The organism is Micrococcus sp. EWR3.9.1, from assembly GCF_052615555.1.
This window is the reverse complement of record NZ_JBQXFD010000012.1, coordinates 1-57,671: the sequence shown is the minus strand read 5'-3', so window position 1 is coordinate 57,671 and position 57,671 is coordinate 1. Positions and strand designations below refer to the sequence as shown.

The window sequence follows — 57,671 nt, the reverse complement described above, 5'->3', positions numbered from 1 at the left end:
CGGCTCCTCGGCGTTCGGCGCCCAGCTGGCCGCGCAGCTCGGCCTGGGCTACGCGTTCGCGAGCCACTTCGCACCGCAGATGCTCGAGCATGCGGCGCGCCTGTACCGGGAGCACTTCGAGCCCTCCGAGGCCCTCGCGGAGCCGCACTTCATCGCGGCGGCCAACGTGATCGCCGCGGACACCGAGGAGGTGGCCGAGCGGGAGTGGCAGGCCGCGCAGCGGGCGCGCATCCGGATGATGCTCGGCCGGGGCCGCACCCTCACCGACGACGAGGTCGAGATGCTGCTGCACTCCCCCGCCGGTCAGCAGGTGCTCGGGATGCTCGAGTGCACGGCCGTGGGCACCGGCCCGACGACGGCGGCGTGGCTGCACGACTTCGCGGCGCGGGTCCAGGCGGACGAGCTGATCATCACGACGGCGGCCCAGGACGCCGGCGTGCGGCGACGCACCCTGGAGCTGCTCGGGGAGCACGTCGTGCGCGCCTGAGCCGGCGCTCGCGACACCGGAGCACGGCCGGCCCGCCACCCCGTCGGGGTGGCGGGCCGGCGTCGTTCAGAGCCCGTAGAACCGGGTCTCGAACACCTGACGGGCCAGGCGGGTCACCCGCAGGTAGCGCTCCTCGAGCTCCCCGCCGGTCGTGCCCACCCCGCTGAGGCGGGCCACGGCCTCGAGGTCGCGCATGTTCGTGGGCAGCACGTCCGAGACCTTGCCCGTCCACAGCAGCAGGGCGGCGCGGATCCGGGTGGCCAGCAGCCACGCCTCCTCCAGCACGGCGACCTCGGCCTCGGGCAGCAGCCCGTGCCGGGCGATCGCCCGCAGGGCCGGCAGCGTGCCGGTGACCCGCAGGTCCTCGACCTCTCCCGCGTGGCGCAGCTGCAGGGACTGCACCAGCCACTCCACGTCCGAGAGCCCGCCGCGGCCGAGCTTGACGTGCCGGGAGGGGTCCGCGCCGCGGGGCAGGCGCTCGGCCTCCACACGGGCCTTGATGCGCCGGATCTCCCGCGCGTCCGCGGTGGTCAGGTCCCCGGCGTAGCGGACCCCGTCGGCCCACCGCCGGAAGTCGGTGGCGAGGTCGTCGTCGCCGGCCAGGGGCCGGGCGCGCAGCAGCGCCTGACGCTCCCACATCTCCGCCCAGCGCCCGTAGTACTCCCGGTACGAGTCCAGGGTGCGCACGAGCGGCCCCTGGCGCCCCTCGGGGCGCAGGTCGGCGTCCACCTCGAGCGGCCGCTCGCCGGGCAGCGGCGGGGTCGCGGGGCGGTGCAGCAGGGACATCAGCGTCCGCACGACCTCCTCGGCCTGCTCGCGCGCCCGCTCCTCGTCCGCGCCGGGGCGGGGCCGATGCACGAACAGGGCGTCGAGGTCCGAGCCGTAGGTGATCTCCCGGCCGCCCTGGCGGCCCATGGCCACCACGAGCACGTCGGTGAGCGGGTCGGCGTCCCCGACGACGGCGCGCGAGGCCACGCGCAGGGCGCCGACCACCGTCACCTGGTCGATGTCCGACAGGGCCCCGGTGACGGCCTCGAGGTCCAGCAGCCCCGAGATGTCCGCCAGGGCCACGCGCAGGGTCTCGCTGCGGCGCACCTGCCGCACGTGGCGGACGGCGGCCGGGGCCTCCTGCGCGGCCACGCGGCGGTCGAGCCGCGCGTCGACCTGGCGCCAGAGCTGGATGGCGCCCCGGGGGTCGAGCTCCCGGTCGTCCCCCACCCAGGCCACGGCCTCGGGCGAGTGCTCGAGCAGGTCCCCCACGAACCGGGAGCCGGACAGGACCAGGCACAGCCGCCGGGCGGCGTCCGAGGAGTCGCGGAGCATCCGCAGATACCAGGCCGTGCCGCCGAGCGACTCGGAGAGCCGGCGGAAGGCGAGCAGGCCGCCGTCGGGGTCGGCGCCCCGCGCGAACCACCCGAGCATGGCCGGCAGCAGCTGCCGCTGGACCGCGGACCGGCGCGAGACGCCCTGCGTGAGGGCCTCGATGTGCCGCAGGGCGCCCTGCGGGTCGCGGTAGCCCAGCGCCGCCAGGCGGTCGCGGACGGCCTCCGCGGACAGCCGCACGTCCTCGGCGGACAGGGCGGCCGTCGTCGACAGCAGCGGCCGGTAGAACACGGTCTCGTGGAGACCGCGCACGGCGCGGCGCACGCGCGTGAACTCGGCCTGGAGGTCCTCGCCGGTGGCGGGGCCCCGGTCGGCGGCGCCGCGCATCGACCGGGCGACGACGCGGCGGGCCTCCTCCTTGACCGGCATCAGGTGGGTGCGCCGCAGGTGCACGAGCTGGATGCGGTGCTCGAGGGTGCGCAGCCACCGGTAGTGCTCGTCGAACGCCCGCGCGTCTCGCGTGGTGATGTAGGAGGCGGCGTGCAGCGCCCGCACCGCGTCGAGCGTGCCGCGCACCCGCAGCGACTCGTCCGCACGGCCGTGCACGAGCTGGAGCAGCTGGGCCGTGAACTCGACGTCGCGCAGACCGCCGGGCCCGAGCTTGATCTCCCGCTCGCGCTCCGCGGGGGCGAGGGTGTCCAGGACCCGGGCGCGCATGGCCCGGACGGACTCGACGAACCCGTCGCGCGAGGAGGACTCCCACACCCGGGGCCAGATCTCCGCGATGTAGCGCTCGCCGAGCTGGGGCGAGCCCGCGATCGGGCGGGCCTTGAGCAGGGCCTGGAACTCCCAGCCGTGGGCCCAGCGGCGGTAGTACTCGGCGTGGGACTCCACGGTGCGGCTCAGGGCGCCGTCCTTGCCCTCGGGACGCAGGTTGGCGTCCACTTCCCACAGTCCCGGCTCGGGGGCCGCGCCCTGGATCACGCGGCCGATGCCCGCGGCCAGCTCGGCCGCGAGCGCGGCGGCGCGCGGCCCGTCCGGGACCTCGGCGTCGGGGTCCGCGCCGTCCGCGGCCTCGCGGACGGCGTGGGCGAACACGACGTCCACGTCTGAGACGTAGTTGAGTTCGCCGGCGCCGCACTTGCCCATGCCGATCACGGCGAGGTCCACGCGGTCCACCACGGGGCCCTCCCGCTCGGTGAGGACGGCCCGCGAGACGGCGAGCGCCGCGTCCACGGTGGCGCCGGCCAGGTCCGCGAGCCAGCGGCCCACCGAGGGCATGGCCGCCGTGGGCTCGGCGGAGTCGAGGTCGCGCAGGGCGATCGCGGCCAGCTGGCGACGGTAGGCACGGCGCAGGGCGACGGCGGCGTCCTTGCCGGTGACGGCGGCGACGGGGCGGTCGGTGTCCGGGTCAGCGCCCACCGAGTCCAGGAGCAGGCGGCGCAGGGTGGCGGACGCATCACCCCAGGGCTCACCGTCGGCGGGGTCGGGCTGGGCGAGGGCGGGCGCGGTGGCGGCGGCCGCGTCCGGGTCGAGGACGAGGTCCAGGTGCTCGGGACGGCGGATGAGGAACTCGCCGAGGGCCTCGGAGGCGCCGAGCAGCCGCAGCAGGCGGGCCGTCGTCTCGGGGTCCCGGAGGGCGTGGTGGACGCGGGGCTCACGCTCGGCCAGGCGCACCCACAGCAGCAGGGCCCGGTCGGGATCGGCGGCGTGGCCGAGGAGCTCGACGAGGGGACGCACGTCCACGCCCTCGAACTCGGGCGAGGTGAGCAGCGTCTGCACGCGGCCAGCGTCGGCGACGCCGGCGTGCGCGAGGGTGCGGCGGTCCGGGACGGCGGGCAGCGCACCGGTGGTGGACAGGGAGGACACGGGCACCCGTCTCAGAGGCCGGAGAGGTAGCGGCGGAGCTCGTACGGGGTGACCTCCACGCGGTAGTCGTCCCATTCCTGCCGCTTGTTGCGCAGGAGTGCGTCGAAGACGTGCTCGCCCAGCACGGACGCCACGAACTCGGACTCCTCAGCGGTGCGCAGGGCGTCGTGCAGGGTGCCGGGCAGGGGGACATGGCCGAGCACGCGCCGCTCGTGGGTGGTCAACGCGCTGATGTCCTCGGCGGCGGCCTCGGGCACCTCGTAGCCCTCCTCGATGCCCTTGAGCCCGGCCGCGATCAGCAGGGCGTAGGCGAGGTACGGGTTGGCCGAGGCGTCGATACCGCGGTACTCGATGCGGGCCGAGCCGGCCTTGTCCGGCTTGTACAGGGGAACGCGCACGAGGGCGGAACGGTTGTTGTGCCCCCACGAGGTGTACGACGGGGCCTCTCCCCCGCCCCAGAGACGCTTGTAGGAGTTGACGAACTGGTGGGTCACCGCGGTGATCTCCACGGAGTGGCGCAGCAGGCCCGCGATGAACCGGCGGCCCGTGACGGAGAGCCGGAACTCGTCCGCAGGGTCGTAGAACGCGTTCGCGTCGCCCTCGAAGAGGGAGAAGTGGGTGTGCATGCCGGAGCCCGGGTGGTGGGAGAACGGCTTGGGCATGAACGTGGCGTACGTGCCCTGGGCGGCGGCGACCTCCTTGACGACGGTCCGGAACGTCATCACGTTGTCCGCCGTCGTGAGCGCGTCCGCCGCGCGCAGGTCGATCTCGTTCTGGCCGGGGCCGTTCTCGTGGTGGCTGAACTCGACGGAGATGCCCATGCCCTCGAGGAGGCTGACGGCGTCGCGGCGGAAGTCGGCCGCGTCGGAGCCGGGCACGTTGTCGAAGTAGCCCGCGCGGTCCACGGGCACCGGCTCCCCGTCCGGGCCGGGCTGGTCCGACTGCAGGAGGTAGAACTCGATCTCCGGGTGGGTGAAGCACGTGAAGCCCCGGTCCGCGGCCCGGTCCAGCACGCGGCGCAGCACGTGCCGCGGGTCGGCGGGGGCGGGCCGGCCGTCCGGGGTGAGCACGTCGCAGAACATCCGGGAGCTCTGTCCCTGGTCGCCGCGCCAGGGCAGGATCTGGAAGGTCGAGGGATCGGGCTGCAGCAGCATGTCCGACTCCGAGATGCGGGTGTATCCGTCGATCGAGGAGCCGTCGAAGCCCAGGCCCTCCGTGAAGGCGTTCTCCACCTCGGCCGGAGACAGGGCCACCGACTTCAGCGTACCGATCACGTCCGTGAACCAGAGCCTGACGAACCTGACGTCCCGGTCCTCGATGGTGCGGAGCACGTAGTCCTGCTGTCGATCCATGCCGCCACTCTAGACGCGCCGCGTAGACTCCGGCCCATGTCTGCTCCCCAGTCCCCCCGGCAGCCTGACGACACCGCCCCCTACGGGCCGCCCGCCCCGTCCCGGTACCGGACGGTCCACCTGCAGCGGGCCAAGGACGAGGGCCGGCGCTTCGCGATGCTCACCACCTACGACGCGATGACGGCGGCCCTGTTCGACGAGGCCGGCGTCGAGGTGCTGCTCGTGGGCGACTCGGTGGGCAACACCGTGCTGGGCCATCCCACCACCCTGCCGGTCACCCTGGACCAGATGATCCTGTTCACCCAGGCCGTGGTGCGCGGTGCCGAGCGTGCCCTCGTGGTCGCGGACCTGCCCTTCGGCTCGTACGAAGCCTCCCCGCGGCAGGCCGTCGAGTCGGCCGTGCGCCTCGTGAAGGAGTCCGGCGCGCACGCCGTCAAGGTGGAGGGCGACGAGCGCTTCGCCGAGCACGTGGCCGCGATGACGGCAGCCGGCGTCGCGGTCATGGCCCACATCGGCTTCACCCCGCAGTCCGAGCACGTGCTCGGCGGCTACCGGGTGCAGGGCCGCGGCGCGGGGGCGGCCGAGCGGATGACGGCGTCGGCCCGGGCCCTCGAGGCCGCGGGGGCGTTCGCCGTCCTGATGGAGATGGTCCCCTCGGACGTCGCCGCCGCCGTCGACGCCGCGCTGCGGGTGCCCACCGTGGGCATCGGCGCGGGCCCGGGCACCACGGGCCAGGTGCTCGTGTGGCAGGACATGCTCGGCCTGCGCGAGGGACGGGTGCCCCGGTTCGTCCGTCAGTACGCCCGCCTGCACGAGGTCGTGGGCGACGCGGTCCGGGCCTATCGCGCGGACGTGCTCGACGGCGCGTTCCCGGCCCCGGAGCACGGCTTCGAGGGCTGAACCCGCCCCGTGAGACGACCGGGCCCCCGTCCGAGGGACGGGGGCCCGGCGTCGTCCGGCGCCGCGGTCAGGAAGCGTCGTCGACGGGACGGCTGTCCCAGTCGTCGTCGCGCTCGTCCCAGGCGTCGGCGGTCTCGTTGTTCGCCCGCACGCGGTCCATCGCGGCCTGGGCCTCCTCACGGGTGCCGAACGGGCCCAGCAGCTGGGACCAGTCCGACTGGGCGCCCACCTCCACCTGATGGGTGTTGACGTTGTACCAGAACTCGCTCGTCTCGGTCATGGGGGCCACAGTAGCCGGGCCGATAGGCTGGAGGACATGTCCCAGCGTCAGAACCCCGTCGCCCCGTCCAGCCACAACGGTCCCCGCCCTGCAGGCCCCACCGCGCCGGAGCCCGGGTCGCTCGCCCCCGTCGGCACGCTGACGCCCGGGGCCCCGTCCCCCGCCCCGCCCGTGCCGGCCGCGATCCCGCGCCCCGAGTACGTCGGCAAGGCCACCCCGGACGAGGGCAAGGCCTCGGACGTCTACGACGCCGCCGGCGTCGAGCGGATCCGCGCCGCCGGCCGCCTGGCCGCGCAGGCCATGGAGCACACCGCCGCCCACATCCGCCCGGGCGTCACCACGGACGAGCTGGACCGGATCGCGCACGCCTTCCTCGTGGAGCGCGGCGCCTACCCGTCCTGCCTGGGCTACCGCGGCTTCCCGCGGTCCATCTGCACCTCGATCAACGAGGTCATCTGCCACGGCATCCCGGACGGCACCGTCCTGGAGGACGGGGACATCGTCAACCTGGACATCACCGCGTACCTGGACGGCGTCCACGGGGACCACAACCGCACCTACCTGGTCGGCGACGTGGACGAGGAGTCCCGGCTGCTCGTCGAGCGCACCGAGGAGGCCCTGCGCCGCGGCATCCGCGCCGTGAAGCCCGGCCGTCAGGTCAACGTGATCGGCCGCGCCATCGAGTCCTACGCCAAGCGCTTCGGCTACGGCGTGGTGCGCGACTTCATCGGCCACGGCGTGGGCGTGGACTTCCACTCCGGCCTCGTGATCCCCCACTACGACGCGGCCCCGGCCCACGACCGCCTGCTCGTGCCCGGCATGGTGTTCACCATCGAGCCGATGCTCACCCTCGGCACGATCGAGTGGGACCAGTGGGACGACGGCTGGACCGTGGTGACCCGCGATCGCCGTCGCACCGCGCAGTTCGAGCACACGATCGTGGTCACGGACGACGGCGCGGAGATTCTCACGCTGCCGTGACTCGGCACTAAGCTGGGGGCCGTGACGACGCACACCAGCACCGCCCAGCGCTCCTCCAAATACCCCACGACGATCGGCATCGACGTCGGGGGGACCGGCATGAAGGGCGGCCTGGTCCGCCTCGGGTCGGGGCCGAAGGCGGGCACCCTGCGCGGGGACCGCTTCCGCATCCCCACGCCGCAGACGGCCATGCCCGAGCCCGTGGCGGCGACCCTGGCGGCCATCACCGCCGAGCTCGACGGGCGCGAGAAGGCGCCGAAGCCCTCCGCCCCGCTGGGCGTGTGCTTCCCCTCGATCGTCAAGGACGGGGTGTGCCTGTCCGCGAACAACATCGACCACTCGTGGATCGGCACGGACCTGCGCGGCACGTTCGAGGAGCACCTGCGCCGCCCCGTGACCGTGGTCAACGACGCCGACGCGGCCGGCCTCGCGGAGGCCCGCTACGGGGCCGGGCGGGGCGTGCGCGGCCTGGTGCACGTGATCACCCTCGGCACCGGCATCGGCGGCGCGATGATCCACGACGGCATGCTCGTCCCGAACTTCGAGGTCGGCTCCCTGGAGCTCGACGGCGTGATGGCCGAGTCACGGGCCTCTGCGAAGGCCCGGGAGCGCGATCAGCTCAGCTGGGCCGAGTACGCCGAGCGACTGCAGCGCTTCTTCTCCCACGTGGAGCGGATCTTCTCGCCCGACCTGTTCATCGTCGGCGGCGGCATCTCCAAGCGGCCGGACGACTACCTGCCGCTGCTGCGCCTGCGCACCCCGATCGTCCCGGCCCAGCTGCAGAACAACGCGGGCATCGTGGGCGCCGCCCTGGCCGCGCACGGCTCGCTCGCCGACGGCAACTGAGGGCGCAGACACCGAGGGCGGTTCCGGCTTCCCCTCCGGAACCGCCCTCGGCAGTCTTGCCGGGCCGACCGAGGTCGACCCGGGGATCACTGTAGCGCCTGGAGGCCGTGCGCACCACTGCAGCGTCGATCCCGGCCGCGCCGTCGCATCGGCCCGGGTCAGCGGGTGAACAGCCGCGGCTGCACGGCGGGACGGCCGCGGTCGTCCCCGTCACCGGCCCGGAGCTCCGCGATGGCCTCCTCGAAGTCGTCGAGGGACTCGAAGTCCCGGTAGACGGAGGCGAAGCGCAGGAAGGCCACCTGGTCGAGACGGCGCAGCGGATCGAGGATGGCCAGGCCGACGTCGTGGGCGTCCACCTCGGCGTTGCCCGTGGCACGGACCGTCTCCTCGACCTCCTGGGCGAGCATGGCCAGGTCGTCGCTCGTCACCGGCCGCCCCTGGCACGCCTTCCGGACGCCGTTGATCACCTTGGAGCGGTCGAACGGCTCCGCCACCCCGGAGCGCTTGACGACGGTCAGGGCGGTGGTCTCCATGGTGGTGAACCGCTTGCCGCAGGCCTGACACTGCCGACGCCGACGGATGGCGGAGCCGTCGTCGAGGGAGCGTGAATCCACCACGCGCGAGTCCTCATGACGGCAGAACGGGCAGTGCATCAGCTCTCTCCTCCTGGGCGGGGCACTCCCATGCTACGTCCGCTCAGCCGAGGCAGGCCGGACCCAGCAGGATCTTGAGGTCCCCGAACAGCGCCGGGTTCGGGCTCACCCGGAACTGCGGGCCCAGCTGGAACTCCTGCGTGGCACGCTGGCCCACCAGGGACAGCCGCACCTCCGAGGAGCCCTCGTGGGTGCGCAGCACGTCCGCCAGCTGGCCCATGACCTGCTCCGTGGCCTTGAACGCGGGCAGCGTGATCCGCACGGGGCCGCCGGGGCCATCCGAGAGCTCCGGGATGGTCAGCTCCATCGCGGACAGGGACACCGACCCGTCGTCACGACGCTGCACCCTGCCCTTGACGGCGACGACGAGGTCCTCGGCCAGCATCATCGCGATGGGCGCGTACACCTGGCCGAAGAACATGACGTCCATCGAGCCGCCGAGGTCCTCGATCTCGCAGCGCGCGTACGCGTTGCCCGAGGACTTGGCGATGCGGCGCTCGAGCGTGGTGATCAGGCCCGCGATGGTGACGATCGCGCCGTCGGCGGGCCCGTCGTCGTCGAGGACGCGGGTGATCTGGACGTCGGCGTGCTGGGCCAGGACGCCGTCGAGGCCCTGCAGCGGATGGTCGGACACGTACAGGCCCAGCATCTCGCGCTCGAACGCGAGCTTCTCCTTCTTGGCCCACTCCGGCAGGTCCGGGACGGCGACGCCGTCCGCGGCGTCGGAGTCGTCCTCGTCGCCGCCGCCGAGCGCGAACAGGTCGAAGGTGAACTCGCCGTGGTCCTCCTTGCGCTTCTGCGCCACGGTGGCGTCCACGGCCTCCTCGTGCACGGCCAGCAGGGCGCGGCGGGCGTAGCCGAGGGAGTCGAAGGCGCCGGCCTTGATCATGGACTCGATGGTGCGCTTGTTGCACACCACGAGCGGCACCTTCGCCAGGAAGTCGCCGAAGCCCGTGTACGAGCCCTTCTCCTCGCGCCCCTGGACCATGCCCTTGACCACGTTGGCGCCCACGTTGCGGACGGCGCCCATGCCGAAGCGGATGTCCCGGCCGACGGGGGTGAAGGTCAGGTGGGACTCGTTCACGTCCGGGGGCAGCACGGTGATGCCCATGTGGCGGCACTCGTTGAGGTACATGGCCAGCTTGTCCTTGTCGTCGCCCACCGAGGTGAGCAGCGCGGCCATGTACTCCGCCGGGTAGTGCGCCTTGAGGTAGGCCGTCCAGTAGGAGACCAGGCCGTAGGCGGCCGAGTGCGCCTTGTTGAACGCGTAGTCCGAGAAGGGCAGCAGGATGTCCCACAGGGCCTTCACCGCGGCCTCCGAGTAGCCGCGGTCCAGCATCCCCTGGTGGAACGCCTCGTACTGCTTGTCCAGCTCCGACTTCTTCTTCTTGCCCATCGCACGGCGCAGGATGTCGGCCTGGCCGAGCGAGTAGCCCGCCACCTTCTGGGCGATCGCCATGACCTGCTCCTGATACACGATCAGGCCGTAGGTGGTGTCCAGGATCTCCCGCAGCGGCTCCTCCAGCTCCGGGTGGATCGGGGTGATCTCCTGCTGCCCGTTCTTGCGCAGCGCGTAGTTGGTGTGCGAGTTCGCGCCCATGGGGCCGGGGCGGTACAGGGCGATGGTCGCCGAGATGTCCTCGAAGTTGTCCGGGCGCATCATCTTCAGCAGCGAGCGCATGGGCCCGCCGTCGAGCTGGAACACGCCGAGGGTGTCACCGCGGGCCAGCAGCTCGTAGGCCGCCGGGTCGTCCACGTCGAGGGTCTCCAGGTCCAGGTCCACGCCCTGGTTCGCCTTCACGTTCTCGAGCGCGTCCGAGATGATCGTGAGGTTGCGCAGCCCCAGGAAGTCCATCTTGATCAGGCCCAGGGACTCCGCCATCGGGTAGTCGAACTGCGTGATGACCTGGCCGTCCTGCAGGCGGCGCATGATCGGGATGACGTCGATCACCGGCACCGAGGACATGATCACGCCGGCCGCGTGCACGCCCCACTGCCGCTTCAGGCCCTCGAGGCCCTTGGCGGTCTCGAAGACCTCCTTCGCCACCGGGTCCGTGGCGATCAGCTCGCGGAAGGGCGCGGCCTCCCCGTAGCGCGGGGCCGCGGGGTCCTCGATGTCCTTGAGCGGGATGTCCTTGGCCATCACCGCCGGCGGCAGCGCCTTGGTGAGGGACTCGCCCATCGAGAAGGGCTGGTCCATCACGCGGGCCGAGTCCTTCAGGGCCTGCTTGGTCTTGATGGTGCCGTACGTGACGATCATGGTGACGCGCTCGTCGCCGTACTTGCGGGTGACGTAGTCGATCACCTCGGAGCGACGGCGGTCGTCGAAGTCGACGTCGAAGTCGGGCATGGACACGCGGTCCGGGTTGAGGAACCGCTCGAAGATCAGCCCGTGCTTGAGCGGGTCCAGGTCCGTGATGCGCAGCGCGTACGCCACCATCGATCCGGCGCCCGAGCCGCGGCCCGGGCCCACCCGGATGCCGTTCTCCTTGGCCCAGTTGATGAAGTCGGCCACGACGAGGAAGTACCCGGGGAAGCCCATCGAGATGATGACGTCCAGCTCGTAGTCCGCCTGCTTGCGCACGTGGTCCGGCACGCCGTCCGGGTAGCGGTAGGCCAGACCGGAGGCGACCTCCTTGATGAGCCAGCTGGTCTCGTCCTCGCCCTCCGGCGTGGGGAAGACCGGCATGTAGTTGGCCTTCGTGTCGAACTCGACCTCGCACCGCTCGGCGATGAGCAGCGTGTTGTCGCAGGCCTCGGGCAGCTCCGCGAAGAGCTCGCGCATCTGCCGCGGGGACTTCAGGTAGTACTCGGTGCCGGAGAACGCGAAGCGGGAGCCGCCCTGGTCGTAGCTGGGCTCGTTGAGCTTCGAGCCCGACTGCAGGGCCAGCAGCGCCTCGTGCGCCTTGGCGTCGTGCTCGTGGGTGTAGTGCAGGTCGTTCGTGGCCACGAACGGCAGGCCCAGGTCCTTGGCGAGCCGGCGCAGGTCCGTCATCACCCGGCGCTCGATGTCGAGGCCGTGGTGCATGATCTCGCAGTAGTAGTTGTCCTTGCCGAAGATGTCCCGGAAGTCCGAGGCCGCCTGCATCGCCTCCCGGTACTGGCCCAGGCGCAGGCGCGTCTGCACCTCGCCGGAGGGGCAGCCCGTGGTGGCGATCAGGCCCTTCGAGTACTGGCTCAGCAGCTCCCGGTCCAGCCGCGGCCACTTGGCGTACACCGAGTCCAGCGAGGCGATCGAGCCCATCCGGAACAGGTTGTGCATCCCCTCGGTGGTCTCGCTCAGCAGCGTCATGTGCGTGTACGCACCGCCGCCGGACACGTCGTCCCCCCGCTGGTGGGGCTCGCCCCAGCGGGTCTTCTCCTTGTCCGTGCGGTGCTGCTGCCCGGGGGCCACGTAGGCCTCGAGCCCGATGATCGGCTTGACGCCCGCCGCCGTCGCCTTGGACCAGAAGTCGTAGGCGCCGAAGAGGTAGCCGTGGTCCGTGATGGCCAGCGAGTCCATGCCCAGCCGCTGGGCCTCGGCGAACAGGTCGTCCAGCTTCGCGGCGCCGTCGAGCATGGAGTACTCGGTGTGCGTGTGCAGGTGGACGAAGCCGCCGTCCTTCACGGCGTCGGGGCGGGCGTCGGCGGACACGGTCATGCGGGGTGGGCCTTTCGACGGGGAGGACGGCAGGGCCGCACCAGCCTACTCGTGGTGCCCGGGCGGCGGGGCCGGACCGGGACGGGGGTCACATCGACGGTGCAGGCTCAGTCCTCGTCGCCGCGCAGCGCCGCCAGGGCGTGGGCGAGGTCGTCCGGATACGGGGAGGTGATCGTCACCGGCTCCCCCGTGACCGGGTGCGGGAACGCCAGGCGGTGGGCGTGCAGCCACTGGCGGGTCAGCCCGAGCTCGGCCGCCAGGCGCGGATCCGCCCCGTACGTGAGGTCGCCGACGCACGGGTGGCGCAGCGCCGAGGTGTGCACGCGGATCTGGTGGGTGCGCCCGGTCTCCAGGTGGACCTCGAGCAGGGTGGCCCGGCCGAACACCTCGAGCGTCTCGTAGTGGGTCACGGACGGCCGGCCGTCCTCGAGCACCGCGAACTTCCAGTGGTGGCCGGGATGCCGCCCGATGGGCGCGTCCACGGTGCCGCTCAGCGGGTCCGGGATGCCCTGGACCACGGCGTGGTAGACCTTCTCCGGCACGCGCTCGCGGAACTGGTCCTTCATGGCCGTGTAGGCGCGCTCGGTCTTGGCCACGACCATGACCCCGGTGGTGCCGACGTCGAGCCGGTGCACGATCCCCTGGCGCTCAGGGGCGCCCGAGGTGGTGATGTCGTAGCCGAGGGCGGCCAGGGCGCCCACCACGGTGGGCCCGACCCAGCCCGGCGAGGGGTGCGCGGCCACGCCGGTGGGCTTGTCCACGGCCACCAGGTCCTCGTCCTCGTACAGGATGCTCAGCGCGTCCACGCGCTCTGCCCTCACTTCCAGGGGGTCGGGGTCGTCGGGGACGTCGACGGCGAGGGTCTCCCCCACCACGGCCTTCGCGGACTTGGCCAGGACGCGGTCCCGGCGGCCGGAGCGCGACTCGGCCCGCACCAGGCCCCGGGAGAACCAGTCCGCCAGCAGCGAGCGGGAGACGCCGAACGCGTCGGCGAGCACCGCGTCGACCCTCCGGCCCGCCTCGGCCTCGGTGACCTCGAGCCGCTCGGTCAGTCCCGGTCTCATGCCCATGTCCTCACGCCTCCCGTGTGCCGTCCAGGCGGCGGCCGGTCATCACGAGCAGGGCGACGCCGATGACGGAGCAGACGATGAACGAGTCCGCCACGTTGAAGATCGCGAAGTGCGGCACGGAGATCATGTCGACCACGTGGCCGCGCCCGAACGCCGGGGGCCGGAACAGCCGGTCCGTGAGGTTGCCGAGCACGCCGCCGGCGAGCCCGCCCAGCGCCAGGGCCCACGGCGTCGAGCGCACGCGGGCGATCCCGACGAGGGCGGCGACCGCCACCACGGCTTGGATGATGGTGAACACCCAGGTGTGGTCCTCGCCGATGGAGAAGGCCGCGCCCGGGTTCAGGATGTAGTGCCAGCGCAGCACCCCGGGGATCACCGCGACGGAGTCCCCCAGCTGCATCGTGCTCTCGACCGCGTACTTGGTCAGCTGGTCGAGGGCGTAGGCCAGCACCGCCACGATGAGGGCGGTGAGCACGGCTCGCCGGCCCGCGCGAGGGGATCGCGGGGCCGGCGCGGCGTCGACGGCACGACTCACGCCGTGGGCGTGGGGGGCTCGACGCGCTTCTGGGCGCGGATCTCCCGCAGCTGGCCCTCGATGTAGGAGGTGAGGCGGCTGCGGTAGTCGGTCTCGAAGCTGCGCAGCTGTTCGACCTCGCCCTCCAGGCCGGCCTTCTCCACGGCCAGGGCCTCGAGGGTGCGGGCCTTCTGCTCCTCGGCGTCGCTGACGAGCCGGGCCGCGGTGGCCTCGGCCTCGGCGACGAGCTCGGTGCTGCGCTGCTCGCCCGCGGCGACGTGCTCGTCATGCAGCCGCTGGGCCATGGCCAGGACGCCGGCGGCGGAGGTCGCGGCCGCGTCGGCGGACTCGGGGGCGGCGGCCGGGGCCGACTCCTCGGCGGAGGCCGGGGTCGCGGCGGCCTCCGGGGTGTCCGCAGCGGGGCCGGCGGCCGGGGCGGGGCCGGCGGCCGGGGCGGCGCCGCCGGCGCGCAGCTCCGCGTTCTCGGACTCGAGCTGCTCGTTGAGGGCGATCAGGCGCTTGAACTCCGCCACGATCTCGTCGAGGAAGTCATCCACCTCGGTCTGGTCGTAGCCCTCGCGGAACTTCGTGGGCTGGAACTGCTTGTTGACCACGTCTTCCCAGGACAGCGCCATGGAACCGTCTCGCTCTCTGCTCGGTGCTCGGGGACGGCCGGGCGGCCCGGCGCGTCGGCGGTCGGCGCGCCGGTGAGGGGCGGCGCCGATCCTGCCGCGAAGACTACCACCGGGGCCGACAGCCGCCCCGGGCCGCGGGTCAGGCCACGCCGGCCAGGCTCAGCACCAGGACCCGCAGCAGGACGACGCCGAGGAACACGATGAGGAAGGCCACGTCCAGGCCGATGCCGCCCAGGTTCACCGGCGGCACGGCACGACGCACGGGGCGCAGCAACGGATCGGTGGCCCCGTACACGCCGCTGGCCAGCATGAGGGCCGCCCCGGTGGGGCGCCAGTGGCGGACGAACGACTGCGTGACGTCCAGGACGATCCGCACGGTCAGCGCCGCGAGCACCACCGTCAGGGCGATGTAGGCGAGGGCGAGGAGCAGCTGCATGGGCGCCTCAGTCGCCGTCGAACGGGGAGTCGGCCGCGCCGGACTCGCCCTGCTCGGCGCCGACGACGTCCACGGTGGCCGGGGTCAGCAGGAACACCTTGCTGGTGATGCGGGAGATCGAGCCGTGCAGGCCGAAGACGAGGCCGGCCGCGAAGTCCACGAGGCGCTTGGCCTCGTTCTCACCGAGGTCGGTCACGTTCATGATCACGGGGACGCCGGAGCGGAAGGCCTCGCCGATCGCCTTCGCGTCGTTGTAGGAGCGGGGGTGGACGGTGGAGAGGGTGTGCACGGAGGCTCCTTCGGCAGACGACGCTGCGGCTCGCTTGATGGGGGTCACCGGGGCCCGGTAGCCCGGGTCGACCGGCTCGGGACGCGCCGGACGCCGGGGTTCGACGGGATCGGCCGCGGTGGAGCCGGACGGGGTCACGGGCTCCGGCCGCTCGGCCGGCTCGGGATCGCGGACCGCAGCCGGGCGGACGGCCTCCATGTGGGGGTCGGTGTCCGGCTCCGCGGGGCGGCGCGCCTCGACGACCTCGTGTCGGGGCGCGGTCTCCCGCTCGGCCGCACGCGGCTGCTCGTCGTACTCGTCGCCGTCGGCCAGGCCGAGGTAGATCATCGTCTTCTTCAGGGCACCAGCCATGAGTCTTCCTTCACCACGTCCTCCGGCCCCGGGGGCCGCCGTCGTTCGTCGTCGGTGCGCGTGCGTCCGCACGGTCCTGTCGCGTCCCGCCGGGACGCGCGGGGTCAACGTTAGCCCACCGCGTCCCGGGCCCCCAGAACGTCGGAGCCGATGCGCACCTGTGTCGCCCCGGCGCGCACGGCCGCCTCGAGGTCCGCGCTCATCCCCATGGACAGTGCGGTGGCCTCCGGATGCGTCTGCCGCAGGCGCGCGCCGAGTGCGGCAAGGCGGCGGAACGCGTGCTCCGGGTCCAGGCCGCGCGGTGCCACGCACATCAGCCCGCCCAGCCGCAGGCCCGGCAGGCCTGCGATGACGTCCGCGAGGGCGGGGACGTCCTCGGGGCGGGCGCCGCCGCGCGGGCCGATCCCCTCGGGACGGTCCTCGTCGGCGCGGTCGTCGACATCCACCTGCACGAGGCACTCCAGGTCGGGGATCGCGGCCTCGGGCTCGCGCTCGCGCCGCAGCACGAGCGCCCGCGAGAGCGCCTCGGCCAGTTCGGGTCGGTCCACCGACTCCACCACGGACGCGTAGCGCACCACGTACTTGGCCTTGTTGGTCTGCAGCTGGCCCACGAAGTGCCAGCGCGGGGCGTCCGCCCCCAGAGCCGCGGCGACGGCCTCGGCCTTGGGCCGGGCCTCCTGGTCGCGGTTCTCCCCCACGTCGGTCACGCCGAGCGCGGCGAGGCGCACGACGTCCTCGGCGGGGTGGGTCTTGGTCACGACGACGAGCGCGGGCTCCGCCTCGCGCCCGGCGTCCCGCGCGGCGTCGGCGATGCGGGCGTGCACCGCGGCGAGCGCGTCGGCGATCTCCCGGGCGCGGGGGTCCGTCGGGGTCGGCCCGGCGGTGGCGGGGGCGGTCATGCGTCTCCTCTCGGGACGGTGGCGTCGGGGTCGGCGCGCCAGACGAGGCCGGCGAACCGGCCCTCACCGGGCGCCCGACGGTGTGAGAACAGGCGCTCGTCCTCCCGCGTGCACACGTCGATCGTCGCGGTGGCCACCCCGCGGGCACGGAGGACCTCCGCGGCGCCGGCGGGCAGGTCGAGGGCGGGGGTGCCCCAGGACGTGGTGGCCGCGGTCGCCGGGAGGCAGGCGGCGGCGTCGTCGCGCATGGCCGCGGGCACCTCATAGCAGCGGCCGCACACGCCGGGGCCGATCCAGGCGCGCAGGCCGGGACCGGTCCGGTCGGCCTCCGGCCGCAGGGAGAGCAGCCGATCGACGGTCGCCTCCAGGACGCCGTCCAGCAGCCCGCGCCGCCCGGCGTGGGCCACGGCGGTCGCGCCGGTCGTCTCGTCGACGACGACCACGGGGAGGCAGTCGGCCACCATGACGGCCAGCGGCCGTGACCCGTCGCGGCTCACGGCGGCGTCGGCCACGGGGGCCGAGGCACCGCCGCGCCCGGGCCCGTCCGCCCACACGACGTCGGCCGAGTGCACCTGGTCCAGATAGAGCGTGGCGCCCTCGGGGACCCCCATCACGCGCTCCAGGGCGCGACGGGCGGCGCTGACGCGAGCGAGCCCCTCGGCCTCGTCCGGCGGGACCACGTGCAGCGCGAGGTTGCCGGCGGCCACGGAGGTCCAGGCGACGTGCACGGCGCCCGTCGCGGTGCGGACGGTCTCGCGGTGCACGAAGGGGCCGGCGGGGACCCGTGCGGTCCCGGCCGGCCCCTCCGCGGCCGTCACTTGAGGAAGTCCGGGACGTCCAGGTCCGAGGACCCGGCGCCGAGGTCCGGCTCCACCACGGTGGGCAGGTCCTGCTGGCGGCGCGGCTGCTGCTCCTGCGGGGCCAGCGGCACGGTGCCGCGCACGGCGGGGCGCTCGGCCTGCTGCGGCTGGGCCGGGGCGGCCGGCTGCGGCTGGGCGGGGACGGGCTGCGGCGCGGGGGCCGCGGCCCGCTGCGGGGCCGCCTGCTGCTGCGCGGCCTGCGGGGCGGCCGGGGCGGAGGTGACGTCCACCTTGTCGAAGCCCGCGGCGATCACGGTCACGCGCACCTCGTCGCCGAGGGCGTCGTCGATGACCGCGCCGAAGATGATGTTGGCCTCCGGGTGGGCGACCTCCTGGACCAGTCGCGCGGCCTCGTTGATCTCGAAGAGGCCGAGGTCGGAGCCGCCCTGGATGGAGAGCAGCACACCGTACGCGCCGTCGATGGAGGCCTCGAGCAGCGGCGAGGCGATCGCCAGCTCGGCCGCCTTGACGGCGCGGTCCTCGCCCTGCGCGTGGCCGATGCCCATGAGCGCGGAGCCCGCGCCCTGCATCACGGACTTCACGTCCGCGAAGTCGAGGTTGATCAGGCCCGGGGTGGTGATCAGGTCGGTGATGCCCTGGACGCCGGAGAGGAGCACCTGGTCCGCCTGACGGAAGGCGTCCATGACCGAGACGTTGCGGTCCGAGATGGACAGCAGGCGGTCGTTCGGGATCACGATGAGGGTGTCGACCTCGTCCCGCAGGGCGTCGATGCCCGCCTCGGCGGAGCCGGCGCGACGGCGGCCCTCGAACGTGAACGGACGGGTCACGACGCCGATGGTCAGGGCGCCGAGCGAGCGCGCGATGCGGGCCACGACGGGCGCTCCGCCGGTGCCGGTGCCGCCGCCCTCGCCCGCGGTCACGAACACCATGTCCGCGCCCCGCAGGACCTCCTCGATCTCCTCCGCGTGGTCCTCGGCGGCCTGGCGGCCGACCTCGGGGTTCGCACCCGCGCCGAGTCCACGGGTGAGCTCGCGGCCCACGTCCAGCTTCACGTCCGCGTCCGACATCAGCAGCGCCTGGGCGTCCGTGTTGATGGCGATGAACTCCACGCCGCGGAGCCCCACCTCGATCATGCGGTTCACGGCGTTCACGCCGCCGCCGCCGATGCCGACGACCTTGATGACGGCCAGGTAGTTCTGGGGTGCAGCCACGGTGTTGGTTCCCTTTGTTCGAGATCTCGAGAGGTCAGCGCGAGGCACATCGCCCCGGTGATCGGCGGCCACCCGGGGTGGACACCTTCAAGCACAGCGTGAAGCGAGCCTCGCGCGCGTTCGGATCCACCGTACTGGGAGGCCCGCGTCACGCGCAAAAGAAAACGGCGTGTCCACGCGGAAAAGACGCCCTCAACATCAACTTTCACGTGAGACTCGAAGGACGAGCCTCCGCAGTGATGGCACCCCGACTCGCATGAGGCCCCGCGCCCCGACCTTCACCTTCACGTTCTACTGGAGACTCCTGTGGCCCCGGTTCAGCGCGTGATCGGCCGCGTGGGCACGGAGACGTCGATCTCGGCGACGCCGCCCGCCGCGGACCCGTGCCGCTCGTCCGCCAGGAACGCCTCGGCCACGGACCCCTTGAGGCCGGCGTCCTGCGCGTCGCCCCAGACCAGGGTCACCCCACCCTCGAGCGCCAGACGGACCTGGCCCGGGCCCCGGGAGTCGGCCGTCTCGACACGATCCGCCACGGCCTCCGGCAGGGCGGCCAGCACCTCGGCCACCTCGGCGCGCTCCTCCTGCGCCCGCTGCGCCAGCTCCTCCGAGAACGCGGGGAGGTCCTCGCCCTCGAGCCGTTCCTCCGGCACTCCCGTCAGGACGGTGCCGTCTGCGAGCAGCAGCTGCACACCGTCGTCGCCATCCCGCCGGGCCCGCGTCTCATGCTCCCGGACCACGACCTCCAGGCCGGTGGGCAGGCGGGGAACGGTCTGGACCTCGGCCACTCCGGGCAGACCACCGACCAGCTCGCCCACACAGCCGGCGCCGACGCGGGACAGCGGCACGCCGTACACGGGCTCCAGGCGCTCCTGGACCTCGGCGGCGGAGACATGGCGGGTGCCGGTGACCTCGACGCGGTCCACCGCGAGCACGGGCGAGAAGAACACGACCCAGCCCAGGGCGGTCAGCACCGCGAGGACCGCGGCCGCCACACCCCAGCGCGTGGCGCGGCGCCGGCGCGCGGTGCGGCCCGGGAATCGGACCACGGTGGAGGCGTCGGCCCCGGCTGGTGCGACCGGCGGCGTCCCGCGGCCGAGCCTCACGGGTGGGCGACGCCGGGCGCCGCGTCCCGACCGAGCTCGGCCAGCAGGTCCGGGCCCAGGGCGGTGACGTCCCCCGCGCCCATCGTCAGGACGACGTCGCCGGCCGTGGCGCCCGCCGCGAGCGAGCGCACCGCCTCGGCGCGGTCCTCGGCGACGACACGGTCCTCGGCGGCGCCCGTGGTGAGGCGGGAGGCGATGAGGGACGAGTCGACGCCGGGCATCGGCTCCTCCCGAGCCGCGTACACGGGCAGCACGCGCACCGCGTCCGCCCCGGAGAGGGCGGCGGCGAACTCGGCGGCGAAGTCCCGGGTGCGGGAGAACAGGTGGGGCTGGAACAGGACGTGCACGCGGGCGTCGCCGGCCACGGCACGGCCGGCGGAGACCGCGGCGGCCACCTCCGTGGGATGGTGCGCGTAGTCGTCGAAGACCCGCACGCCGCGCGCGGCGCCGCGGAACTCGAAGCGGCGGGCCGTGCCCCGGAAGGCCTCCACGCCCCGCACGGCGGCCTCGAAGGCCATGCCCGCCCGGACGGCGGCCAGGACCACAGCGGCGGCGTTCAGCGCGTTGTGCCGGCCGGGCACCTGCAGATGCAGGGTGCGCTCCGGGCCGCCCGCCATCCGGAACGTGGCGCGCTGGCCCACTCCGGTCTCGCCCGGCTCCACCGCGAGGTCGGTGACCAGCAGGTCCGGCGCCACGCCGTCACGGGGCGCCGAGCCGTAGGTCACGACGTCGGCGGCCGCGTGCTCCCGTGCCCAGGCGGCCAGGTCCGCCGCGCCGGCGTCGTCGAGGCAGGCCACGAGGACCCCGCCCTGGGCGGCGGCCGGCAGCCCGCCCGCGAAGTCCCGGAAGACCTGGTGCACCGCCTCCTCGGTCCCGTAGTGGTCCAGGTGGTCGGCCTCCACGGTCGTGACGATCCCGATCGTGCTCGGGTAGTTCACCAGGGTGCCGTCGGACTCGTCGGCCTCCGCGATGAACCACTCGCCCCGGCCCGCCCGGGCGTTGGTGCCGAGCCCGGCGACGGCGGCGCCGACCGCGAACGTGGGGTCCCAGCCGGCGTCGGAGAAGGCCATGGCGGCCATGGAGGACGTGGTGGTCTTCCCGTGCGTGCCGGCGACGGCCAGCACCCGGTGGCCGCGCATGGCCAGGGCGAGGCCCTCGGAACGGTGCAGCACGCGCAGTCCGCGCGCCACGGCGGCGTCGTGCTCCGGGTTGCCCGGCCCGGCGATCGAGGAGGCGATCACCGTGGTGACGTCCCGGCCGAGATGCGCGGCATCGTAGCCGACCGTGATCCGGGCACCGCCCGCGGCGAGCTCGCGCATCACGGGCAGGTCCTTCGCGTCGGAGCCGGACACCGCGACGCCCTGCTCCTGGAGGATGCGGGCGACCCCCGACACGCCGACGCCGCCGATCCCCAGCAGGTGCACGCGGCCCAGGTCGGCGAAGCGGCCCTCGGCCGCGGGACGGGTGCTCTCGTCTCGGCTCATCGCCGGGCTCCTTCCTGGGCGGCCGAGCGCACGAGGCCGGCCATGGTGACGTCCGCGTCCCGGACGCCGAAGCGGGCGGCCGCCTCCCCCATGCGCGCGAGACGCTCAGGGTCGGTCGCCAGCGGGATCAGCTGACGCTGCACCCACGCGCGCCCGAAGGCGTCGTCGCGGACGAGCAGCGCGCCCTCCGCCTCCACCACGGGGCGGGCGTTGAGCGCCTGCTCGCCGTTGCCGATGGGCAGGGGGACGTAGACGGCGGGCAGGCCGACCGCGGACACCTCGCAGACCGTGCCGGCGCCCGAGCGGGCGACGATCAGGTCGGCGGCGGCGTAGGCCTGCTCCATGCCCGCCAGGTACTCCCGCTGGACGTAGCCGTCCCGGACCAGCAGGCCGCCGTCGTCCTCGGTGAGGGCCTTGTCCCGACCGGTCAGGTGGAACACCTGCAGACCGGCGTCCAGGAGGTCGCCCAGCGCGGCGCGCACGGTGCGGTTCACGGCCAGCGCACCCGAGCTGCCGCCGGTCACCACGACGGTGGTCCGGTCCGGGTCGAGGCCGAGGGCCTCACGGGCGGCACGGCGGGCGGCCGCCCGGTCCAGGCCGGAGATCTCGGGGCGCATCGGCATGCCCACCCAGCGGGCGCCGCGGAGGCGGGTGTCCGGCAGGGCGGTGCCGACGTGCGCGGCCCGCAGGGCGCCGATGCGGTTGGCCAGGCCGGGGCGGGCGTTGGCCTCGTGGACCACCACGGGCACACCGGCCCGGAACGCGGCGAGGTACACGGGCGTGGCGACGTAGCCGCCCACGCCCACGACGACGTCGGCGCGCCGGTCCCGCAGGATCCGGGCCGCCGTGGCGACCGCGGCGCGCAAGCGGGCCGGGAAGCGGACGACGTCCATCGACGGGCGGCGCGGCATCGGGACCCGGTCGATCAGGTCGAGCTCGTAGCCCGCCTCGGGGACGAGACGCGTCTCCATGCCGGAGGCGGTGCCGACCATGGTGCACTCGACGGGGCCGCCGCCGTCGTCCTCCAGGGCGCGGGCGATCGCGAGCATCGGGGAGATGTGGCCGGCGGTGCCGCCGCCGGCCAGCACCACCCGCAGGGGTCCGGAGGGATGAGAGGTCTGCGTCATCGGGGCTCCTGGAGGGCGGGGGTGGGGATCACGGGGAGGGGGTCGGTGTCCGGCTCGTCCGCCTGCGGGCGGGCGTCCGGCTGCGCGGCACGGCGGCGCTCGTGACGGGCGAAGGCCAGCACGATGCCGACCGCGCTCAAGGACAGGGTGAGCGCGGAACCACCATAGGAGATGAAGGGCAGGGGGACGCCCACCACGGGGATGATCCCGGAGACCATCGCGATGTTGACGGCCGCCTGGCCCACCAGCCAGGCCAGGATCCCCCACGTGGACAGGCGGATGAACGTGGACGTGGTCCCGGCGGCGACGCGGTAGATGCCGATCGCCAGGCCGAGGTAGGCCAGCAGCACCACCAGCGTGCCCACGAGCCCGAGCTCTTCGCCGAGGATGGTGAAGATGAAGTCGTTCTCGGCCTCCGGGATGTAGCTCCACTTCTGGCGGGACTGGCCGAGGCCCGCGCCCCACCAGCCGCCCGAGGCCAGGGCGTACATCCCGTGCGCCGGCTGGAAGCAGGGGTCGGTGGCGTCGGAGCAGTCCCCCATCCAGGCCTGCACCCGGACCATGCGGTGCGGGGCGAGGAGGGTCAGGGCCAGGATGCCCAGCATGCTCAGCGCCAGGAAGGTGAGGAAGACCCCCCAGTGGGTGCCGGCCACGTACAGCACCGTGGCCAGCACGATCGCGAGGATGATCGCGGTCCCGAGGTCGCTGCCCGCCATCACCAGGATCAGCAGCAGCAGGCCGCCGGGCAGCACCGGGATCAGCGCGTGCCGCACCTGGGTGACGAGGCGGTGCTTGCGCTCCAGGACCGCCGCCGCCCACAGGGCCAGGGCGAGCTTGGCGGCCTCGGAGGGCTGCATCCGGAACCCGCCGATGCCCAGCCAGTTGCGATTGCCGCCCACGGTGACGCCGAGCGGGGAGAACGCGACCAGCGCGAGCAGGATCACGGCCACGCCGAACGCCGGCCAGGCGAGCGCCTTGAAGACGCGCACCGGCAGGCGCGAGAACACGAGCAGGGCCGCCACGCCCGCCACCGCCCAGGCGCTCTGGCGCAGGAACAGGGCGTACGAGCCGCCGCCGGTGCCGATCGCCTCGACGGAGGACGAGGAGAGCACCATCACGAGCCCCAGCACGGTGAGCAGGGCGGTGCAGCCGCTGATGAGCAGGACCGACAGGTCGAGGGCGCGGCGACCCTCCAGGACCCGCCACATCCGGTGCAGGAGACGCTCCCGGTGCTCGGGGGCGTCGTCGTCCGCGCGGGGGCGGACCGGGCGGAGCTCGATCGGGGACATGGCCCTCCTCACGGGGGAAGCGAGACGGTCGGGTGGGCGGCGGGTCAGTCGGTGTCGGGGGCGGCGTCGTCGTGCACGTCCCAGCCGTGCTCGCGCATCAGCCCGGCGACGGCCTCGATGAATGCGTCGCCGCGGGCCGCGTAGGAGCGGAACTGGTCCATCGACGCCGCGGCGGGCGCCATGAGCACGGTGTCGCCGGGGCGGGCCAGGCCGTCGGCCACGCGCACCGCCTCGGTCATCACGGCCGCGCCGTCGGCGGGGCCGGTGCCGTCGGCCGCGGCGAGGGGGGCGTGGACGGGGACGTCCGGGGCGTGCGCGGCCAGGGCCGCGCGCAGGGCCGAGGTGTCCCTGCCCAGGAGCACCACCGCCCGGAGCCGGTGGGCGTGCGCGGCCACCAGCTCGTGATAGGTCACGCCCTTGGGCAGGCCGCCGGCCAGCCACACCACGGAGCTGAACGCCGCCAGCGACGCGTCTGCGGCGTGCGGGTTCGTCGCCTTGGAGTCGTTGACCCACATGATGTCGCGGGAGGTGGCCACGAGCTGGATGCGGTGCTCCCCGCGGTCGTAGGAGCGCAGGCCCTCGGCCACGGCCGCGGGGCTCACCCCGACGGCCCGGGTCAGCGCCGCCGCGGCGGCCGCGTTGGCCATGGTGTGGCGCGGCGCCACCGGGCCCAGGTCGGCGCGCTCGGCCAGGGCGATCGCCTCGTGGCGCCGGTTGTCCAGGAACGCACGGTCCACGAGGATCCCGTCCACGACGCCGATGTCGGACAGGCCCGGGGTGTCCGTGGTGAAGCCGATCGCGCGGCAGCCCTCCTGGACGTCCGCGCGCTCCACGAGGGTGCGGGTCAGCGGGTCCTGCTCGTTGAACACGCAGGCCACCCGCGTGTTCGCGTACACCTTGCCCTTGGCGGCGGCGTACTCCTCCATCGAGCCGTGCCAGTCCACGTGGTCCTCGGCCAGGTTCAGCACCGCCGATGACGCCGGGGCCAGGCCGTGCGTCCAGTGCAGCTGGAAGCTGGAGAGCTCGAGGGCGAGCACGTCGAAGCCCTCCGGGTCGCGGATCGCGTCGAGCACGGGGGTGCCGACGTTGCCGCAGGCCACCGCCCGACGGCCGTCCGCCCGCAGGATGGCCTCGACCATCGTCACGGTCGTCGTCTTGCCGTTCGTGCCTGTCAGGCACACCCAGTCGGCGGTCTTCCGGCCGGCGCGCTCGCGCAGCCGCCAGGCCAGTTCGACGTCGGACCAGATCGGCAGGCCCGCCGCATGGGCGGCCATCAGCAGCGGCTGGTCCGGCCGCCAGCCCGGGGAGGTCACGACGAGGTCCGCGGCGGCGCCGTCGACTTCGGGCAGCACCTGCGTGGCCGCCCGGTCGAGCAGGACCTCGCGGACCCCCACGATCCGCAGGGTCTCCGCACGCGCCCGGTTCTCGGGGCCGTCATCGCCGTCCACCACCACGACGGCGGCGCCCAGCTCGGCCAGGGTGTCGGCCACGGAGAAGCCGGTGACGCCCAGGCCCGTGACGACGACGCGCAGGCCGGCCCACCCCGGGGCGTCCCAGGACGTGAGGTCGGCGGTGCGGGCGGTGTCGGCGCGAGGCCGGCGCACCGGTGCGAGCGCGGCGTCGGACGCGGGGCCGGTCACGGGGTCACCCCCGCGAGGCCGCCCTGGCGGATGAGCCAGTCGCCGTAGAAGATCGCGAGCCCCACGGTGACGCACATCAGGGACAGCAGCCAGAAGCGGACCACGACGGTCACCTCGGCCCAGCCCTTGAGCTCGAAGTGGTGCTGCAGCGGCGCCATCAGGAACACGCGCTTGCCGCCGGAGACCTTGAACCAGCCCACCTGGATGATGACGGAGAGCGTGATCGCGACCATGAGGCCGGCCAGCACGGCCACCAGGATCTCGGTGCGCGTGAAGATCGCGAAGCCGGCCAGGGCGCCGCCCAGGCCCATGGAGCCGGTGTCCCCCATGAAGATCTTGGCCGGCGAGGTGTTCCACCAGAGGAAGCCCAGCAGGCTGCCCGTGAGGATCGCCGCGAGCAGGGCCAGGTCCATGGGGTCGCGGACCTCGTAGCAGCCGCGGGTGCCCTCGAGCGCGCAGGACTGGCTCGACTGGAAGAGCGATATCAGGACGTAGGCGCCCGTGATCATGGCGGTGGCACCCGTGGCGAGCCCGTCGAGGCCGTCCGTGAGGTTCACGGCGTTCGTGGTGGCGGTGGTGATGAGGTTCGACCAGATCACGAACAGGATGACGCCGATCGCGGGTCCGGCGAAGGCCAGGTCGAGCCACGGGATGTCCCGGGCGAAGGAGATCGCCGTCGAGGCGGGGGTCAGGCCCCGCTCGTCCGGGAAGTTCAGGGCGAGGACGGCGAAGGCGGTGCCGATCAGGGCCTGGAGGATGATCTTGCCGCGCGGCGTCAGGCCGAGCGAGCGCTGCTTCGTGATCTTCGTGAAGTCGTCCACGAAACCGACGAAGGCCATGCCCACGGTGAGCAGCAGCAGGATCAGGCCGGAGGCCGTGGGCCCGCCGAAGTCGACGCCGAGCACCGCGAGCAGCCCGTGGGTGATCAGGTACGCCAGCACCATGGAGCCGATGATGACCGCGCCGCCCATCGTGGGCGTGCCGCGCTTGGTCTTGTGGGTGGTCGGGCCGTCGTCGCGGACGAACTGGCCGTATCCGCGCTTGACGAGGAACCTGATGAACAGCGGGGTGCCGACGGCCGAGAGGACCAGGCCGAGCACGCCGCCGATGAGCAGTCCGATCACGGTCGGGACTCCTTCGGGGAGGCGGAGGGGGCGGCGACGGCGTCGGCCGTGGCGAGGCGCTCGCCGAGGGCCGCGAGCCCGACGCCGTTGGAGGACTTGACGAGGACGAGGTCGCCGGGGCGCAGGTGCTCGGCGAGGAACGCCTCGGCCTGCGCGGCGTCGTCGACGAAGTGCGCCTCCTCGCCCCAGCTGCCCTCGTTGAGGGCGCCGATGTAGAGCGGCCGGGCTCCGGCGCCCACCACCAGCAGCTGGGCGATGTTCAGGCGCACCACGGACTCGCCCACGAGGGTGTGCTCACGGACGCGGGCATCGCCGAGCTCGAGCATCTCCCCCAGGACGGCCCAGGTGCGGCGGCCGCTGGAGCGGCCGAGGGTGGCCAGCGTCCGCAGCGCGGCGCGCATGGACTCGGGGTTGGCGTTGTACGCGTCGTTGATGATCGTGACGCCGTCCGCGCGGTCGGTGCGCTCCATCCGGAAGCGGCTGGCGGGCCCGAGCCCGTCGAGACCACGGGCGATCTCGGCCGGGTCCATGCCGGCGGCGTGGGCGGCCGCGGCGGCGGCCAGCACGTTGTGCACGTGGTGCAGGCCGGTCAGTCCGGAGGCGACCGGATGCCGCACGGCGGCCTCATCCGTCCCGACCTGCAGGTCGAAGACGGGGCGCTCCTGGTCGTCGGCTCGCACGTCCCGTGCGGCGACGAGTCCCGACGCGCGGCCGGCGGCCACGTCCTCGGCCGCGCGGGCGACGCCCCGCTCGTCCGCGGTGAACCAGGTGATCGGGGCGGCGGTCCGTGCCGCCATGCCGGCGACACGCTCGTCGTCGAGGTTGAGGACGGCGACGCCCTCGGGGCCGAGGGCCTCCACGAGCTCGCCCTTGGTGCGCGCGATGTTCGCCACGCCGCCGAAGCTGCCCGCATGGGCGGTGCCCACCATGAGCACGACGCCGATGTCCGGGCGCACGATGTCGCAGAGGTACGCGATGTTGCCGACGTGGTCCGCGCCCATCTCGACCACGAGGAAGCGCGTGTCCAGCTCCGCCCGGAACACCGTGAGCGGCACGCCGACCTCGCCGTTGTACGAGCCGACCGGTGCGACGGTGGGGCCCTGGGTGGCCAGCAGGGCAGCGAGCAGGTCCTTGGTGGTGGTCTTGCCGGCCGAGCCGGTGATGCCGATGACGGTGGTCGGGGAGTGCCCCCGGACGCGGCGCACGACCTCCCGGGCGAGCGCGCCCATCGCGAGCACGGCGTCCTCCACGATGATCGCCGGGTGCGCGGCGCCGTCGGGGGCGTGCGTGACGTGCTCGGCGAGCACAGCGGCGGCGCCGGCACCCAGCGCGGCGTCGATGAAGTCGTGGCCGTCGGCGCGCTCCCCCGGCTTCGCCACGTAGAGCGTGCCCTCGGCGGTGACCTCCCGCGAGTCGGGGGTGACGTGCACCAGCACGGCGGCGGGGTCGAGGGTGGCCGAGAGCGTGCCGGACACGGCCTCGGCGATCTGGGCTGCGGTGAGAGCGATCATGACTCGATGACCTTACCCTCGCGGGCGGGGCCGGAGCCCGAGGCGGAGGCCGCCGCGACACGGGCGGCCAGGGCCTCGCGCAGGGCCACCCGATCGTCCAGCGGGACGAGCTCGCCGTCGTAGTCCATCGTGGTCTCGTGTCCGCGGCCGGCCAGGAGGATGCCGTCCTGCGGCCCCGCCAGCTCCACGGCGCGGCGGATGGCCGCCGCACGGTCGGCCACCTCCTCGATCACGACCGTGCGGCCCTCCTCCCGCGCGATGCGGTCGGCCTCGGCGCGGGCGCCGGCGAGGATGTGGGCACGGATCGGGGCCGGGTCCTCCGAGTGGGGGGTGTCGTCGGTGACGATCACCACATCCGCCGCCCGGGCCGCGATCGCGCCCATCACGGGCCGCTTGTCACGGTCACGGTCGCCGGCGGAGCCGAACACGATCAGGGTGCGCCCGCGCGTCCCCGCCGACGCCCGGGCGTCGGCGAGGGAGCGCAGCGCCTGGACCATGCCGTCCGGGTTGTGCGCGAAGTCGACGACGGCGTCCGGCTCGCGGCCCACGACCTCCATCCGCCCCGGGACGGCGGCGGCCAGAGGGCCCTCGCCCGCGGGCACGTCCAGGACGGCGGCGAGCGCGTCCAGGTGCTCCTCCCCCACGGCGTGCAGCACGAGCAGGACCGCGAGGGCCGCGTTGGCCACGTTGAAGCGGCCCGGCAGACCGACGGAGGCCCGCAGCTCCCGGCCCGTGGCCGCGTGGCGCAGCGTGAAGCGGTGGCCGAGGCCGTCCGGCGCGAGCTCGGCGACCTCCCAGTCCGCCCGGAAACCGGGGTCGTGCTCGGCCAGGGCGCCCGGCGTCGGCGCGGCCGGCCCGAGGGCGAGCGTGGTGACGGGAACGCCGGCGGCCCGGGCCATGGCGACGCCCCAGCGGGGCCCCTCGCCGCCGTCGAGCGTGATGACGGCGTGGTCGGTGCGGGCGGGGTCGAACAGACCGGCCTTGGCCGCGAAGTACTCCTGCATCGAGCCGTGCATGTCCAGGTGGTCCTGGGTCAGGTTGGTGAACCCGGCCACCGCGTAGCGCAGGCCGGCGATCCGCTGGTACGCCACGGCGTGGGAGGAGACCTCCATGACGGCGGTGTCCACCTCCTCCTCGCGCATGAGCGCCATGAGGGCGTGCAGCTGGGTGGCCTCGGGCGTGGTGAGCGTGGAGGGGACCTCCCGCTCCCCCGCGCGGATCAGGATCGTGCCCACGATGCCCGACCGGCGCCCCAGGGCCTCGAGCAGGGCGGCGGCGAGGAAGCTCGTGGTGGTCTTGCCGTTGGTGCCGGTCACGCCGAGCAGGCGCGGGCCGGCGTCGCCCCCGCCGCCGTAGACGCGGGCCGCCACGGTGCCGGCGGCGGTGCGCACGGCGTCGACCTCGAGCACCGGGACGTCGGCCAGGCCCTGCTCCGCCAGGAGCGCGCGGCCCGCCGCGTCCGTCAGGACGCCGACGGCGCCGGCCTCCAGCGCCGTGGCCGCGAACGCCGCGCCGTGGGCGCGCGCCCCCGGAACGGCGACGTAGAGGTCGCCCGGGCGCACGACACGCGAGTCGAGGCTGACCCCCGTGACGCCGTCGGCCGGGGCCGCGCCGTGGACGTGGGCCGCGATCCCCGCCCCGGCCAGCGCCTGTGCGAGGGCGGGCCAGGCCGCGGCGGGGGTGTGGGAGGGCCGGAAGGCGGCGTCCTGCTGGGCCGGGGTCAGCGGCGCAGGGGGGTCGCTCGGAGTGGTCATGGGGGTGCTCCTGGGGTGCTCGGGGCCGGAGGCGTGGGTCACCACGGCCGGTCCTGCGGATCGTCCACGAAGACGCGGTAGTCGTTCGGCTCGGCTCCGGTGGCGGGCACGTCCGCCTGGCGGAGCATGTACTCCATGATCGTGGCGGCCGCGACGGACACGTCCCGGGAGCCCTGCTTCGACGGCGGCCGATGCATGGACACGGACACCACGAAGCGGGGGTCGTCGAGCGGGGCGACGGCGGTGAAGCCGAGGTTGTAGCCGTCGTACGTGCCGGTGTCGCTCGCGGCCTCGGCGGTGGAGGACTTGCCGCCCACGCGATACCCGGGGATCGCGGCGGCCTTGCTGGTGCCCTGCGTCACGACGGTCTCCATCATGCGGAGCATCTGCGCCGCCGTCTCCTCGGAGACCACGCGGTGGGGCTCCGCGGACGACTCCCAGCGCTTCTCCGCGCCGTCGCCGTCCACCGTGGCGTCGATCAGCCGGGCCGGGATCAGCACGCCGCCGTTGGCGAGGGCCTGGTACATCTGGGCGGTGTGCAGGGTGGTCTGGGTGTAGCCCTGGCCGAAGGCCGTGGTCAGGCGCTGGCGGCCGTCCCACTGCTCGGGCGGGACGAGCACGCTGCCCGCCTGCTGCGGCAGGCCGAGGTCGATGGGCTGGCCGACCCCGAAGGAGCGCATGTACTCGTAGCGCTGCTCGTCCGTGATCTTCTCGGCGATCTGCACCGTGCCCGTGTTGTAGGAGCGCGCGTAGATGCCTGCCACGGTCATGTCGAACGTCGGGTGCGGGGAGAAGTCCCGGATGGTCTGCCCGTCGAAGTCCTGGCTGCCGGGGACGGTGAAGCCGTCCGTGGCGGTGACCTTCCCGGCGTCGACGGCGGCCGCGATCGGCAGCGCCTTGCCCGTGGAGCCCGGCTCGTACGGCGTGCTCATCACGGTGGAGGTGCGGAAGTTCCCCTCGGTGGCGTCGGGGTCGGCGGGGTCCACCGTGGTGGAGTCCGCCATGACGATCACGTCGCCCGTCTTCACGTCCATCACGACGGCGTTCGCCCACTCCGCCTCGTACTCGGCGGCGAGGGCGCCGAGGGTCTCCTGCGCGAACCACTGGGCGTCCTTGTCCACGGTCAGGCGCAGGTCGGCGCCGTCCACGGCCGGAACCTCCTCGAGCGGGGCGTTGGGGATGCGGATGCCGTCCGCGCCCACCTCGAACGTGCGGGTGCCCGGGGTGCCGGTCATGACGTCGTCCTGGCTGAGCTCGAGGCCTTCGAGGGCGGTGCCGTCACCGCCCATGAAGCCGATGATGCTGCCGGCGACCGACCCGTTCGGGTAGGTGCGGCGGTCCACCGCCTCGGAGAGCAGGCCCGGCACGTTGAGCGCCATGGCCTTGTCCCGGACCTCCGGGGTCACGGAGCGACGCACCACGGCGTACGGGCGGGAGCCGATGGTGGCCTCGCGCACCTCCTCCTCCGTCATGCCGAGCACCTCGGCCAGGCTGGCCAGGCGGGAGTCCACGTCCACGAGCACGGTCTCCCGGGCCTCGCGGTCCCATTCGTTGAAGTCCTTGACGAGGCGCTGGTCCACGACGATGTCGTAGCGGCGCACGCTGGCGGCCAGCACGTCGCCGTCGCGGTCCAGGATGGACCCGCGCTGCGGCAGGGTCTCCTGGTGTGTCAGGCGCTGGTCCATGGCCGCCGCGGCCTGCCCCGTGGGGTCGATGCCCTGCACGTAGACGAGCCGCAGTGCGAGCCCGCCGAGCAGGACGAAGACGAGCAGGAGAAGGATGCGGGTGCGCACGGCGGGGTGCCCGGGAGCGGGCCCGACCGTCGATCCGCCGCGGGGAAGGTGCGAGGCGGGACGGTCGATCAACGGTCGGCGGCGTCCTGGTCGGGGGCGGCGGAGGCGTCCTCGCCGCCGAGGGTGCGCGGTCCCTCGATCTCGTCCTGGCCGTCGCCGGCCGTCCCCTGGCGGACCGCGTCCGCGTCCGCCGGCGGCGCGACGTAGGTGGCGGAGATGTCGCCGTCCTGGGCCGCCTGGGCCTCGCCGCTGAACTGGCCCGTGCCCGCGTCCACGGAGGCGGTGCCGGCGGGGGCGACCATCCCGAGGGCGTCGGCGCGCGCGGCCAGGTTCTGCGGCGCCTCGAGGTGGCCCACCTGTTCGGCCAGCCGCTCATTGGTCTCGGTGACGGCCTGCTGCTCCTGGCGCAGGTCCAGGAGGGCGTACTGCCGGTTGGACATCGTGATGTTCATGACGAGCACCGCCGCGAGCGCGGCGAGCACCACGAGGACGCACAGCACGGTCACCCCGGAGCGGGATCGGGGCAGCGGGGCGGGCACCACCGAGAGCGGCGTGCGCTCCTGCGGAGTCGGCCGCGCAGGGGCGACGGGGGTCGACCCGGGGCGCAGCGACTCTGCGATCCGTGCGTGTGCGGCCATGCTCATCTCCTCGTGCAGCGTCATGCCGTGGTCCTGGACGTCCTGATCTTCTCAACCGCACGCACTCTCGCGGAGGAGGCGCGACGGTTCTCGGAGATTTCTTCTTCGGTGGGCTTCTCGGTGCCGCGGGTGAGCACCCGCACCACGGGTTCGTGCTCCTCCAGCACCACTGGGAACCCCGGGGGCGCCGTGGACGTGGCCCACGCGCTCAGGTGCCGCTTCGTGATGCGGTCTTCGAGGGAGTGGTAGCTCATCACCACGAGGCGCCCGCCCACGTGGAGGGCGTCGAGGATGGCGGGCACGGCGGCGTCGAGGATGTCGAGCTCCTCGTTCACGGCGATGCGCAGGGCCTGGAAGGTGCGCTTGGCCGGGTGCCCGCCGGTTGCCCCCGCGGCGACGGGGACGGCCGAGCGGATCACCTCGACGAGGCGGCCGGTGGTCTCGATGGGGGCCTCGTCGCGGGCCCGGACGATGGCCCGTGCGATGGGGCCGGCGAAGCGCTCCTCGCCGTCGCGACGGATGATGCGGCGCAGCTCCTGCTCGTCCAGCTCCGCCACGAGCGTCGCGGCGGAGCGCTCGGCGGTGTCGTCCATGCGCATGTCCAGCGGAGCGTCGTAGGAGTAGGCGAAGCCGCGCTCCCGGTCGTCCAGCTGGTAGGAGGACACACCGAGGTCGTAGAGCGCGGCGTCGACCTTCGTGACGCCCGCGGCGGCCATGGCCTCGGGCACCCGGTCGTAGGTGCCGTGGAAGGGGATCAGGCGCTCGGCGAGGGGGCCGAGGCGCTCGACGGCCATGGCCTGGGCGTGGACGTCGCGGTCGATGCCGATGACGCGCAGGTGGGGGAACCGGGTCAGCAGGGCCTCGGTGTGCCCGCCCATGCCCAGCGTGCCGTCGACGGCGACGGGCGTACGGCCGGCCTCGAGCGCGGCCTGGACGGCGGGGGCGAGGAGGTCGACGACGCGGTCCCGCATCACGGGCAGGTGGCGGTCCTCGGGGCGCGGCTGGCCTGCGTCCACTCTCGACCTCCTGCTCACATCGCGGTCCTGGCGGACCTCGGGCGGGATCCCCATCCGTCCGCCGCCGCGCCTGGCCCAGGGGAAGACGGGTCAGGTGCGGCGGCGTCGGCTGGAGGTCTCGCTCGAGGTCGGGTGGTCATGGTCAGAAGACGCCGGGCAGGACGTCCTCGTCGGTCTCGGAGAAGGCGGCTTCCTGCTCGGCGAGGTAGGTGTTCCAGGACTCCGAGTCCCAGATCTCCACTCGCGTCCCCGCGCCGATCACGGTCACGTCCCGGTCCAGCCCCGCGTACTGTCGCAGCGGCGCCGGCACGGTCACCCGACCCTGCTTGTCCGGGACCTCGTCCGACGCCCCCGAGAGGAAGACGCGGATGTAGTCACGGGCCTGGCGGGAGGACAGTGGAGCCGACCTCATCTGCTCGTGGACCCGCTCGAACTCACGAGCGCTGAACACGTAGATGCAGCGCTCCTGACCCCGGGTCAGGACCAGCCCCTCCGCCAGCTCCTCGCGGAACTTGGCGGGGAGGATCAGCCGGGACTTCTCGTCGAGCCGGGGGGTGTACGTGCCCAAGAACACGGCAGACCCCCTGGCTCGTCAAGCGGTCCCTCCCGACCAAGGTCGGGACCCATGCTCTCTCCTTCCCTCCACATTACCCCACTTCCCTCCACCATCAACCCCGGACGCGGGTCCCGGCGCCACGGGCGTGTCGAGGCCCCCCGAGTCCGGCGCGCCATCCCGCGGGTCCCGGGGCCGGCGTCGCCGTGGAGGGACGTGGAGGACCGGTGGGCCCCGGTGGAGGGCCGCGGCGATGACGGAGCCTCGGGCAGCGGAAAGGCCCCGATCCGGAGCGGATCGGGGCCTGGAGTGGAGGATAGTGGGGGCCCGGCGGGCCAGGCGCTCAGTCGCCTCCGGCGCGCCGCTCGTCCCAGCGCCGCTCGAGGCGGCCCATGAAGTCGCCGCCTCCCTGCCGTCGCGGTGCGCCCGACCGGCGGGCCTCCGGGCCCGAGGCCCCGGAGGCGACAGCGCGCGGCCGCGTGGTCAGCAGGAAGATGCCGGCCCCGATGACGACGACGCCGAGCACGCCCAGGAGGATCGCGTGGTTGGCGACCCCGAGGACCACGACGAGCAGCCCGACCACGGCGAGGACGGCCCCGGCCACGACGCGACCCACGGGCAGCCGATGCCGCCCCGTGTCCGCCATCTGGGTGGCCAGCCGGGGGTCCTCGGTGCGCAGCTGCTGCTCCAGCTGGTCCAGCATCCGCTGCTCATGCTCTGAGAGGGGCATGGCGACTCCTTCGAACGCGGCCTCCGACACCTCCGGGACCGGGAGGGGACGCCCGCGCGTCCGACTTGCCCTCCAGGATAGGACCTGCCGCCCCACCCTAGCCAGGTGGCGACGTCGCCGGCCCCGGAACCCCTCACTCCCGGTCCGGGCCTCCGGGGCCCGGCCGCGGCGCGTCCCGGCGGGCGTCGGCGCGGGCCTCGCGGCGACCCAGCAGCGACGCCGGCCGCACGGCCGCCGTCGGGAAGCGCCGGGCGACGGCGTCCAGGGCGGCCTCGGCACCGGCCCAGTCGCCCGCCTCCGACGCCTCGCCCTCCGTCCCCCAGGCGGGACCGCCGAAGAGCGCCTCCTGGGCCGGGGGCTGATCGGCCTCGTCCCCGAGGCGCTCGGCGCGCACGCCCACGAGCCGGACCGGATGCGGCCGTTCGGCGTGCAGCTCGCGGACGAGTCGCCGCGCCGGGCCGAGGAGGTCGTGGCCCGTGGCGGTCGGCCGGGCGAGGCGGGCGGTGCGGCTGCGGACCGACCCGTCCGGCGCCTTGAGGCGGACTGTGACCGCGCCGGCGGTGGCCTGCTCCGCACGCAGCCGGGCCGCGACCCGGTGGCACAGGCGCAGGACCTCCGGGTCGACGCCCGCGACGTCGACGGGGTCGACGTCGAAGGTGTGGTCCGCACCGATGCTGCGGGCCGCCGGGCGCGGGGCGACGGGACGCGGGTCGATGCCCCGGGCGAGCGACGCCCACTCCCGGCCGGCGGCCCCGAACGACGCCTCCAGTCGCGCGGGGTCCACCCGGGCGAGGTCGCCGATGGTCGCCACCCCCCGCCGGGCGAGCCGCTCGGCCGCCTTGGGGCCCACGCCCCACAGCCGGCCCACGGGCAGCGGATGGAGGAAGTCCAGGGTGCGCTCCGGCGGCACGATCAGCAGGCCGTCGGGCTTGGCCGCGGTGGACGCCGTCTTGGCCACGAACTTCACGGCCGAGCCGCCCACGGTGCACGGCAGCCCCAGCGCGGAGCGGACGCGCTCCCGGATCAGGTGGCCGATGTGCTCGGGCGGGCCGAGCCGACGGCGCGCGCCGGCGACGTCGAGGAACGCCTCGTCCACGCTGAGCTGCTCCATCACGGGGGTCACGTCCGCGAGCACGGCCATCACCTCGGCGGAGACGGCCCGGTAGAGCTGCTGGCGCGGCGGGATGACCACGAGGGGCGGGCACAGGGCGCGGGCGTGCGCCAGGGGCATCGCCGAGCGGACCCCGTAGGCCCGCGCCGCGTACGAGGCGGAGAGCACCACGGACCGGCCGCTCGGGGCGGCGACGGCGGCGGGACGCCCCTCGAGGTCGGGCCGTTCGCGCAGCTCGACGGACAGGAAGAACGCGTCCATGTCCACGTGGAGGATCGTCGCCTCATCGCGGGGTGCAGCGGGCGCGGTCTCGGACATGGACCGAGCCTATCCGGGACCGGCGATCCGTCGCGCGGCGCGGCTAGGGTGGGGCCATGCCCGCCGACGTCGCCGTCCCCCGCCCCCGTCCCGCCGACCAGGACCGCTTCCGCGCCGCCGTCGCCGACGCCCTCGACCGCCTGCTGGCGGAGCACCGGGACCTCGCCCGGGACGTCCACCCGCTGACCGCGCCCCTCGTGGACGCGATCGCGGACCTGACCGCGGGCGGCAAGCGCCTGCGCGCCGTCCTGGCCTGGCTCGGCTGGCGGGCGGCCGGTGGCGAGGCGGAGGACCCCCGCATCGCCGAGGCGGGGGCGGCGTTCGAGCTGTTCCAGGCCGCGGCGCTGATCCACGACGACATCCTGGACCGCTCGGACACCCGCCGCGGGATGCCCAGCGTGCACCGCCGCTTCGAGTCCCTCCACCGGGAGGCGGGCTGGCGCCACGCCGCGGAGCACTTCGGCGTCTCCGCCGCGATCCTCGCCGGCGACGTCGCCCTGGGGATGAGCGAGACGGCCTTCGCGCGCGTCCTCGCCGGCACGCCCCGGGAGGACCGGGCGCGGGCCGAGCTCGAGCGGATGCGCTTCGGCGTGATGGCGGGTCAGTACCTCGACGTGGTGGCCGAGATGGCCCCGGCGGCGCGCGACGCCCGCGAGGCCGAGGCGGCCGCCGAGGCGGTGGTGGAGCACAAGTCGGCGCGCTATTCGGCGGTGCACCCGCTCGCCCTCGGGGGGCTGCTGGCGGGGGCGGACGACGGGCTGGTGACCGCGTTCGCCCGGGTGTCGCTGCCGTTCGGCATGGCCTTCCAGTACCGCGACGACCTGCTCGGCGTGTTCGGCGATCCGGCGACCACGGGCAAGCCCGCGGGCGACGACCTGCGGGAGGGGAAGCAGACGGTGCTCATCGCCCGCGCCGTCGAGCTGCTCGCCCCGGACGAGGCCGCCGCGCTCGACGCGGACCTCGGCGACCCGGACCTCGGTGCGGACCGGGTGGCCCACTGGCAGGGCGTCCTCGAGGCGTGCGGCGCGCGCCGGGCCGTCGAAGAGCGGGTCGCGGCGCTCTCGCACGAGGCGGCCGGGGCCGTGGCGGGCCTGCTCGCGCACGGCGTCCCCGAGGACGTCAGCGCCGAGCTCACGCAGCTGATCGACGCCTACACGTCGCGCCGCCACTGAGCGGCACGGACCCCGCGGGCTAAGGCCGCCCGCGGGGCCGGCTCACCAGGCCAGGGCCTGGGCGCGACGCCGGATCTCGGTCTTCCGGCCGTCCCGGAGTGCGTCGATGGGCCGGCCGGGCAACGACTCGTCCTCGGTGAACAGCCAACGGAGGGCCTCCTCGTCGGAGAAGCCGGCGTCGGCCAGCAGCACGAGCGTGCCCTGCAGGGAGTCGAGCACGCCGGTCTCGGTGAGGAACAGGGCCGGCACGGACCGCACCGCGGGCTCGGGACGACGCACGGCCAGCAGGCGGCGATCATGCACGAGGTTGTGGACGCGGGTCACGCGCTGGTCGAGGTGCTCCGCCACGTCGGGCACGGAGAGCCACTCGCCCACGAGGGCGTCGAGCTCGGCGGGGATCGCGTCAGCGGGGACCGGGGTGTCGGAGGAAGTGGTGCTCACAGGCGCCAGCCTACGTGGCCGCCGACGGGCCCGGCCCATCGCGCCCCGGACGGCATAGATCTCAGTATGGTCACGAAGATCACATTCCGATAACATCGCCGAGGCTCCATGGCCGGGCGCCGACGTCGTCGGTCGACCGCGGGGGCCACGGGTCCCACCCGTCACTTCCCCGTCGTGTTCCATCCATCCGATCCGATGCCGAGGTCTGCCGTGCCCCACACCCCCGTCCGCTCCCGCTGCCTGCGCTCCGTCCTGACCGGCGGCGCGGTGCCCCTGCTGCTGCTCACCGGTCTGCCCGCCCAGGCCCACGCCCAGGAGGCGGCGGTGCACACCGTGCGCCCGGGCGACTCCCTCACCCGGATCTCGGCCGCCCGCGGCGTCTCCGTCGCCGACCTGCTGCGGTTCAACGGCCTGGGCCTGGAGACCGTGCTCTACCCGGGTGACGAGCTCCGCCTGACCGGCGCGGCGGCCCCGGCCCCGGCCGCGGGGACCTACACGGTGCAGCCGAACGACGGGTGGTGGGTCATCGCCCGCCGCACCGGCGTCTCCGCCGCGCAGCTGCAGCGGCTCAACGGCATGAGCGCGTCGAGCATGCTCCACCCGGGCATGGTCCTGACCACGCAGCGCACGGCCGCCGCACCGAAGGCCCCCGCGTCGCCCGCCCCGACCACGACCCCCGCCACCGCGCCGGCGTCGACGACCCCGACGGCGGCCGGCGGGACGGTCCGGTACACCGTGGTCTCCGGCGACTCCCTCTGGGGGATCTCCCAGCGGTTCGAGGTCTCCATCCCCCGTCTGCGCGAGCTCAACGGCCTGACGCGGGCCTCGACGCTGCACCCCGGCGACGTGCTCGTGATCTCCGACGGCACCCTCGAGGTGGAGCCGGTCTCGGCCGTCCAGGCGGTCGGCGACACCTTCCTCGGGCGCACCTACGCGCCGCACGTGACGGCCTCGGCGAACGAGAACCTGCGCCTGCTGCGCGCCGTCCCGCAGCCCACCCCCGAGCAGATGCAGCAGATCGTCCGCGAGACCGCCGAGCGGATGGGCGTGGACCCTCGCCTGGCCCTGGGCCACGCGTACACCGAGTCCCGCTTCCGCATGGCCTCGGTCTCCCCCGGCAACGCCGTGGGGGCGATGCAGGTCATCCCGATCACGGGCGAGTTCGCCTCGGAGCTGGTGGGCCGCGAGCTGAACCTGCTGGACCCCCACGACAACGCGGTGGCCGGCGTCGCGTTCATCAAGTACGTGCAGGACCGCACCCCCACCCTCGATGAGGGCATCGGGGCCTACTACCAGGGCCTCGGCGGGGTGCTGGACAGCGGCCTGAACCCGGAGGCACGGGACTACGTGGCCAAGGTGCGCGCCGCGATGGCGATGTTCTGATCCGCCGGCGGCGGACCGCCCCGAGGGGTCCGCCGCCTGTCCTACCCTGGGACGATGAGCAGCGCACGCCGCGACCCCCTCGTGGGGGGCATCGTCGACGGCCGCTACCGGGTCGTCGAGCGGCTGGCCCGGGGCGGCATGTCCACCGTCTACCTGGCCGTGGACGAGCGTCTCGACCGCCAGGTGGCGCTCAAGGTCATGCACCCGCACCTGGCGGAGGACCCCGTCCTCGTCGGCCGGTTCGAGCAGGAGGCCAAGACGACGGCGCGGCTGTCCCATCCGCACGTCGTCGCGGTCCTGGACCAGGGCCACACCGAGGCCGAGGACGGCGACGTGCTGGCCTACCTCGTGATGGAGCACGTGCCCGGCCGCACGCTGCGCACCGTCATCCGGGACCGTGCACCGCTCTCGCCCCGGGAGGCGCTGCGATTCCTGCGTCCGCTCGTCGACGGCCTGGCCGCCGCGCACGGCGCCGGACTGGTGCACCGGGACGTGAAGCCCGAGAACGTGCTCGTCCGCGACGACGGCCGGGTGACGGTCGCGGACTTCGGCCTGTCCCGCGCCGCCACGGCCCACACCATGGCCGGGCAGGCCGTCGTGGGCACACCCGCCTATCTCGCCCCCGAGCACATCGCCGGGGCGCCCGCCGACGCCCGTTCCGACGTGTACGCCGTGGGCATCATCCTGTTCGAGCTGCTCACGGGCCGCCAGCCGTACACCGCGGCGACCGCGCTGCAGGTCGCCTACCGGCACGTCCACGAGCGGGTCCCCGTGCCGTCCACGCTGCACCCCGGGCTCCCCGAGGACCTCGACGACCTCGTGCTGTGGTGCACCGAGCCGGACCCGGCCGACCGGCCCGCCGGTGCCGGCGAGCTCCTGCACCGCATCGAGGCCGTGGCGGCGGGCCTGGACCCCGACGCACCGGACCGCCGCCCCGCCGCGCAGCCCGCCGAGGGCCCGGGCGCGGACCCGGCCCCGACCGGCCCCGCCGCCGATGGCCTCGAGGATGCGGCCCCGGACGGGAACCTGGAGACCCGGGCCCTCGACGCCGGCGACCACCACGCGACGCGCGTGCTCCCCGCCCTGGCCGAGTCCGACCTCGACGAGGACATGACCGACGTCATCGACACCCGTGTGGCGACGCACGGGGGCGACCCGCGGCCCGCCGCGCGCCCGGCGGAGCCGATCGGCCCGCTCGGGCTCGACCCCGCTCCGGCGGACCGGCATCCGGGGCGCGGCTCCCGGCGGCGGCTGCGTCGGGCGGCCCGCCGCCCCGCCCTCGACCTCGGCCAGGGCACCGGCCGGGCCGCGGCGATCGGCGCGGCCGTGACCCTGCTGCTCACCGGCGTCGCCCTGCTGCTGGGCTGGACGCTGGGCTCCGGCGGCCTCGGAGTCGGTGGTGTGGCGGTGGTCCCCGACCTCGACGGGCTGGCCCGGGAGGCGGCGGAGGAACGGCTGACCGCCGCGGGCTTCACCGCGGCGGTCACGGCCCGGCATGACGAACTCCGCACGGAGGGCACGGTCGTCGCCAGCTCACCCGCGGCCGGGGAGCCGGCGGGGCGCGGCGCCCCCGTCGAGCTCACCGTCTCCGCCGGCCCCGCGCCGGTGCCGGTGCCCGACCTGACCGGCGTCGTGATCCGGCAGGCCCACGGCGTGGCCCGGGACGCCCGATTCACCGTGGAGGTCGCGGAGCGCCGCACCGATCCCGCAGTGCCGGCCGGGGCCGTGATCGAGCAGCACCCGGCCCCCGGCGAGCAGGCGACGCCGGGCACCGCGGTCCGCGTGGTGCTCTCCGAGGGCCGCGCCGTGCGCCCGGTGCCGGACATGACCGGGCAGGATCCGGAGACGGCGCACACGACGCTGGCGGACGAGGGCTGGGACGCCCGCGTGCATCGCCTGCCGCTGCCGCTCTCCGCCCGGGGCGAGTCCCGGGTCCTGCACCAGTCCCCCGCCGCCGGGACCGCGCTGCCGGAGGGCACCGCGGTCCACGTCTGGGTCGGCTGAGCCGGGGCGTGCCCGGCCGCGCGGTCAGGCCCGCGGCGCGCGGCGCTCGGGGTGCGAGAGGGCCTCGGTGACCTTGAACGCCATCTCCAGGGACTGCTGGTGGTTCAGCCGCGGGTCGCACAGCGTCTCGTAGCGGGCGTCGAAGTCGGCCTCGTTGATCGGGTCGGAGCCGCCCAGGCACTCGGCGACGTCGTCGCCGGTCAGCTCGACGTGCATGCCGCCCGGGTGCGTGCCGAGCTCGCGGTGCACCTCGAAGAAGCCGCTGACCTCGTCCATCACGTCCTCGAACCGGCGGGTCTTGTAGCCGTTGGCCGCGGTCACGGTGTTGCCGTGCATGGGGTCGGTGACCCACACCGGCTCCAGCCCCGCGTCGCGGACGCCCTCGACGATGCCGGGCAGCACGTCCCGGATCCGCTCCGCACCCATGCGGGTGATGAAGGTCAGGCGGCCCGGCTCGCGCTCCGGGTCCAGCCGCTCGGCGAGCTCGAGCGCGTCCGCGACCGTGGTGGTCGGGCCGAGCTTCACGCCGATCGGGTTGCGGACCCGGGAGAGGAAGTCGACGTGGGCGCCGTCCACCTGGCGGGTGCGCTCGCCGATCCACAGGAAGTGGGCGCTCGTGGCGTAGGGGTCGCCGCTGCGTGAGTCCACGCGGGTCAGGGCACGTTCGTAGTCGAGCAGGAGCGCCTCGTGGGCCGAGTAGAACTCGGTGCGGCGCATGGCCTCGAAGTCCACGCCCGCGGCGTTCATGAAGCGGACCGCGCGGTCGATCTCGGCGGCCATCTCCTCGTACTGGGCGTAGGCCGGGTTGGCCATGAAGCCCTGGTTCCACTGGTGCACGCTGCGCAGATCGGCGAAGCCGCCCTGGGTGAAGGCGCGGACCAGGTTCAGGGTGGAGGCGGAGGTGTGGTACGCCTGCACCATCCGTCGGGCGTCGTGCCGGCGTGCCTGCTCGGTGAACTCGTAGCCGTTCACGATCTCGCCGCGGAAGCTGGGCAGCGTGACGCCGTCGCGGGTCTCCGTGTCCGAGGACCGCGGCTTGGCGAACTGGCCGGCGATCCGGCCCATCTTCACGACCGGCATGGAGGCGCCGTAGGTCAGCACCGCGGCCATCTGCAGGATGGTCTTCACCCGGGCGCTGATCCGGTTGGCGGTGGACCCGGCGAACGTCTCGGCGCAGTCGCCGCCCTGCAGGAGGAACGCGCGGCCCTGGGCGACGTCGGCCAGACGGGCGCGCAGCAGGTCGACCTCGCCCGCGAAGACGAGCGGGGGCAGGGCGCTCAGCTCGGCGACGGCGGCGCGGTGATCGGCCTCGTCCGCCCAGGACGGCGCCTGCGCGATCGGCAGCGAGCGCCAGTGGTCCAGGCCGGGGATGTCGGCGGCGCCCTCCGAGATGGCGGTGCCGAAGGCCAGGATCTTCTCGCGGGGGTCTTCAGTCATGTGCACCAGGCTAGGGGCCGCGTGCCGCGCCCCGGTCTGAGCGTCCCCGGATGACGACGCGCGGGCCCCGCTCAGTCGCGGGCGCGTGGCGGAGCGGCCGTACGGCCCGCCTTCACGTCCGCCGCGTAGGTGTCCACGTACTCCTGGCCCGACAGGCGCCGGATGGCCTCCATGATCTCGTCCGTCACCTCCCGCAGCACCCGGGGGTCGCCGACGGCCTCGGCACGGTCGGAGAAGTCCAGCGGCTCGCCGAAGATCATGCCCAGGCGCCGGATCCGCGGCAGCACATGGCCGATCGGCTGCACCCGGTCCGTGCCGATCATCGCGATGGGCACCACGGGCGCGCCCGAGGCCAGCGCGAGCTTGGCCACGCCGATCTTGCCGCGGTGCAGCCGCCCGTCCGGGCTGCGGGTGCCCTCCGGGTAGATCCCGAGCAGCCGGCCCTCCCGCAGCGCCTCGAGGCCCGCGTCCAGCGAGCGCAGGGACGCCTCTCCGCCGGAGCGGTCCATGGGCAGCTGGTTCGCCGCCTCGAAGAACCGGCGGGTGACCCAGCCCTTCACGCCCGGGCCGGTGAAGTACTCGTGCTTGGCCAGGAAGTGCACCTGGCGGTCGAGCATGGCCGGCATGAACACCGAGTCCGAGACGGACAGGTGGTTGCTGGCCAGGAACGCCGGGCCCTCGGCCGGCACGTTCCCGAGGCCCTTCACCCAGGGGCGGAACAGCAGGCGGGTGGCCGGAGCCACGGCGAACGTCTTGGCGGACCAGTAGAACGTGGACACGAGGGCCTTCCGGTCGGGGCGGTCGGGTGCCTGCCCATCGTATGGTCCGCCTGCCTTACCCTGGCACCATGCCCCGCCCCGTCGCCGTCGCCCCCGAAGACCTCCCCCTGCGCCTCATGCCCGCCGCTCCCGCCCGGCGCGACCACTGCGTCGTGCTCCTGCACGGGTTCACCTCGACTCCGGCCTCCGTCCGCGCCTGGGCCGAGGGGCTCGCGGCAGGCGGCTCCCCCGTGAGCGTGCCCCTGCTGCCGGGGCACGGCACCCGGTGGGAGGACCTCGCCGCCACCGGTGCGGACGAGATCCGCGCCGCCGTCCGGGCCGTCGTGGACCTCGAGCTCGCCCGACACGGCCGCGTGGTCATGGCGGGCATCTCGATGGGCGGCGCCCTCGCGCTCGACGCCGCCGCCCACCGACCCGTGGCCGGGGTGCTCGTGGTGAACCCCGCGCTGCGCTTCGCCAGCCCGCTCGCCCCCTTCGCCCCGCTGCTGGCCCCGTTCGTCCCCACGGTCGCCCCGATCGCGGACGACATCGCGGACCCGACGGCGCGCGAGCGCGCCTACCCCCGCACGCCGGTGGCCGGCGTCGCCGCCCTCGGCCGCATCCAGCGGGCCGCCCGCCGCGCCCTGCCGCGGATCACCGCTCCCGTGACGGTCTACCGGTCCGCCCGCGACGCCGTCGTGCCCGCCTCGAGCCACCGGACCCTGGTGCGGGGCCTGCGCCAGGCCCCCGTGGAGGTGGTGGGACTGCCCCGCAGCCGCCACGTCGCCACGCTCGACTACGACCTGCCGCTGCTGATCGACCACGGCCGGAGCGCGGTCGCCGCCATGACGACGCACTGAGTCGCGCCCGGACCCTGCCGCTGCCGGTTGTAGAGTGTGCGTGACACGACTCACACATACTTCCGTTCCGCCGACCATCGGTCGGCGGGACCGACCCGACGCCCGAGGAGTCCCATGCACGAGATCAGCGAGCCGTACCACCACCCCCGCCTGTCCCCGGAGGCGAACATCACGGACTTCCTGGAACGCCAGGCCACGGAGCGTCCCGACCACGGCCTCTTCGCGGTGCCCGACGCGCAGGACCAGTGGACGGACGTCTCCGCCCGGGACGCCCGCGAACGCGTGCGGGCCCTGGCCAAGGGGCTCATCGCCGCCGGGATCCAGCCCGGGGAGACGGTCGGTCTCCTGGCCTCCACCCGCCTGGAGTGGACACTGGTCGACTTCGCCATCTGGTATGCCGGCGCGGTCACCGTGCCCGTGTACGAGACCTCCTCCGTCAGCCAGGTGTCCTGGATCATCGAGGACTCGGACGTGCGCGCCGTCGTGACCGGGAACGAGGACCTCGCCAAGACGGTGCGGGACGCGGTGCAGCGCGAGGGCCTGCCGGAGCTGATCGGCCTGTGGACGATGGACCCGGCCGACGGCGCCCCCGGCTCCGGCCTCGAGGCGCTCGTCGCCCTGGGCGCGGACGTCACCGATGAGGAGCTCGAGACGCGCCGGTCCTCCGCCGGCCTGGCCGACCTGGCGACCATCATCTACACCTCCGGCACCACGGGCCGGCCCAAGGGCTGCGAGCTCACGCACGAGAACTTCGCGGAGCTCGTCAACCAGACCCTGTCCTCCTCGCTCGGCGACGTCGTCCGCGAGGACACCTCCACCGTGCTGTTCATCCCCCTGGCGCACGTGTTCGCGCGCTTCGTCTCGGTGCTCACCGTCGCCGCGGGCGCACGCTGCGGGCACGTCTCGGACATCAAGCGGCTCTCGGTCTCGCTGCAGACCTTCCAGCCGAGCTTCGTGCTGGCCGTGCCGCGCGTGTTCGAGAAGATCTACAACGCGGCGCTGCTCAACGCGCAGAGCGGCGGCAAGGAGAAGATCTTCCGCCGTGGCGCGGACGTGGCGATCCGCTGGTCCCGGGCGCTGGACTCGGGCCAGATGACGGCGCCCCTGCGGCTGCAGCGCGCGTTCTACTCCGCGCTGGTCTACCGCCGGATCCGGACGGCCATGGGCGGCCGGCTCGCGTACGCGGTCTCCGGCGGCGGCCCCCTCTCCACCGACCTGGCGCACTTCTTCCGCGGCGTGGGCGTGACCATCCTCGAGGGCTACGGCCTCACCGAGACGACGGCCCCCATCACCGTGGGCCGGCCGGACCGGCTGAAGATCGGCACGGTCGGACACCCCCTCGGCGGCAACCAGGTGCGGATCGCCGAGGACGGCGAGATCCTCACGCGCGGCACGTCGCTGATGCGCGGCTACCACAACCGGCCGGAGGCGAACGAGGAGGCCTTCGAAGACGGCTGGTTCCGCACCGGCGACCTCGGGGCCCTGGACGACGACGGCTTCCTCACGATCACCGGCCGCAAGAAGGAGCTGCTGGTGACGGCCGGCGGCAAGAACGTGGCACCGGCGATGCTCGAGGACGCGATCCGCAGCGACGCGCTCGTCTCCCAGGTGATGGTGGTCGGCGACGGCAAGCCCTTCATCGCGGCGATCGTCACCCTCGACACCGACACCCTGCCCGCGTGGCTCGCCGCGAACGGGCTGCCGAAGGACCTCGACGTCGCTGCGGCCGCACGCGAGGACGCGGTGCGCCGTCACATCCAGGAGGCCGTGGACAAGGCCAACAGCCTGGTCTCGCGCGCCGAGGGGATCCGGGAGTTCCGCATCCTCGACCGCGACTTCTCCCTGGAGGAGGGCCATGTGACCCCGTCCCTGAAGATGCGCCGGTCGGCGATCATGAAGGACTTCGCCGCGCAGATCGCGGACATCTACGGGGAGCCCGCCCCGCAGAACTGAACGCCCCTCGACGACGGCGCCCGGCCCCCGCGGCCGGGCCTCGTCGTCCCCGCGGGTCCGGTCAGAGCAGACCGGAGTCCGGCACGTCCAGGCCCAGCAGCGCGTTCTCGACGACCTCGGTGAGGGCCGGGTGGGGCCAGTACTGGCCCCGCGCGAGCCGGTGGGCGTCGATGCCGAACGCCATGCCGGTCACGAGCGGCTGGATGAGGTTCGCGGCCTCGTGCCCCAGGATGTGCCCGCCCAGGATCCGTCCGGTGGCCTTCTCCGCGACGACGGTGCACACACCCTCGGTGTCCTCCATGGCCCAGCCGTAGGCGACGTCCCCGAAGGGCTGGGTCTTCACCGTGATCGCGTCCGCGCCGTAGTCGGCGAGCGCCTGCTCCACCGTGAGCCCGACGGAGGCCGCCTGCGGGTGGGTGAACACGGCCGCCGGCACGGGGCCGAGCGTGTTGGCGCGGAGGTCGTCCGGATGCTCCAGGTTGTGCGCGACGACGCGGGCCTCGTGGTTGGCCACGTGCTTGAGCTGCCACGTGTTGGCGACGTCCCCGAGCACGTAGACCCCCTCCACCGGCGCGCCGTCGGAGAGTGCGCGCTGGTGCTCGTCGCTGGCCAGGATGCCGTCGTCGGTGACGTCCAGTCCCGCGGCGGCGGGGTCGAGGCGGTCCGTGTTCGGCGTCCGGCCGACCGCGATCAGCACCGCGTCCGCCTCGATGGCCTCCTCCACGATGCCGGTCTGCTCCTGGCCCTCCGCGCGATCCAGGCGCACCCGGACCCAGCCGTCCGCGGCCCGCTCGGCGTCCTCGACCGGTTCGATCCCGGCCGGGGTCCACCCCGTGCGCAGGTCCCACCGCCGGGCCGCGATCTTCGTGAACGTCGTGGACACGGACATGTCGTGCTGCTTGAGCAGCCGGTGGCCGCGGTTGACCTGGACGACCTCGGTGCCCAGCCCGGCGAAGACGGACGCGAACTCGCAGGCGATGAACCCGCCGCCCACCACGAGCAGCCGCCGCGGCAGCCGATCCAGTCGCATGACGGTGTCCGAGGTGTGCACCGACGGCAGGTCCAGGCCCGGGATCTCCGGGAGGGTGGGCCGCGACCCCGCGGCGACCACGACCTGGTCCGCCGTGATCTCCCGACCCGAGGCGGTGCGCACGCGGCGGGGACCGACGAAGCGCACCTCCTCCTGGATCACGCTCGTGTAGTCCAGATCATCCCGGCGGTGGCGCAGCCCGTCCCGGCTGATGCCGTCGATGCGCGTGAAGATGCGGTCCCGGATGGCCGGGAAGTCGGCGCCCGTGAACTCCAGCCCCACCCCGAGGCTCCGGGCCTCGGGCGGCAGCGCCGCCAGGCTGGCCGGGTAGGCGTACATCTTGGTGGGGATGCAGCCGACGTTCAGGCAGGTGCCGCCGAACGGGCCGGAGTCGGCGATCACGACGCTCCGGCCCTTCCAGTGTTCGCTGACCAGGGAGTTCCCCGATCCGGATCCGATGATGAGCAGGTCGTGGTGTTCCGCAGTGGTGGCCATGCCTCCCAGGATAGGCACGGGCCCGGACGCGGTGGCGTCCGGGCCCGTGGGGCGGCCCGCCGGCGGCGGGCTCACGCGGGGCTCACTCGATCACGAGCAGCAGGTCTCCGCCGTTGACGGGCGTGATGCCCTCCGTGACCACGCGGCGCACGGTGCCCGCGACCTGGGCCGTGATCGCGGCCTCCATCTTCATCGCCTCGATCGTGGCCACCGCCTGGCCGACCTCGACGGCGTCGCCCTCGGCCACCTGGACGGTGACCGAGCCCGCGAACGGGGCGGCGACGTGGCCGGGGGTGCCGGGGTCCGCCTTCTCCGCGGTCCGCACGGTGGACTCGATCGAGCGGTCGCGGACGGTCATCTGGCGCAGCTGGCCGTTCAGGGTGACCATCACGGTGCGCATGCCCTTCTCGTCCGGCTCGGAGACGGACATGAGGGTGGCGAGCAGCCGCACACCGCGTCCGAGCGAGATGACGTGCTCGCGCCCGGGGACGAGGCCGTAGAGGAAGTCGCGGGCGTGCAGGGTGACGGTGTCCCCGAACTCCTCGCGGTGCGCCTCGAACTCCTTCGTGGGGCCGGGGAAGAGCAGGCGGTTCAGCACCCCGCGGCGGGTCTGTCCGGCCTCGCCGAGGGCGCTCGAGTCCTCCGCGGAGATCTCCACCATGCCCGCGCCCTCGCGGCGACCCTGGAGGGCCTTGGTCCGGAAGGGCTCCGGCCAGCCGCCGGGCGGGTCGCCGAGCTCGCCGCGCAGGAAGCCGATCACGGAGTCCGGAATGTCGAACTCCTGCGGACGCTCCGCGAACTCCTTCGGGTCCACGCCGGAGCCGACCAGCTGCAGCGCCAGATCGCCCACCACCTTGGAGGACGGGGTGACCTTGACGAGGTGGCCGAGCAGGTCGTCGGCCGCGGCGTACATCGACTCGATGGCCTCGAACCGCTCCCCCAGGCCGAGCGCGATCGCCTGCGTGCGCAGGTTGGACAGCTGGCCGCCCGGGATCTCGTGGTGGTACACGCGGCCGGTCGGGGCGGGCAGCCCCGCCTCGAAGGGCGCGTACGCCGAGCGGACGGACTCCCAGTAGGGCTCCATCGCGGTGGCGGCCTCGAGGCCGAGACCGGTGTCCCGCTCCGTGTGCTCGAGCGCCGCCACCAGGGCGGACAGCGGCACCTGGCTGGTGGTGCCCGCCATGGACGCGGTGGCCGCGTCGACGGCGTCCACGCCGGCCTCCGCCGCTGCGAGCAGGGTGGCCAGCTGACCGCCGGCGGTGTCGTGCGTGTGCAGGTGCACGGGCAGGTCGAACTCGGCGCGCAGGGCGGTGACCAGCTCGCGCGCCGCGGCGGGCCGCAGCAGGCCCGCCATGTCCTTGATCGCCAGGACGTGGGCGCCGGCGTCGACCATCCGGCGGGCGAGGCCCAGGTAGTAGTCGAGCGTGTAGAGCGTCTCCTTCGGGTCCGTCATGTTGCCCGTGTAGCACAGGGCCGCCTCGGCCACGGCGGTGCCCGTGGCACGCACCGCCTCGATGGCCGGGGTGATCTGCTCGACGTCGTTGAGGGCGTCGAAGATGCGGAACACGTCGACGCCGGATGCCGCGGCCTCGGCCACGAACGCGTCCGTCACCTCGGTGGGGTACGGCGTGTATCCCACCGTGTTGCGGCCGCGCAGCAGCATCTGGATCGGGATGTTCGGCAGCTCCGCGCGCAGCAGCTCGAGGCGCTGCCACGGGTCCTCGTGGAGGAAGCGCAGCGCGACGTCGTACGTCGCCCCGCCCCAGGCCTCCACCGAGAGCAGCCCCGGCAGGGTGTGCGCGACGGCGGGGGCGGCGGCCAGCAGGTCGCGCGTGCGGACGCGGGTGGCCAGCAGGGACTGGTGGGCGTCGCGGAACGTGGTGTCCGTGACGGCCAGCGCGGTCTGCTCACGCAGGGTGCGGGCGAAGCCCTCGGGGCCCTGCTCCAGCAGCACCTGACGCCAGCCGCGCGGGGGCACCGCGTCCTCGTTCCGGCTCGGGCCGTCGAAGGGCGAGCGGTCCGGCTCCTGGTGCTTGTCGCCCGGGTGCTCGGGGAGGCGGTCGCGAGGGTCGATGCCCTCGACGCGCGGGCCGTGCGGCTGGTTGACGGTGACGTCCACGAGATACTGCAGGGCCTTGGATCCGCGGTCCTGGGAGCGGTTCACCGTGGCCAGCTCGGGGTGCTTGTCGATGAAGTCCGTGGCGACGTCGCCGCTGAGGAACTGCGGGTCGTCCATCACGTTCATCAGGAACGGGATGTTGGTGGCCACGCCGCGCACGCGGAACTCTGCCAGGGCGCGGCGCACGCGGCGCACCGCCGTGGCGTAGTCGCGTCCGCGGCAGGTGAGCTTGACCAGCATGGAGTCGAAGTGGGGGCTGATCTCCGCACCGGCGTAGATGGTGCCGCCGTCGAGGCGCACACCGGAGCCGCCGGCCGAGCGGTAGGCGGTGATGGTGCCGGTGTCCGGGCGGAAGCCGTTGGCCGGGTCCTCGGTGGTGATGCGGCACTGGATGGCGAAGCCGCGGACCTGGAGGGCGTCCTGGGTGATGCCCAGCTCGGGCAGGGTGGCGCCGGCGGCGATGCGCAGCTGCGCGCTCACCAGGTCCACGTCCGTGACCTCCTCAGTCACGGTGTGCTCCACCTGGATGCGGGGGTTCATCTCGATGAACACGTGCTGGCCCGCACGCTCGCCCGCCGTGTCCACGAGGAACTCGACGGTGCCCGCGTTGACGTACCCCATCTCCTTGGCGAAGGCGACGGCGTCCCGGTGCAGGGCCTGCCGGATCTCCTCGTCCAGGTTCGGGGCCGGGGCCATCTCGATGACCTTCTGGTGGCGGCGCTGGAGCGAGCAGTCCCGCTCGAAGAGGTGCACGACGTTGCCCTCGCCGTCGGCGAGGATCTGCACCTCGATGTGCCGCGGCCGCAGGACGGCCTGCTCGAGGAACACGGTGGGGTCGCCGAAGGCGGTGTCCGCCTCGCGCATCGCGGCCTCGAGGGAGCCGCGCAGGTCCTCGCGGCGCTCGACGCGGCGCATGCCGCGGCCGCCGCCGCCGGCGACGGCCTTGACGAAGATGGGGAAGCCGATCTCCTCGGCCTGCTCCAGGAGCCACTCGACGTCGGCGCTCGGGTCCGAGGAGGCCAGGGTGGGGATGCCCGCGCGCTTGGCCGCGCGCAGGGCCTCGACCTTGTTGCCGGTCAGCTCGAGGACGTCGGCGGGCGGGCCGACGAAGGTGATCCCGTTCTCGGCCGCGGCGCGGGCCAGGCCGGCGTTCTCCGACAGGAAGCCGTAGCCCGGGTAGATCGCGTCGGCCCCGGCGTCCTTCGCCACGCGGATGATCTCGTCCACGTCGAGGTAGGCGCGCACGGGGTGGCCCTCGTCGCCGATGCGGTAGGCCTCGTCCGCCTTCTGGCGGTGGATCGAATTGCGGTCCTCGTAGGGGAAGACGGCGACGGTGCGGGCGCCCAGCTCGTAGCAGGCGCGGAAGGCGCGGACGGCGATCTCGCCGCGGTTGGCCACCAAGACCTTGGAGAAGACGGCGCCGGCTCCGGTCGACCCGGCCGCGTCCTCTGGAGGGGTGAAGTTCTCGACAGGTGCGGTCATGGTTGGCAGTGTGTCACACCGCGCCGGAGTTCCGCCTCATGTCGCGCACAGTCACCGTTGCGAGACGAAAGATGACTGGCTCGGCCCTCCGGGGCGCCCGCGGTGGAGGGTCAGGCGGAGCGGCGGGCCCGACGCCGCCCGGCCAGCTCGTCCCCCGGCTCGGGGGCGCCCACCACGCTCTCGCGCGGCAGCTCGGCGAGGCTGCCCTCGACCTCGCGCCACACGCGGCCGACGGCGATCCCGAAGACGCCCTGGCCGCCCTGGACGAGGTCCACGACCTCGTCTGCCGAGGTGCACTCGTACACCGAGGCGCCGTCGCTCATCAGGGTGATCTGCGCCAGGTCCTCGACACCCCGCTCGCGCAGGTGGCCCACGGCGGTGCGGATCTGCTGGAGCGAGACGCCGGTGTCCAGGAGGCGCTTGACCACCTTGAGGACGAGGATGTCGCGGAACGAGTACAGCCGCTGGGAGCCGGAGCCGGAGGCGCTGCGGACCGTGGGGGCCACGAGATCCGTGCGGGCCCAGTAGTCGAGCTGGCGATAGGTGATGCCGGCGGCCTTGCACGCGGTGGGACCGCGGAAGCCGACGTCGTCGCCCTGGGTCCTGCCCTCGTCGAAGAGCGTGCCCTGGGCGCCGAGCGCGGGGGGCCGGCCAGGACCTGCAGTGGGTGTCACGGGGAACCTCCTGGTGCGGGGCCCCCGGTGCGGGGAGGGGGACGCGACCGTCGTGTGCCGCCGGTGACCGTGGCGGCGCTCCCCGGTGACCGTGGGGAGGGCGACGGAGGCGCTCCGGGTGGCGGGGCCCTCTTCCCCTCGAAGGTACGCGCGGGTCCGGGGACGGTCAACGAAGCCGGCGGCGAGACCGCGCCGTGTCGCGCCGGCTCCGCTCAGGCGAAGTCCTCGGGGCGCACCGTGTCCAGGAAGTCGCGGAAGTCCTCGACGGCGCGCTCCTGGCCGGCGTCCTCCTCCCCCGTCCGCGCCGGCATGCCGGCGTCCGCGAGCACGGCGGGGCTGCCGAGCACGGGGGCGTCGGCGCGCAGGGCGACCACGACGGCGTCCGACGCGCGGGCGTCGACCCGGGCGCCGGTGGAGAGCACGAGCTCGGCGTGCACGACCTCGTCGCGGACCTCGGTGAGCCGCACCCGCACGACCTCGGCGCCCAGGGCGTCCACGGCGGCCAGGAGCAGCTCATGGGTGAGGGGCCGGGGCGCGCGGACGCCCTCGAGCGCGAGCGCGGCGGCGGCGGCCTCGGGCGCGCCCACCCACAGCGGGATCATCGTGCGGCCGGGCGGATCCACCAGCAGGATCACGTGGTGCTGTTCGGGCAGCTCGACGCGCACGCCGAGCACGGAGAGCGGCACGTCGCCGGCGTCGTCGGCGGGCACGGGGCGCGGCTCAGTCATCCCACTGCTCCAGCCCCACGGCCACGAGGGCCGCATGCAGCCGCAGGCTGGCCTGCGCGATCTCGCGTGCCGAGCGGGCCACGCGGGGGCGGGTGCCGGCGTCGCGGCGGGCCTGCAGCGGGGCGACGGCGCGCTCCACCAGGCCCAGTTCGCGGTCGGCCGCGGCCCGCAGCGGGCGCAGGTGCCGGGGCTCCAGGCCGTGGCCCGCGAGCACGACGGCGGCCCGAGCCACGTCCATCGCGTGGCTCGGGTAGCCGCCGTCGGGATCGACGGGCAGGAGCGAGTACTGATCCAGCTCGGCCAGCAGCTCCTCGCCCGCCCCGGATTCGGCGGCGAGCTCGGCGCGGGTCCACGACCGGCGGCCCCCGGCGACCTCGCGGCCGAGCCGCGCCGCGTCCGAGGACGCCGGGACCGCCGCGGTCCCGGGCAGGCCGGTGGGGCGTTCGCCGCGGTCCAGCGCGGCCAGGTGGTCGGCGATGACCTTGAGCGGCAGGAAGTGGTCGCGCTGCAGCGCGAGGACGAACCGGAGCCGGTCCACGTCCTCGGGCCGGAAGCGCCGGTAGCCGGCGGGGGTCCGCTCGGGCAGCACGAGGCCGCGGTCCTCCAGGAAGCGCACCTTGGACGCGGTGACGCCGGGGAATTCGGCTTCGAGGGCGGCCACGACCTCGCCGATGCCCAGCCGGCCCGCAGGGCGGGCGGTGGGGATGGCGTCGGGGAGCGGGCGCGGATCGATCACGGGGATGACGGCTCAGCCCCGCGCCGGCGCGGCGTAGTACGTGAGCCGGTACTTGCCGATTTGCACGTGCATCCCGGAGCGCAGCAGGATCTCGTCCACCCGGTCGTGGTTCACGAAGGTGCCGTTGAGGGAGTTCAGGTCCACGAGCCGATGGCCACCGTCCTCGGCCCGGAACTCCGCGTGACGACGGGAGACGGTGACGTCGTCGAGGAAGATGTCCGCGTCCGGGTGGCGCCCCACGGAGACCACGTCCTTGTCCAGGAGGAAGCGGGCGGACTGGTCCGGGCCCTCGTGGGCCAGCAGCAGCGCGGAACCGGCCGGGAGGGCGCGGATCGCGTCCGACTCCTCGCGGGTGAGGTCCGCCGAGACCAGCGGTGCCAGCTCGGTGAGGTTGATGGCGGAGGTGGACAGGTCCGGTTCACGTCCGGGCTGGTTCATGGGGTGCTCCTGTGCGGCGGCCGGCGCCGCGGCGCCGGAGGGAGAGACGAAGGGGACGCCGCCGCCCCGCCGGCCGGCGGCGGGGCGACGGCGGACGGGGCTCAGCTGGTGTGCGAGGCGTAGCCCTCGGCGTCCATGAGGCCCTCGAGCTGGGCCTCGTCCGCGAGGGTGATCTCGAACAGCCAGCCGCCCTCGTAGGGGGCGGAGTTGACCAGGCCGGGCTCGCCGTCGAGCTCGTCGTTGACGGCGGCCACGGTGCCGGAGACCGGGGCGTAGATGTCCGAGACGGACTTCGTGGACTCGACCTCGCCCACCGCGGTGCCCGCGGTGACCTCGGTGCCGACCTCCGGCAGGTCCACGTACACGACGTCACCCAGCGCATCCTGGGCGAAGTCGGTGATGCCCACGCGGACCGTGCCGGCGGCACCGGCCTCGGCGATCCACTCGTGCTCGGCGGAGTACTTCAGGCCTTCGGGGATGGAGCTCATGGAGTGCGCGTCCTTTGTGTGGTCGGGAGGGATGACGTCGTCTCGCAGACTACCGAGCGGCGCGTGATTCGCGCCACTGGCGTGCTCAGAGCACGCCGCGCATGCCGCGACGCACCGGCTTGGCGATGGCCAGCACGATCAGGCCCACGCCGAGGGTGACCGCACCGATCGTGCCGAAGTAGCCCACCTCGTTCTGCTCCGAGTAGGAGCCGGCCAGGGAGCCGGCCAGGGCCGTGCCCAGGGCGACGGACAGGTTGTACAGCGACACCATCATCACCGGGAAGCTGCGCGGGGCGACCTTGGTGGCCAGGGAGAGGCCCACCGGGGAGACGAGCAGCTCGCCCATGGTGCAGACGAAGAGGATCAGCGTCAGCCACAGCAGCGGCACGGCGGCGACGTCGGCCACCGGGATGAACAGCAGGAAGGCGATGCCGATCAGGACGATGCCGATGCCGAACTTCACCGGGGTGGCGGGCTGGCGGGTGCCCAGCTTGGTCCACAGCGCGGCGAACACCGGGGCGAACACGATGATGAAGATCGGGTTGATGGAGTTGACCCACTCCATGGGCATGAGCCAGCCGAACAGGTTCCGGTCGAGGCGGTGCTCGGAGTACAGCGCGATCACGGTGAACTGCTGCTGGAAGAGGGCGAAGAACACGGACGTGCCGATGAACAGCGGGATGAACGCCTTCACGCGCGAGCGCTCCTCCTCCGAGACCTTCGTCGAGGTCAGCAGGACCGCGAAGATCGCGATGGCCGCGACGGCGGCGAGCACGACGACGGCGTCGGAGAGGTTGTCCAGGGTGATGACGTCCGTGAGGAACAGGGCCACGACGACGGCGACCATCCCCAGGCCGATCAGGCCCCAGCGGCCGTACTGCGACCGCGGCAGCGGATCCGGGACCCGGTGCACGTCCGTGGGCAGGTTCTTGCGGGTCAGGGCGTACTGCGTCAGGCCGATGGCCATGCCGGCGGCGGCGAGGCCGAAGCCCACGTGGAAGCCCATCGTGTCGCGTGCCAGGCCGGTGAGCAGCGGGCCGAAGAGGGCGCCGATGTTCACGCCCATGTAGAAGATGGAGAAGCCGGCATCGCGCTTGGGGTCCTCGCGGGAGTACAGGGAGCCGACGAGGTTCGTGGCGTTGGCCTTGAGGCCGCCCGAACCGACGGCGACGAGCACGAGGCCCAGGGTCAGGCCCGGGACGCCCGGGACGAGGGCCAGCGCGATGTGGCCCAACATGATCCCGACGGCGCTGACGAACATGGTGCGCTCGGAACCGAGCAGGCGGTCGGCGACCCAGCCGCCGAGGATGCAGAACACGTACACCATGCCGCCGTAGGCGCCGACGATGCCCGTGGCCACGGCCGGGTCGATCCCGAGGCCGCCCTCCGCGGCGGTCCAGGACATGTAGTACACGAGCATCGCCTGCATGCCGTAGAAGGAGAAGCGCTCCCACAGCTCCACGGAGAACAGGTTCGCCAGCGGGCCGGGCTGGCCGAGGAACGGGCGGCCGCGCCAGTCGGGGGTGGCGTCGTCGGGACGGGTGGCCGTCGACGCCGCCACGCGGGCGGACGGCTCGACGTCGGGCACGCGGCCCGCGAGAGGATTCTGGGGATTTTCCACCGATCTACTGTCCTCCCCTGAGGGAGCCAGAGCAAACTCCCCGCCCGATGACGCCGATCACATCCGCGGCCCGGGCGGCGTCCGTCCTAGAGTGGAGGCCGTGTCCGTCACCTCCGAGATCGCCCGTGCCCGCTCGCTCATCCGTGTGGTCCCCGACCATCCCAGCCCGGGCGTGGCCTTCCAGGACATCACGCCCCTGCTCGCCGACGCCCGCGCCCTGAGGGAGTGTGTTGAGGCCCTGGTGGCGCCGTTCGAGGGGCGGTTCGACCTCGTGGCCGGCCTCGAGGCCCGCGGGTTCCTGCTCGCCGGGGCGGCCGCCGTCCTGACAGGCACCGGCCTCGTGCCGCTGCGCAAGGCCGGGCGCCTCCCGGCGCCCGCAGCCCGCGCGGACTACACGCTGGAGTACGGGACCGCGAGCATCGAGGTCTCCGAGGACCTGCGGGCCGGGTCACGGGTGCTCCTGCTCGACGACGTCCTCGCCACGGGCGGCACCCTCGCCGCCGGCCGACGGCTCATCGAGGCACGGGGTGCGGAGGTGGTGGGCGCGGCCTGCCTGCTGGAACTGAGGGCCCTCGGCGGCCGGGCCGTCGTGCCGGACACGCACGTGCTGTTCGCAGCCTGAACCGCCCGCCCGACCGACGGGGAGTGGCGGCAAAGGTGGCCCGGCCCCGGGTACGACGAAGCCGGAGCCCTGCGCTGCAGGACTCCGGCCTCGTGAATGTGGTCGGGCTAGCGGGATTTGAACCCACGACCTCTTGACCCCCAGGCGTCCAGACCGTTCATACTTCTCCGAAAATGCGACGTGACGGCGTAGCCGAGCTCCAGATGCTCGGCCGCGTAGTCGGCCGGGATCACGACGGAGCCACCTCGCTTCCGGCCAGCACGGCGGAGGGCGAGGGAGTCGTCGTCGCGGACGTCGGTGACCGTCCACCTGTTGCTGTTGCTGACCCAGCCACGCCCGGAGCGCAGGCGCCGGTCGTTGTGTCGGGTGATGACGGTGTCCCCGGCGGCGGCGCGGGTGCCGTCGTGCAGTTCGACTTCGCGGAGGGCGTTCACGATGCCGTCAAGGATCAGCTCGGCGCGGGCTCGCCGGTTGAGGGCGAGCACGGCTTCGTTGGAGTCGGCCACGAGCACCGCCGCCCGCCCGGCCAGCGTGTCGGCGCGCCACGCCCGGTAGGCGACTTCGACCATCGCCTCGCTGTCGCCTTCGGCGATGCGGCCGTGGTCCGCGTAGGCGTTGATGACGCTGGTGTCGCCGTGGCGCAGGCCGAGGGAGGCAGTCTTCTCCCAGGCGTGGGCGAGGCGGTGCACGGCGGTGAGCTCGGGGGCGTCATCCCGGTCGTGGACGAGCATCGCGTAGGCGCCGGCCGCGGTCGGCAACTGGAGCTGAGCGTAGTCCCCGACGACCAACGTCTTCGCCCCGGCCGCGGTGGCGAGGGCGGTGATGCGGTCGAGGGCGAGGGTGCCGGCCATCGACGCCTCATCGACGATGACGAGCTGCCCCCGGCGGAACGTGGCCCCGGTGCGGTCGTGGGTGTCCAGCCACTTCGCCGTGTTCTCGGCGGCAATCCCGAGGTCGTCGGCGAGGACGTGCGCCGCGACCGCGGACGGAGCGAGGCCGACGACAGAGCCTCGGCCGTGCTCGTGCTCCCACGCTCGGCGCAGCGCGTTCATCGCCGTCGTCTTCCCAGCCCCGGCCGGCCCTACGAGCACGTCGATCATCCGGCCTGACAGCGCGATCCTCGCCAACGCGTCCGCCTGGTCCGGGCCGAGGGTGCGGCCCTCCCGGTCGGGCCGGGCCGTGATCCGCTCTACCGTCGCCAACGGCACGGTCGGGCCGGTAGTGGTGCGGGCGCGCTCGAGGAGGCGGTCTTCGGCCGCCAGCAGAACCTCGGAGGAGAACACGGCCGAGTGCTTCGGCCGGAACACTGATGTGCCATCCGGGCGGCGGAACGCCGCGGGGCTCGAAGCGAGCTCGGGCGGGGTCAGCCGCAGCGACACGGACTCGGCGGCGTCGACCACGAGGCCGACGATCGCTTCCCGGTCTTCGGTGGAGGCGAACCTGTAGCCGGTGGTCTGCCGGGCGGCCTCGGCCATCAGGTTC

49 protein-coding genes (1 of these 49 running past the window's edge) are annotated in these 57,671 nt (G+C 74.0%); 10 read left to right on the top strand and 39 right to left on the bottom strand.

The features are described from left to right. Positions 1-487, top strand: the 3' end of a protein-coding gene (locus tag ACUJ8O_RS08580; RefSeq protein ID WP_095347511.1) for an LLM class flavin-dependent oxidoreductase. 518 nt of this gene lie to the left of the window's left edge; 487 of the gene's 1,005 nt are visible here — the last part of the coding sequence; its start codon lies off the left edge, out of view; the stop codon is at positions 485-487. Between the two features lie 66 nt (positions 488-553). On the opposite strand, the gene ACUJ8O_RS08575 is transcribed toward ACUJ8O_RS08580, so the two are convergent. After that, positions 554-3,679: a bifunctional [glutamine synthetase] adenylyltransferase/[glutamine synthetase]-adenylyl-L-tyrosine phosphorylase gene (locus ACUJ8O_RS08575; RefSeq protein ID WP_095347510.1), complete on the bottom strand. Its 3,126-nt coding sequence runs from the start codon at positions 3,677-3,679 to the stop codon at positions 554-556. An 11-nt stretch (positions 3,680-3,690) separates the two neighbouring features. Next, positions 3,691-5,031 (bottom strand): type I glutamate--ammonia ligase, encoded by a 1,341-nt coding sequence (glnA, locus tag ACUJ8O_RS08570; RefSeq protein ID WP_036314197.1) that lies wholly within the window; start codon positions 5,029-5,031, stop codon positions 3,691-3,693. A 36-nt stretch (positions 5,032-5,067) separates the two neighbouring features. On the opposite strand from glnA, the gene panB reads away from it, so the two are divergent. Further along, entirely contained in the window at positions 5,068-5,931 is an 864-nt protein-coding gene (gene panB / locus ACUJ8O_RS08565) for a 3-methyl-2-oxobutanoate hydroxymethyltransferase (protein WP_036383056.1), read from the top strand. A 67-nt stretch (positions 5,932-5,998) separates the two neighbouring features. Here the strand turns inward: panB and ACUJ8O_RS08560 are convergent, their stop codons facing one another. Next, positions 5,999-6,211 (bottom strand): SPOR domain-containing protein, encoded by a 213-nt coding sequence (locus ACUJ8O_RS08560; protein WP_036314191.1) that lies wholly within the window; start codon positions 6,209-6,211, stop codon positions 5,999-6,001. 36 nt (positions 6,212-6,247) lie between these two features. Between ACUJ8O_RS08560 and map the strand changes: the two genes are divergently transcribed. Both map and ppgK read left to right on the top strand, forming a co-directional pair. After that, a complete protein-coding gene (gene map / locus ACUJ8O_RS08555) occupies positions 6,248-7,192 on the top strand; it encodes a type I methionyl aminopeptidase (RefSeq protein ID WP_036383054.1) in 945 nt (314 codons plus the stop codon). Positions 7,193-7,213: 21 nt separating this feature from the next. After that, a complete protein-coding gene (ppgK, locus tag ACUJ8O_RS08550) occupies positions 7,214-8,038 on the top strand; it encodes a polyphosphate--glucose phosphotransferase (protein WP_044659513.1) in 825 nt (274 codons plus the stop codon). Between the two features lie 158 nt (positions 8,039-8,196). On the opposite strand, the gene nrdR is transcribed toward ppgK, so the two are convergent. From nrdR to dinB, 24 genes are all read right to left on the bottom strand, one after another. Then, on the bottom strand, positions 8,197-8,691 hold the full coding sequence (gene nrdR / locus ACUJ8O_RS08545; protein WP_002855838.1) for a transcriptional regulator NrdR: 495 nt from the start codon (positions 8,689-8,691) through the stop codon (positions 8,197-8,199). Positions 8,692-8,734: 43 nt separating this feature from the next. Then, positions 8,735-12,331 (bottom strand): DNA polymerase III subunit alpha, encoded by a 3,597-nt coding sequence (gene dnaE, locus ACUJ8O_RS08540; RefSeq protein ID WP_036314184.1) that lies wholly within the window; start codon positions 12,329-12,331, stop codon positions 8,735-8,737. A 107-nt stretch (positions 12,332-12,438) separates the two neighbouring features. After that, on the bottom strand, positions 12,439-13,401 hold the full coding sequence (locus ACUJ8O_RS08535) for an RluA family pseudouridine synthase (protein ID WP_080772536.1): 963 nt from the start codon (positions 13,399-13,401) through the stop codon (positions 12,439-12,441). Between the two features lie 4 nt (positions 13,402-13,405). Further along, complete coding sequence (lspA, locus tag ACUJ8O_RS08530) at positions 13,406-13,876, bottom strand: signal peptidase II (protein ID WP_036314214.1); 471 nt, start codon at positions 13,874-13,876, stop codon at positions 13,406-13,408. Between the two features lie 56 nt (positions 13,877-13,932). Continuing rightward, positions 13,933-14,550 carry a DivIVA domain-containing protein gene (locus ACUJ8O_RS08525; RefSeq protein ID WP_445373311.1) on the bottom strand — a complete coding sequence of 206 codons (618 nt, stop codon included), beginning with the start codon at positions 14,548-14,550 and terminating at the stop codon, positions 13,933-13,935. A gap of 139 nt (positions 14,551-14,689) precedes the next feature. Further along, positions 14,690-14,986 carry a YggT family protein gene (locus ACUJ8O_RS08520; protein WP_036314180.1) on the bottom strand — a complete coding sequence of 99 codons (297 nt, stop codon included), beginning with the start codon at positions 14,984-14,986 and terminating at the stop codon, positions 14,690-14,692. A 7-nt stretch (positions 14,987-14,993) separates the two neighbouring features. Beyond that, on the bottom strand, positions 14,994-15,626 hold the full coding sequence (gene sepF / locus ACUJ8O_RS08515) for a cell division protein SepF (RefSeq protein ID WP_036314178.1): 633 nt from the start codon (positions 15,624-15,626) through the stop codon (positions 14,994-14,996). Between the two features lie 110 nt (positions 15,627-15,736). Further along, complete coding sequence (locus ACUJ8O_RS08510) at positions 15,737-16,525, bottom strand: YggS family pyridoxal phosphate-dependent enzyme (protein ID WP_036314175.1); 789 nt, start codon at positions 16,523-16,525, stop codon at positions 15,737-15,739. After that, positions 16,522-17,343 (bottom strand): polyphenol oxidase family protein, encoded by an 822-nt coding sequence (locus ACUJ8O_RS08505; protein ID WP_101967605.1) that lies wholly within the window; start codon positions 17,341-17,343, stop codon positions 16,522-16,524. Before ACUJ8O_RS08505 ends, ACUJ8O_RS08510 begins: the two co-directional genes overlap by 4 nt. Next, a complete protein-coding gene (gene ftsZ, locus ACUJ8O_RS08500) occupies positions 17,340-18,557 on the bottom strand; it encodes a cell division protein FtsZ (RefSeq protein ID WP_180949567.1) in 1,218 nt (405 codons plus the stop codon). The genes ACUJ8O_RS08505 and ftsZ overlap by 4 nt, the downstream gene beginning before the upstream one ends. A gap of 317 nt (positions 18,558-18,874) precedes the next feature. Further along, on the bottom strand, positions 18,875-19,603 hold the full coding sequence (locus ACUJ8O_RS08495) for a cell division protein FtsQ/DivIB (RefSeq protein WP_051995230.1): 729 nt from the start codon (positions 19,601-19,603) through the stop codon (positions 18,875-18,877). 53 nt (positions 19,604-19,656) lie between these two features. Beyond that, complete coding sequence (gene murC, locus ACUJ8O_RS08490) at positions 19,657-21,144, bottom strand: UDP-N-acetylmuramate--L-alanine ligase (protein WP_158183828.1); 1,488 nt, start codon at positions 21,142-21,144, stop codon at positions 19,657-19,659. Further along, positions 21,141-22,271, bottom strand: a complete 1,131-nt coding sequence (gene murG / locus ACUJ8O_RS08485) for an undecaprenyldiphospho-muramoylpentapeptide beta-N-acetylglucosaminyltransferase (protein WP_148408300.1) — start codon at positions 22,269-22,271, stop codon at positions 21,141-21,143. The genes murC and murG overlap by 4 nt, the downstream gene beginning before the upstream one ends. Beyond that, positions 22,268-23,560: a putative lipid II flippase FtsW gene (ftsW, locus tag ACUJ8O_RS08480; RefSeq protein ID WP_095347345.1), complete on the bottom strand. Its 1,293-nt coding sequence runs from the start codon at positions 23,558-23,560 to the stop codon at positions 22,268-22,270. Before ftsW ends, murG begins: the two co-directional genes overlap by 4 nt. A 44-nt stretch (positions 23,561-23,604) precedes the next feature. Then, on the bottom strand, positions 23,605-25,200 hold the full coding sequence (gene murD / locus ACUJ8O_RS08475; RefSeq protein WP_180949566.1) for a UDP-N-acetylmuramoyl-L-alanine--D-glutamate ligase: 1,596 nt from the start codon (positions 25,198-25,200) through the stop codon (positions 23,605-23,607). After that, positions 25,197-26,324 carry a phospho-N-acetylmuramoyl-pentapeptide-transferase gene (mraY, locus tag ACUJ8O_RS08470; RefSeq protein WP_445373310.1) on the bottom strand — a complete coding sequence of 376 codons (1,128 nt, stop codon included), beginning with the start codon at positions 26,322-26,324 and terminating at the stop codon, positions 25,197-25,199. The genes murD and mraY overlap by 4 nt, the downstream gene beginning before the upstream one ends. Continuing rightward, positions 26,321-27,835 carry a UDP-N-acetylmuramoyl-tripeptide--D-alanyl-D-alanine ligase gene (locus ACUJ8O_RS08465; RefSeq protein ID WP_158183829.1) on the bottom strand — a complete coding sequence of 505 codons (1,515 nt, stop codon included), beginning with the start codon at positions 27,833-27,835 and terminating at the stop codon, positions 26,321-26,323. The genes mraY and ACUJ8O_RS08465 overlap by 4 nt, the downstream gene beginning before the upstream one ends. Beyond that, positions 27,832-29,589, bottom strand: a complete 1,758-nt coding sequence (locus ACUJ8O_RS08460; RefSeq protein ID WP_095347342.1) for a Mur ligase family protein — start codon at positions 29,587-29,589, stop codon at positions 27,832-27,834. Before ACUJ8O_RS08460 ends, ACUJ8O_RS08465 begins: the two co-directional genes overlap by 4 nt. Before the next feature lie 38 nt (positions 29,590-29,627). Next, positions 29,628-31,382 (bottom strand): peptidoglycan D,D-transpeptidase FtsI family protein, encoded by a 1,755-nt coding sequence (locus ACUJ8O_RS08455; protein ID WP_233263279.1) that lies wholly within the window; start codon positions 31,380-31,382, stop codon positions 29,628-29,630. Between the two features lie 68 nt (positions 31,383-31,450). Further along, positions 31,451-32,044, bottom strand: a complete 594-nt coding sequence (locus tag ACUJ8O_RS08450) for a hypothetical protein (protein WP_036314150.1) — start codon at positions 32,042-32,044, stop codon at positions 31,451-31,453. Further along, positions 32,041-33,036 (bottom strand): 16S rRNA (cytosine(1402)-N(4))-methyltransferase RsmH, encoded by a 996-nt coding sequence (gene rsmH, locus ACUJ8O_RS08445; RefSeq protein ID WP_036314148.1) that lies wholly within the window; start codon positions 33,034-33,036, stop codon positions 32,041-32,043. Before rsmH ends, ACUJ8O_RS08450 begins: the two co-directional genes overlap by 4 nt. Positions 33,037-33,178: 142 nt before the next feature. Further along, positions 33,179-33,610, bottom strand: a complete 432-nt coding sequence (mraZ, locus tag ACUJ8O_RS08440; protein ID WP_002854575.1) for a division/cell wall cluster transcriptional repressor MraZ — start codon at positions 33,608-33,610, stop codon at positions 33,179-33,181. A 322-nt stretch (positions 33,611-33,932) separates the two neighbouring features. Next, a complete protein-coding gene (locus ACUJ8O_RS08435) occupies positions 33,933-34,319 on the bottom strand; it encodes a DUF3040 domain-containing protein (protein ID WP_012750919.1) in 387 nt (128 codons plus the stop codon). 133 nt (positions 34,320-34,452) lie between these two features. Next, on the bottom strand, positions 34,453-35,748 hold the full coding sequence (gene dinB, locus ACUJ8O_RS08430; protein WP_063189731.1) for a DNA polymerase IV: 1,296 nt from the start codon (positions 35,746-35,748) through the stop codon (positions 34,453-34,455). Positions 35,749-35,804: 56 nt separating this feature from the next. Here dinB and ACUJ8O_RS08425 point away from each other — a divergent pair, with 56 nt between their 5' ends. Continuing rightward, positions 35,805-36,920 carry a polyprenyl synthetase family protein gene (locus tag ACUJ8O_RS08425; RefSeq protein WP_078025833.1) on the top strand — a complete coding sequence of 372 codons (1,116 nt, stop codon included), beginning with the start codon at positions 35,805-35,807 and terminating at the stop codon, positions 36,918-36,920. Positions 36,921-36,962: 42 nt separating this feature from the next. Here ACUJ8O_RS08425 and ACUJ8O_RS08420 read toward each other — a convergent pair whose 3' ends face one another. Then, complete coding sequence (locus ACUJ8O_RS08420) at positions 36,963-37,361, bottom strand: Rv2175c family DNA-binding protein (RefSeq protein ID WP_044659490.1); 399 nt, start codon at positions 37,359-37,361, stop codon at positions 36,963-36,965. 210 nt (positions 37,362-37,571) lie between these two features. Here ACUJ8O_RS08420 and ACUJ8O_RS08415 point away from each other — a divergent pair, with 210 nt between their 5' ends. Then, on the top strand, positions 37,572-38,744 hold the full coding sequence (locus ACUJ8O_RS08415) for a LysM peptidoglycan-binding domain-containing protein (protein ID WP_078025832.1): 1,173 nt from the start codon (positions 37,572-37,574) through the stop codon (positions 38,742-38,744). 54 nt (positions 38,745-38,798) lie between these two features. Continuing rightward, a complete protein-coding gene (pknB, locus tag ACUJ8O_RS08410) occupies positions 38,799-40,748 on the top strand; it encodes a Stk1 family PASTA domain-containing Ser/Thr kinase (protein ID WP_445373309.1) in 1,950 nt (649 codons plus the stop codon). A gap of 24 nt (positions 40,749-40,772) precedes the next feature. On the opposite strand, the gene ACUJ8O_RS08405 is transcribed toward pknB, so the two are convergent. After that, positions 40,773-42,185, bottom strand: coding sequence for a class II 3-deoxy-7-phosphoheptulonate synthase (locus ACUJ8O_RS08405; protein WP_036316682.1), 1,413 nt, complete (start codon positions 42,183-42,185; stop codon positions 40,773-40,775). A gap of 71 nt (positions 42,186-42,256) precedes the next feature. After that, the gene (locus ACUJ8O_RS08400) at positions 42,257-42,964 is read right to left on the bottom strand and encodes a lysophospholipid acyltransferase family protein (protein WP_445373308.1); all 708 of its coding nucleotides are present in this window, start codon (positions 42,962-42,964) and stop codon (positions 42,257-42,259) included. 68 nt (positions 42,965-43,032) lie between these two features. On the opposite strand from ACUJ8O_RS08400, the gene ACUJ8O_RS08395 reads away from it, so the two are divergent. Together ACUJ8O_RS08395 and ACUJ8O_RS08390 are read left to right on the top strand one after the other, a co-directional pair. After that, entirely contained in the window at positions 43,033-43,803 is a 771-nt protein-coding gene (locus ACUJ8O_RS08395) for an alpha/beta hydrolase (protein ID WP_036316677.1), read from the top strand. Positions 43,804-43,917: 114 nt separating this feature from the next. Then, the gene (locus tag ACUJ8O_RS08390; protein WP_036340491.1) at positions 43,918-45,756 is read left to right on the top strand and encodes an AMP-dependent synthetase/ligase; all 1,839 of its coding nucleotides are present in this window, start codon (positions 43,918-43,920) and stop codon (positions 45,754-45,756) included. Between the two features lie 61 nt (positions 45,757-45,817). Here ACUJ8O_RS08390 and ACUJ8O_RS08385 read toward each other — a convergent pair whose 3' ends face one another. From ACUJ8O_RS08385 to ACUJ8O_RS08350, 8 genes are all read right to left on the bottom strand, one after another. Continuing rightward, entirely contained in the window at positions 45,818-47,281 is a 1,464-nt protein-coding gene (locus ACUJ8O_RS08385; RefSeq protein ID WP_036316674.1) for a mycothione reductase, read from the bottom strand. Positions 47,282-47,363: 82 nt separating this feature from the next. Further along, on the bottom strand, positions 47,364-50,882 hold the full coding sequence (locus ACUJ8O_RS08380; RefSeq protein ID WP_445373307.1) for a pyruvate carboxylase: 3,519 nt from the start codon (positions 50,880-50,882) through the stop codon (positions 47,364-47,366). 110 nt (positions 50,883-50,992) lie between these two features. Beyond that, the gene (locus ACUJ8O_RS08375) at positions 50,993-51,556 is read right to left on the bottom strand and encodes a MerR family transcriptional regulator (protein WP_012750924.1); all 564 of its coding nucleotides are present in this window, start codon (positions 51,554-51,556) and stop codon (positions 50,993-50,995) included. Positions 51,557-51,768: 212 nt separating this feature from the next. Further along, on the bottom strand, positions 51,769-52,284 hold the full coding sequence (locus tag ACUJ8O_RS08370) for a bifunctional nuclease family protein (RefSeq protein WP_078025830.1): 516 nt from the start codon (positions 52,282-52,284) through the stop codon (positions 51,769-51,771). Continuing rightward, the gene (gene ftsR / locus ACUJ8O_RS08365) at positions 52,277-53,020 is read right to left on the bottom strand and encodes a transcriptional regulator FtsR (RefSeq protein WP_445373306.1); all 744 of its coding nucleotides are present in this window, start codon (positions 53,018-53,020) and stop codon (positions 52,277-52,279) included. The genes ACUJ8O_RS08370 and ftsR overlap by 8 nt, the downstream gene beginning before the upstream one ends. A 12-nt stretch (positions 53,021-53,032) precedes the next feature. After that, on the bottom strand, positions 53,033-53,458 hold the full coding sequence (locus tag ACUJ8O_RS08360; RefSeq protein WP_036340500.1) for an FHA domain-containing protein: 426 nt from the start codon (positions 53,456-53,458) through the stop codon (positions 53,033-53,035). A 101-nt stretch (positions 53,459-53,559) separates the two neighbouring features. Next, a complete protein-coding gene (gene gcvH, locus ACUJ8O_RS08355) occupies positions 53,560-53,946 on the bottom strand; it encodes a glycine cleavage system protein GcvH (protein ID WP_002854607.1) in 387 nt (128 codons plus the stop codon). 85 nt (positions 53,947-54,031) lie between these two features. Further along, positions 54,032-55,567: a peptide MFS transporter gene (locus tag ACUJ8O_RS08350; protein ID WP_036316670.1), complete on the bottom strand. Its 1,536-nt coding sequence runs from the start codon at positions 55,565-55,567 to the stop codon at positions 54,032-54,034. 100 nt (positions 55,568-55,667) lie between these two features. On the opposite strand from ACUJ8O_RS08350, the gene ACUJ8O_RS08345 reads away from it, so the two are divergent. Then, a complete protein-coding gene (locus ACUJ8O_RS08345; RefSeq protein ID WP_043278777.1) occupies positions 55,668-56,189 on the top strand; it encodes an adenine phosphoribosyltransferase in 522 nt (173 codons plus the stop codon). A gap of 107 nt (positions 56,190-56,296) precedes the next feature. Here ACUJ8O_RS08345 and ACUJ8O_RS08340 read toward each other — a convergent pair. Continuing rightward, a partial coding sequence (locus ACUJ8O_RS08340; RefSeq protein WP_445373305.1) for an AAA family ATPase occupies positions 56,297-57,671 on the bottom strand: 1,375 nt, incomplete at its 5' end.

Excerpts from the sequence above, each read along its gene's own strand:
- murG (WP_148408300.1), bottom strand. The coding sequence starts at position 22,271 with ATGACGCAGACCTCTCATCCCTCCGGACCCCTGCGGGTGGTGCTGGCC.
- ACUJ8O_RS08370 (WP_078025830.1), bottom strand. The coding sequence starts at position 52,284 with ATGACTGAGCCGCGCCCCGTGCCCGCCGACGACGCCGGCGACGTGCCG.
- sepF (WP_036314178.1), bottom strand. The coding sequence starts at position 15,626 with ATGGCTGGTGCCCTGAAGAAGACGATGATCTACCTCGGCCTGGCCGAC.
- ACUJ8O_RS08395 (WP_036316677.1), top strand. The coding sequence starts at position 43,033 with ATGCCCCGCCCCGTCGCCGTCGCCCCCGAAGACCTCCCCCTGCGCCTC.
- ACUJ8O_RS08405 (WP_036316682.1), bottom strand. The coding sequence starts at position 42,185 with ATGACTGAAGACCCCCGCGAGAAGATCCTGGCCTTCGGCACCGCCATC.
- nrdR (WP_002855838.1), bottom strand. The coding sequence starts at position 8,691 with ATGCACTGCCCGTTCTGCCGTCATGAGGACTCGCGCGTGGTGGATTCA.
- ACUJ8O_RS08535 (WP_080772536.1), bottom strand. The coding sequence starts at position 13,401 with ATGGGCATGAGACCGGGACTGACCGAGCGGCTCGAGGTCACCGAGGCC.
- ACUJ8O_RS08385 (WP_036316674.1), bottom strand. The coding sequence starts at position 47,281 with ATGGCCACCACTGCGGAACACCACGACCTGCTCATCATCGGATCCGGA.
- dinB (WP_063189731.1), bottom strand. The coding sequence starts at position 35,748 with ATGTCCGAGACCGCGCCCGCTGCACCCCGCGATGAGGCGACGATCCTC.
- ACUJ8O_RS08560 (WP_036314191.1), bottom strand. The coding sequence starts at position 6,211 with ATGACCGAGACGAGCGAGTTCTGGTACAACGTCAACACCCATCAGGTG.
- dnaE (WP_036314184.1), bottom strand. The coding sequence starts at position 12,331 with ATGACCGTGTCCGCCGACGCCCGCCCCGACGCCGTGAAGGACGGCGGC.
- ACUJ8O_RS08510 (WP_036314175.1), bottom strand. The coding sequence starts at position 16,525 with ATGACCGCCCCCGCCACCGCCGGGCCGACCCCGACGGACCCCCGCGCC.
- murC (WP_158183828.1), bottom strand. The coding sequence starts at position 21,144 with ATGAGCCGAGACGAGAGCACCCGTCCCGCGGCCGAGGGCCGCTTCGCC.
- ACUJ8O_RS08460 (WP_095347342.1), bottom strand. The coding sequence starts at position 29,589 with ATGACCACTCCGAGCGACCCCCCTGCGCCGCTGACCCCGGCCCAGCAG.
- ACUJ8O_RS08450 (WP_036314150.1), bottom strand. The coding sequence starts at position 32,044 with ATGACGCTGCACGAGGAGATGAGCATGGCCGCACACGCACGGATCGCA.
- ftsW (WP_095347345.1), bottom strand. The coding sequence starts at position 23,560 with ATGTCCCCGATCGAGCTCCGCCCGGTCCGCCCCCGCGCGGACGACGAC.
- gcvH (WP_002854607.1), bottom strand. The coding sequence starts at position 53,946 with ATGAGCTCCATCCCCGAAGGCCTGAAGTACTCCGCCGAGCACGAGTGG.
- ACUJ8O_RS08390 (WP_036340491.1), top strand. The coding sequence starts at position 43,918 with ATGCACGAGATCAGCGAGCCGTACCACCACCCCCGCCTGTCCCCGGAG.
- pknB (WP_445373309.1), top strand. The coding sequence starts at position 38,799 with ATGAGCAGCGCACGCCGCGACCCCCTCGTGGGGGGCATCGTCGACGGC.
- map (WP_036383054.1), top strand. The coding sequence starts at position 6,248 with ATGTCCCAGCGTCAGAACCCCGTCGCCCCGTCCAGCCACAACGGTCCC.
- ACUJ8O_RS08465 (WP_158183829.1), bottom strand. The coding sequence starts at position 27,835 with ATGATCGCTCTCACCGCAGCCCAGATCGCCGAGGCCGTGTCCGGCACG.
- panB (WP_036383056.1), top strand. The coding sequence starts at position 5,068 with ATGTCTGCTCCCCAGTCCCCCCGGCAGCCTGACGACACCGCCCCCTAC.
- glnA (WP_036314197.1), bottom strand. The coding sequence starts at position 5,031 with ATGGATCGACAGCAGGACTACGTGCTCCGCACCATCGAGGACCGGGAC.
- ACUJ8O_RS08435 (WP_012750919.1), bottom strand. The coding sequence starts at position 34,319 with ATGCCCCTCTCAGAGCATGAGCAGCGGATGCTGGACCAGCTGGAGCAG.
- ACUJ8O_RS08360 (WP_036340500.1), bottom strand. The coding sequence starts at position 53,458 with ATGAACCAGCCCGGACGTGAACCGGACCTGTCCACCTCCGCCATCAAC.
- ACUJ8O_RS08520 (WP_036314180.1), bottom strand. The coding sequence starts at position 14,986 with ATGCAGCTGCTCCTCGCCCTCGCCTACATCGCCCTGACGGTGGTGCTC.
- ACUJ8O_RS08380 (WP_445373307.1), bottom strand. The coding sequence starts at position 50,882 with ATGACCGCACCTGTCGAGAACTTCACCCCTCCAGAGGACGCGGCCGGG.
- ACUJ8O_RS08425 (WP_078025833.1), top strand. The coding sequence starts at position 35,805 with ATGCCCGCCGACGTCGCCGTCCCCCGCCCCCGTCCCGCCGACCAGGAC.
- ACUJ8O_RS08525 (WP_445373311.1), bottom strand. The coding sequence starts at position 14,550 with ATGGCGCTGTCCTGGGAAGACGTGGTCAACAAGCAGTTCCAGCCCACG.